Source organism: Enterococcus sp. AZ197 (genome assembly GCF_050556405.1).
Taxonomy (GTDB): Bacteria; Bacillota; Bacilli; order Lactobacillales; family Enterococcaceae; genus Enterococcus; species Enterococcus faecalis.
Genome location: NZ_CP187873.1, coordinates 2,276,616 through 2,331,608 on the forward strand (window position 1 = coordinate 2,276,616; position 54,993 = coordinate 2,331,608).

Sequence of the window (54,993 nt, forward strand, 5' to 3'; positions counted from 1 at the left end):
TTCTTCATACTATGTTTTTTTGTATCCTCATCTAGCGAGCTCAACTCTTCTAAACTTGCATCCAATTTGTTCAAAACGTCTGCAATTTTTACTAATGCTTGCGCTTCTTTTTCTTCATAGTTTGACATAATAGACACCTCTTCTTAAGTATTTTTCTACTTTAAGTGTACGTCTCTGTCGTTTTATTTGCAACTAATAACTCAACTGCTTCTCAGTACGGAGGATAAGGGATTCGAACCCTTGCACGATGTTACTCGCCTAACGGTTTTCGAGACCGTCCCCTTCAGCCAAACTTGGGTAATCCTCCCTCTACATTCCATCTACAAATGAACATGTAATGAATCAAAAGATAAAAAGCCTAGACCTTTACACAACAAGGATTCTAGGCTCTATCTAAATAAATTATTTAGTTTCACGGTGTAATTTTTCTACAACACCATATTTAGACAGACTAGAACTCACAAGGGTTTGCGTAATATCATTTTAATTCAAATTAGCAAAATAGACTATAACAACAAGATAAAATCTACATCAAAAAATAAAAAAAGGCAAGCGAATAGACATGTAAAATATACTGAATAAACAAAAAAATCCCTACCTCTCACAGTGAGAAGTAGGGATTTGCTTATTTCTTAATAATTCAATGTTTGACCAGGATAAATCAAGTTAGGATTTGCTAATCCGTTTAATGCAGCTAAGGCTTGATAAGTAGTGCCGAGTTTGGCTGCAATACTAGATAAATTATCGCCGTATTTAACCGTGTAGACATTACTTGTTGCCGATCCATTGACTTTCAAAACTTGACCAGGATAAATAAGATTTGGATTAGCCAATCCATTTAATGCCGCCAACGTTTGATAGTTTGTTCCGTATTGATACGCAATGCTGGATAATGTTTCGCCATATTGAACCACATGTGTTGCTTCTGGTTGTTTATCAGGAACAGTTGTTGAATCTGGCAATAGCTCAATATCGCCTTTACTGATCCATGACAAGATACCTTCAAGCAATACTCTGCTTCCAGTTACTTCTTGTACTTTATAGCTGTTTCCTTTTACCCATTGCGGAATAGCTTCGCCAGTTGCCCAAGCATCAACATTAAATTTCACTTTGACGGTATCGCCAACTTTAACATCAGAATTAGGTATTTTTTCAATTTCTTCGCCTGCATCTGTTGCTGGTGTATCCGTTTCTGGTTTGTCAGTAGCTGTATATCCATTATCCGTAATACCTGTTAAGTCTACGTTACCATCTAAACCGCCTGCAATATAAGTTGAGGTAAATTGCCAAATTGCAATACCATCCATACTTGGGAAATAAGCATATAGTGGTTCTGGCGTTACTTCATAGCTAGGATAGGCAGCAATCCATAAAGAATTAGGGAACTCTTTAATAATTCGCTGATAGTCCACATATTGTAACGTAAAAGGCTTGTAACTATAATACATTGGTGTATATCCTGCTTGTTTGATGCGGCGCATACCATACAAAATCGTTTCTGTATTTGCGTTTACATCAGGACTAGCTCCATGTTCAAAATCTAATGCAACAATGGAATTTTTAGGCGTTTGAATACGTGGCAAGAAGTAATCCATTGTTGTTTTTGCAATATCCATGCTACCAAAAGTATCGTACCAGATATAGGTATGTGCGCGTTTACCTTGAGCGACGGCACTTGCTACTTGCGTTTTGTAGGTATACTGCTCGTAAATACCACTAGCGTTGTAGCCGCCAATTTGAGCGATAGCGAATTTATCATGTGCATAGCCAAAACGGCCTTGTTCACCTTGGTAAATAGCCCAATCCACACCTTGGTCACCTTTTGCAGCAAATACATTTAAAGGAGTAACTGCTGCCAATGCTACAATAATCAACGTCACAATTTTTTTCATAAAGTCACCTTCCTAAAATTAATAATAAAAAGGCATAGCATCATGCTATACCTTAGTTGAGTTTCTCGTTGATTTTTTCAACGGTAGTTTTAATTGATTCAACATCTTTTAATGAATCAGCTAATTTATCAATTGTTTTTTGATAATTTTGCTCACGATCATTATTTTGTTTCATAACCCAAAAAAGCAAACCTACGAATAATACTGCAAACGAAATTTGCTCTGGATTTGTTAATAATCCTTTGACAAACTCTTCCAAAATTTCCGCCTACTTTCCGACAATTTCTTTCGCTTCTTTTTCTGTAATGCAAAGTGGGACAAACTCCATTACTTGTTCATCTGTAAAACAGCCCCAGTCGTACATCATTTTAATGTCATCAAATGTAAACATTTTATTCCACTCCTTCTGCTAATTTTTCGTTAATTTCTTTTACTTGATTGGTTAATTGATTAATCGCAAGCATTGATTTTGCACTAATTTGCGCAAAATTATCTGCTTTTTTCGTTACTTCTGAAAGCTCTTTTTTTAAATTCATGTCATTAATCATAAGTTTTGAATTCAATTGTTTTAATTCCGCATTTTCTGCTTGTAATACTTCAATGTCGGTTGGTGGTGCTGGCTCTGGTTCTGGCACATTGTCAGGATCATAAATTAAGCTTGTTCCGTCCCAACGATAATTAAAGAAATCTGTTGGTTCTTTTTCTACTTCAATCTCCAATAAATCAGGTTGTTGAATTAATGAATAGCCCTCTAAAAATCCTTCTTTGTTTACAATCCAAATTTTCATGTTTTCTTTCCTCCTACCATTCATAAATTTCTATCAAGATTTTGAATTTGTTCGCAGCGTTACCATTCAAATCATTCCCTTTTATATTAGTATCTGTAATGTAAAGATACTTCACTCCTGTTTTTGTGCCATTGTAATTTGCTGTTGGAAAAACAATACCTGTTGCGCTATATTTTTTTACATGTCGTTTGTGTATAAATAAATATTGGAATTCTGTTTTTGTTGAAGCATCGTTTTCCGCATTTGTAAAAACTAGTAACCACCCATTTGCACACTCACTAAGTTTTTTCTTAGGTGTTACTGTTTGCGAACCATTCATAAACCAACCACCAGACCATAACTCATCTATTGTCGGTACCTTTAAATACGCTTTATCCGTATCTACTTTAGTTGGATACAATTCAAGCCCATCAACTGCATTAACGTGTGTTTTCAGATATTTAAACTTTCCTTTTTCTTTTAATTGAACAATATCTGTTGTCATTACACTTCCCCTACCTTTTCAAATGTAATTTCTGGCAATCCATCTAGTTTTGTTTTATCTTCTTTAGACATCAAGCCATTTTTTATTGAGGTTGCAACGTCTGTCGTTGTTGCATTTTGCCCTGCAGGACCTTGCGGACCAACGTCTCCTTTATCTCCTTTTGGACCTTGTGGACCTGGGTCTCCCTTTTCACCTTTTAATACTTCTGGTTTCCCTTCCACGGCATTCCAATGTGTTTGAGGAAATACCTGTGTTCCTCCTTGTTTTACTTTAACAATGTCTGTCATTGTACTTCGCCTACTTTCTCAAACGTAATATCAGGTATTCTGTCAATGGCTTCTTGGACTTTTTGGTCGACATATTGTTGATTCACTCCGCCGCCATCGCCACCACCAGTTGCTGAAATCACACCATCTTCTGAAATAGAGATATTCGCTCCAGCAGTATAATTTTTCAGTTCTTCCAGTTTCGATTTTAGTTCAGTGGTGAAATTTTGATCTGTTTGCTTTACCGCAGACAACGTTCCGTCTTCTGCAATTTCTAACAGTTGGCCAACCTTTATTCCGCCCAATTCGTCTGTGGTAGCGATTGGAAGAATGTACACGCCTCCCTCGCCATTTGACAACCGTTGAAACATTTCAGCAGTGATAATACCGTCTGTTTCTTCTGTCGCATAAGGAAGTTCTGTCAGTGCATTTTCTAAGCCTAGATCTGCTTTAGTGATAATTACTGCCCCAGTATATCCATTAACAGATAATACTTTTGATTGACCCGCAATAATTTTTTCTAATCCTCGAACAGCAGATACATGTGTTATAGGGTAAAACTGACGTTCCACACCATTTTCTTCGGTTTCCATCATACGTTTTGCTTTAACCACTTATTTCACCCACTTTTTCAAACACATAAGTGTTTTGTTTTGTATCATCAACTGTTGCGATAACCAATGCTCCATCGGACACAGTATAATCAACAGTGCCAACAATTTCTGTTTCATGATTCAGCGAAAAAGCATCATCTTGTAAAACAATCAAGTCACTTATTTCGCCATATTCTAACGTATATAAGCGTTTCTCTAATTTCTGATACAAATATTCCATATCTGCCAATAAACGTTCAGAAATTGAATTATGGCGCACTCCTTGAATGTCTACACGTGCATCCATTAATTCAGCTAGCATTGTTCCGCCAGGATCAATCGTTTTTAAAATATCTTTGATTGATTCGAACCATGAAGTGAAATCTGTTTTTTGCGCATCTCGCCACGCTTCGAACTCTTCTTTTCTAGCATTCATCCAATCAGTAAAATCGCCCTTATTTTCGTTGATAAAAGCGGTCATGTCCGCGATTAAATCTTCAATGGACTGCCAATAAGAACCCATTTCACCTTCTGTTTTCGAAGCAGCATTCACTACAAAGTAAGAAAAGTTTTGCGTTGCACCAATCAGGTTATCACCTTTATGAATACTGAAATATGCTTCTTGTCTGTGTAACGACTGCATAGAATATTCATCAAAGGTATACTGAATAATCCCTTTTTTGGCATCTATAATTTTTGTTGGTCGTTGAACAGGAAATTTTTTATCAATAATCGATTCAAAAAAAACTTCGCAACCTGTTAAATCAAGTGGCAAAGCATTTTCTACAATATTTACTTGTAATACTTCTGTGTTCTTATTCCCTTGCCGTACATTAATAATACCGACATAGTTGTATGGTTCGGTTGTACTTAGCGTTGCTTGCCATTTAGCCATTTGTGCACTCCTTTCTAAAAATTAATTACATCACGTGGATTGATTCGTTGCCACTGTGCGCCTTTCCATACTTCAAAATGAAGATGAATACCTTTAGCAAGCCCAGTGGAACCCATTATTCCAACACGTGAATTGGTCGTTACTTTATCGCCTATAGCTAAATCAACAGAATTTAAGTGACCGTAATAGGTCCAATAACCATCATCGTGTTTAATGACAACATAATTTCCTCCAGTTCCATCATAAGTGACAGTTTCTACTGTGCCGCTACGTGCCACATAAACAGGTGGCGTACTTCCAGCAGGAACTGAAGCAATATCAATTCCACCATGAATAACGTTCGTTCCCCAGCCAATTTGATCCCACTCTTGCGTAATCGTATAGCTAGATCGTACAGGGTTCATCCACGTTGGATTGCTAGGTTGCAACCCATGCAATTTGTTATACCAGTAAATCGCCATATCAATCCGCTCTGGATGTGTAACTGCTGGTCGCTCAAAGTTGGCTTCAAACGCCATCGTAGCTGTTCCTATATCTGTTAATGCTTTAAATTGTGCAACTGAATATGGATAAGCAGAAGTAGGAATATACTGCCCGTTGTGCATATGCCAGTCCAGTAATTGAAGTTGCGTATTAATATTTCGATAGTCACCACTAATACCAGCTTGTGCTAACAAACGTTGAACATATGCACGACCACTTTCACCAGCTACAGGTGATGTCCACTGAACTAAACCATAGCCAGGACCGCCACCACCTTCGTCAATGTCTGGCATAATTCCAGATTCTTGTTCCATATTTCCTAAAATACCTGCAGTTGCTTGTTCGCTATAACCTTTAGATTTTAAGAACTGCCAAACCGCCCAAGCGTTTTTCTCTTTTTCAGTAGTCAATTCTGGAGGTGTCCCGCTACCAGTTCCACCAGTACCGCTTCCTGGAATAACTTCTTTACCTCCGACATATAATTTATCGAATTTACCAATAGTTCCTTTTAAAATACCACTAATATCTACTTCATTAGAAACACTGAAATTACCTTTGTGCGACCAGCTAGCATAACTATTCACTTTCCTATTATCTGGATGAACATCTGCTGGTATTTGAATAATTGGAACTGATTGTCCCTCATTATTTTTACTGATCGTATTGATTGAAAAAATGTACCCATGTTTTTGTCTAACAGCAAAACCATTAGCTTTTTTCCCACTTCCATCATACGTAGCCTTAATGTCACCAAATAATTCACCATGAACATCTTTTAGGCCTGTGCTTACTCTTTTACGTTCAAATGCTACCTTTCCACCTTCAACCACAACTTGGAAATCTTTATCATCTAACGTTTTTAAAGCCACACCTTGTACTAAAATGCCTGTCAAAATTCCTGCTGTAATAAAATTAGCAACAATTGAGCCATCTTGAGTAATTGCCGTTTCAAATGGTCCATTTACACCGCTGTTTGAATAACCAAGACCTCCTAGGTTCCAACGCCATACTTTTTTTGCATCATTCGCATTTGGTCTGTCCATAATTAAAATTTCTTCTGGTGCATCTTTAGGACGAAAACGAACATAGCCACCTTTTGTTCCTGTTATCCATTGAGTAGCGTTCACGATAGCATTCTGTAAATCCTCACTCTTTACTTCAAGCTTTTTAGTTATTTGATTAACTGCAGTATTTACTGAATCTGTGTAAGATTTTATTTCGTTTCCTAGTACGATATTTTTATACTTACCTAAAGTAGGAAACCAAGTACACTCTGTCACTCTTTCTTTTACTCCAGTTATTCCGTTGTATTCAATATCACAATACACAGTGTCCCCAAAATTCAACTTCATTATCTTACCGTAAAGTTTTTGATACTCTATAGTATTTTCTAAAGTAACCATATTGATTTCATGTGTTACTTTTGGTTCATGGATTCGTTCTTTGTCAAAAAGTGATTGTCCCCATTTTTTTAATTCCTCTACAGTTTTACATTCGCTATTGGTCCTACTAGTAATACGTCTATTTTCATCGGTTACCCCTTTTGTTTCTAAAAAAGCAAAGGTTATTGGCTCTTGATCTTCGTTATAATTAATATCTTCAGGTGTTCCACCAATTAAATAGAGACTGTTGGATACATTTAAGTCATCCACAGTCTCTTTTATTGATTCTAAATTAACACCTAAATCTATTCTAAAACCATTATCTTCACCAATTCTGTCTTTTAGTATAAGTCTGTAGTTATCCATATCTAGTTCGCCAGAAGTTACACCTGCTAAATTTTCATTACCGTTATTTTGCCCAATAATAGCCGATATTGGATTTACTTCTTTTGCGGTAAATTGATGTTTGGAATTGATATTACTTTCATAGATAAAAGGTTGCTTAAATGCTAAATTCGCTTTTAAGTTTTCCATAATCTGATTACCAGTACCATTAGCAGTATATGCCATTTGAATAAAGTTACGATTTGCCTCATACCCTAAATGTAGAGCTTTGATTGAAACAGAATGTAAATTTTTATCAACTGATTTTATTCTGAAATACTGCCATGAATCATTAGAAACTAAAGCTTTTATATAGTAACCCTTCTTTAAATATTCTTTATTCTCACCAACCAATGAATAATTACCATAAAAAGAATATTCACTATTCAATGAACGAGTAATTTCAGGGGCATCGGCCCAATCTAACAGAGGGATGCCATTTTCGGATAAATCTTTTGGTACTTTTTCATAAATGTAAATTGGATTAATCAAAAATATACACTCCTCACCTTTATTTTTATACTTGAAACACTTCCTGTTACCTTTACTTTATTGGTACCTGGTGTCATTCGTATCCAGTTTCCTTTTGTTCGTTGCATTCTTCCCTCATGTACGCAAACAGCTAGTTCATTATCTAATGATAACAAGCCAGCAGGTGTATTTATTAAAATCAAAGTATTTTTACCACAAGTAATACTGATGTCACCGCCAGTAGATTGAATTTCAAATAAAGGGAAGCAAATTTCATCCCCATGATTGGTAATGTCATTCTCTCCTTTTTTTAGACTGACAAATTTTTCATTTACTTTTCTCTTTAAAGGTTCACAACGAAAATTTATTTCAAAAGTATAAAAAGTTCCCCACTCATTTGTGTATTCAACTTCATTACTAACATTGCATACCGCATTAACATACAGGTTTTCATTATTATGTGTGATTAATTCTGACTTGCCACTAAGCCATCGTTTCACTTCCGATAATCGTTCATAACTAACACTGACGTCTTTAATTTTGAAATCAAATGGTTCATAATCGCCAAACCATTCATTCAATACCCTGTTACTACCTACAATAGTTATCTCGTTATATCTTGGTTTAGCGACAATTTCAGGCAATTCAGATTCAATAATTAAACCATAATCTATAAGAGCATTCGCTCCTTTCCATACAAAATTAGGCGTATATCTATCCATTTTTACACATCCCCTGTCGCTAAATTATTCCAAACATTAGCTTGAAACATTTTCCTGTTCAAACGATTAATTTCACTCGGATTATTTGCATCTACTTGGCCAATATGAACATGTTGCTCAATAGTGTTGCCACCTTTCAAAGCACCACCAATTCCACGAGCTTTTTCTTCTGGTGACAATGGAGTTACTGTTGTCTTGCCGTTTTTAGCGGTTAATAGTTCAGGACCAGCTTCACCAACAATGGCTTGACCATTTAGAATAGTTCCACCTTCTGCTAAATAAGGAATTTTTCCAATATGAAATCCTTTACCGCCAATTCCTGGCACCCATTTAGGTATTTTTATATTGTTTAATCCACCAATAAATCCATTGATTAACGTAATCATGGCATTGATTGGAGCTTTAGCTACTGCAGCGATACCTTCAAAAATACCACCAAAAATATCAACAACACCTTGCCACGCTCTTGACCAGTCTCCAGTAAATATTCCCGTTACAAAATCAACGATACCGCCAAAAATACGCTTAATTGCATTTACGTAATCGCCAATAATTTTTGCAGCCCCATCCATGGCACCACCAATAAATCCTGTGATGAAATCAAAAGTAGATTTTGTCGTATCTTTCAAAACATTGAATACACCAACCACAATATCTTTAATTACTTTAAAGGACGTATTGATAAAATCCCTAAACCAACCGATTTTATTATATGCAACTACGATTGCAGCTACCCAAGCGGCAACCGCCGCAATTACTAAACCAATTGGTGACGCGATAAAAGCAATAACTGGAATCAAACTACTAATGGAACTAGCAAGTGTTCCTAAAACTACTAATACTGGACCGATAGCAGCAACAACACCAGCTATTTTCAGTATGGTTTGCTTTTGACTATCTGTTAAACTTCCAAACCATTCTGAAACTTTTTTTATTGCATCAGTTGCAGCTTGAAATGCTGGTAATAATGCTATTTGTACTTGTTCTCCAAGTTCACCCATTGCTATTTTAAATTGATTTTGTGCCAACTTTGCTTGGTCAATTGGATCAAGAATATCACTAAACGTCTGATCCACAGTACCAGCTGCGTTTTTTGCTGAATCTGCTAAACCATCCATTGACAACGCTCCGCTATCAATTGCTTCTACCATTTTTGAAGCAGCTTTAGTTCCAAAAACATCACTAGCAATAGTAAGTTTTTCTTGTTCCGTTGTGGCCCCTTTAATAGATTCAATTGTTCCGCTAAGCCCTTCTTGCATGGTTTTATTATCTTTCGCATATACAACACTAGCTTTTGCCAAATAGCCAAGAGTTCCTGCTGAATCAATACCGGCTTTTTCCATTTGACCTATTAACATAGTTGATTCAGAAAAAACAAGTCCCATAGCTTTGAGTTGGGGCGCACCTCTATTTACTGCATCAAATAACTGATCTACCCCTACTCCAGTATCTTGGCTAGTTTTAGATACTGAATCTAAAATCATTGGCAAATCCTCAATAGACAACCTAAAAAGGTCCATTGATTTTTTTGCATTGATAGTTGATTGAGAAACATCTGATCCATTAATTTCTGAAAATTTAAGCATTCGGCCTGTTGTATCTTCCAATTGCTTATCCATTAAGCCAAATTGAGTATTTACTTCACCAATACCAGTTGATATATCTTGCATATCCGCGGGTATTTGACCTGCTACTGTTTTAAAACTGGCTTGTAAAGATTCTAGCTGACTACCAGTAGCTCCTGTTGCTGTTGTTATATTATCCAAACATTCATCTAATTCTTTGAATGCGGCAATAGAAGCAGCACCAATTCCCATAATTGGTGCTGTTAATCCAACAGACAGTTTTTGCCCAACTGATTTAATTTTGTCTCCAGCTTTTTCAATTTTGGCTAGTTTTTCAGCTGTTTTTATTGATAAATTACCTTGCTCTTTCAAAGCTTCATTGGTACTTTGCAATGCAGAACGCAGTTTATTTTCACCTGTTTCTGATTCCAATAAACGCTTATACAGCTTTTGTGATTGCTCTGAATATTCACCAGTTTCTTTTACTGATTTTTCATATTCTTCACGTAATAATTTTGTTCTTTGTTCAGCTAAAGATAATTGTTTTTCTAATTTTTTCTTTGTAACTGTTAGTTTTTCAGTTTGAGTTGCATTTTTATCCATTGCGGATACCTGGTTTTTGTACTCAGTAGCCGCTAAGTTCATTTCACGATTAATTTCTTTAATCGTTTTAGAATAATTTATTTCTCCATTCATCTTAAAATTTAAGACAACATCAGATTCTTGTTTTGACACGTTAGCGCTCCTTTCCTACCACCAAGGACTTTTATCCATTGTCACACTTCTAGGTGGTTCAAACTCCGTATTACTTACTAACCACTGAATATATGACTTAAGCCACAAGTTGGGAGTTGCTTTTAAAAAGAAGTCCTCACTCCATCCCAAAAGAGTGAGAGCTACATATAAATAAAAAGCCCACGGCGTTCCTATTTCCGTTGAGGCTTTTTCTTTTTGTTTTTCCTTTTTTTCGGAGTTTGATAATCTTGTGGCTTCTTGGATTTTTTTAAGTCTTCAACTTGAAAATTCTGCTTTGCAAATATTTCCATACATGTACTATAAATTTCAACGATTGTGGCACTCATGCCTAAAAACTTAAAAATAGTTTCTGGCGTTTCTTCCAATCCACCAGTTCTTAGCATGCCATAAATCAACGCACGCATAATTTTTAAATCAGAAGCTGATAAATCTTTTGATGAAATACGACCACCACTTTTGTTAATCATTTCATTCATATCTGCTTCAAATTTTGAATAGTCATCATCATAAACATCAGCAATATACTCCATTGTTTCCATTGTTAACAAAATCGGAAACTGTTGGCCTTGAATAGTAACTGTGGGTGTATCTGAAATAACAATCCCATAATCCGCTAATTTTGCCATTAGTCACTGCCACCTCCACGTGAAGGGCCTGCTAGTTTCTTCCATTGTTCTTCGTCATAAACAGGTTGCGCGATAAATTTTTCAAATAGTTCTATTGAAGCACTATCCCGATTAGAATCAAAACTTGAATACATAACATTATTGTATGTTAAACCAGTTGAAACAAAGTTAGCAGTTACATCATCAATTTTGGTTTCATCTTCTGCAGTAGTGTATTCTTCATCAATAACATTTGATAACTGCGTTTTAGGATACCAAACAGCTTTTTTTCCACCATTTTCAATATTTCCGATAAACCCAAAGGCAAAATAAGGAAATTCTCGCGCAGTGTTTTTACCAAAAGTCACTCCACTTTGAGCGATTAATCCTTTTATTTCATCCATCACCGCAATAGGAATGCCCACATGATCTAGCGCAATTTCATGTTTCGTTTCACGACTTACGCGTCGGAACATTTTACTTGATGCCCATTTTTCTAAAGCTGTTCCATTTCCTTTAATTCCTAATTTTGTTGCTATTGGCAAACGAACAACTTCGCCAAATGCTGGTTCTGTACCTACTGCATCTTTTGTGGTCATCATGGCAATTAAGATGTCATCTAAGCCTTCAAAATAATACACATCTTGTTTTCCCAATTTACTCATCCTTTCCATAAATCTAATATTTGTTGAGTCATAATTTTTTCAATTTGATCTTTATTTTGTTCAAATGTTCCACTGGCAAAATGTTGCGCTTTTTGATTTACTGTTCCGTTTTCAGCGAATCGCCAGTAAAAGGCTGTATCTTCAAAAGCTACTTGTACTTCATCATCTTTAATATTTACTTTCACTTGATCAACCATGTGCTTCTTTTTTAGAAGCGATTTAGGTATATTGGGTAGTAATTTTTCCATATAAAAATTAGCAGCAGTGGTTAATGATTCTATTGATAATTTTGTCGCATCTACTTGCGAAAGCTTTCCTAAATAGTCTGCCATATCTGCAAAACCATTATTATTTTCCATCTTCAATACACCTCACATATGTGTAAAAATTTGTCACAGTATCATCATTTTCATCGCCTTGAATGCCTACAAAATCAGTGTAAGGAATACCAGCTTCCTCCAATGCATTTTCTAAAGCAATTAAATCCTTTTCAGTACCTGTTGTATAAAAAGAGATTTGATAGTAGGGCATTCGTCTATGCACTTTAGACGATGCCATTTTTTTACCTTGACTAACATTTGAATAAACAATATATGGATAGTCCGTTCCTTTTTCCGCTTTATCACGTGTCACAGGTACGCCTACTGATTTCAGAGCTATTCTCAATTTTTCAAAACTAATCGACATAAGCCAAACTCAACTCCATTTCTCGTTTATCCATATTTGTGTAAATACGAGTGATTTTATAGGTCACAGAATCGATTCTAACAGCGCTAAACTTTTCTGTGATAGATTTATCCAATCTCACTTTAATCCGTCTGACAACGTCTGTTTTGGCTTGCTGCGAAAGATATTTTTCTTGTGCAGTTACTCCAATATCTTCGTACCATAAAAGCCTATTAAGTTTATAGGTCGTAACTACTTTATCGTTCGAATCTGTTTCTTCTTTTACATTTAGCAAGTCCGCTTTCCATCGAAACCTATTCGTCTGCCTCTTCGGCATGTTGAATCACTCCTTGGATGATAAATGGCGTGATCGCATTCAACGCCTTATCTAATTCATCTTCTGAAACACGATATTCATAAGCAATACCAGCAACCATCAAAATTAAATATTCTTCTTTCCCTCCAGTTGCAGTTTTTACATAATTTTTTGCCATATTTAAATAAAAAGAGAGCATGGAATCATCCATCCCCTCTTCAAAATGAATATGTGCTTTGAATTTTTCTTCTAAAGATAATGTTTCAGCTTCGTTATTCACATTAACCACCTACTGGTTTTGTAATTTCATAACGATAAACAGCTGGCTCGAATGGTGAGTAAACTAATTGTCCATCTAACAAGTTGTAAATTTGGAAACCAACTTGATTTTTTCCAGAGAATTTTTCAACCAATTTTTGAATTTCTAACGCTCCAATAACTTCTTGAATTTTGAAAGCAGAAAAATCACCAAAATATAATACTGGTGTATCTGGTTCACCTTTTTTATCTGCTGCATCGGTCCAATCAACTGGATAACCAACTAATTGATAACCAATACCACCTTCTGCTTGCGTGAATGGTCGTAACAATGGGAATCCATCATCTGTTTTCATTTTTTCAATAGCAGTTAAAGCTGCACGATTAATAATAAAACGACCTTTTTTCATTACTTCTGTTACTGGTGTATTTTTAAATTCAATCAATGCATCATATAATTTTTGACCAGCACCTGCAGCTGTTAAATCTACAGGTTTTTCAAATGCAACAGCTTTTTTAGCTAAAGCTCCTGGGTTTTCATTTCCTGCATCGTCGCCATTAAACATATAATTAATTTCTTTGCGAACATATGCTTTTTTCAATTCTTCTACAACAATATCTTCTACTGGCACACCAGACATTTTTAATAGTTTTTTCGTTACAGTTGCTAATGCATCAAATTCTGCTGGATCAAGTAAAATTTCATCAAATTGAATCGCTGTTTCAGTAATATCTGTCGTACGTTCTTTTTTGTTTACATTAGCCTCTGCTTTTTTCACAAGAATTGGATACTTCACATCGCCAGCCGTGCGAATCACAGTTCCGTATTTACGCAATAGGTTTTCTTCTTGAGCATAAGAAATCACTTCGGATGCAATCACTTCTGGTACTGTCACTGAACCATTGCCTGTTTCAATACCTAATGCACGTGCTTCACTTTCTGAAATATTACCAATAACAAAATCAGCAAATGCTTTACGAATTTGTTTTTCACGTTGTTCATTAGACATCACATTTCTAGCCTCCATTCCTTCATGAATTGTGCGTAACAAACCATCACGCTGTTCTTGGCTAATCATGCCGCCACGATTTTCTTCGTTTTTATCATCGTTGTTTCCGTTCGTATCTTTCTCACGATCTTCTTTACTTTCATCATCAGTATTATCAGATTTAGCGGTTCCGTCATCGCCTTCACCATCACCAGATTCTGAATTATCATCCCCTAATTCAGCTTTAATGGCTTTTAATTCATCGATTAAACCATCAATTTCTTCATTAACTGAATCTAAATCTGCTTCACGCACTTCTCCAGATTCAATTTTGCCTTGTAAATCACTTAATCGTTTCTCGTGACGAGCTTGTAATTGACGCAATAATTCTTTGTTCATAATAAATTCCTCCTACGCTTCAAGCGCTGTTTTAATTTTTTCAATTAATTTTTTTCTAGTTTTAATATCTTGCTTCATTTCTTGTTTGTTTCTTGCTAGTGCTGCTTCTGTATCTTCGTAAGCAGGCAAAGAAACAATAGAAACTTCATACAATTCGACTTCATGGATAGTTCTTAAAACTGGGTCTGAACTATAATCCCAAGTTTCTTCCGTTGGATAAAAACCAAAGCTACACTGATTAATGTCCCCACGTGACATTGATTGAATCAAGTCATTGGCAACAGTTGTATTGGGCAACTCAACTTCAAATCGTAGTCCCTTATCATCTTCTTCAAGTTTCAAAGTTCCACTTCTTGTGCGCCCTAATACTTTGCCCCAGTCATGATCGAATAAACAACGAACATCAGAATTTGACAAAGCACGACTGAAAGCTCCAGGCTTAATCACTTCATTTAGGCCTTCCCATAATTCTGTTGGACTATTAAACACCGCCGCATAGCCAGTAACAATCTGTGTTTGACTATCTTCTTCGCTTCTTGTTTTAAGGTTTGTGATGTCAAATGTCCGAATTTCCTGTTTCTTCATTCTTACCACCTCCCTTCAAGTCATCCTCTGTTGTCAATGAGTTATCGGTAGCATTCTTTTTGCCGATTTCCGTTAAATCATTTGAAATATAGACGGCTTGTGTTGCTTCAGTATTTTGTCTAGGAAAACCAAGCATTTCTGCCACATTATCAGGACTGGTAATACCAGTTCGAACAATGTTGTACCCAATATTTGTTTTGGTGGAATAAGGTACAAAGTCCAAAATATTAATTTTCCATTCCACTCGATAACCAGAATTAGGCACAAAAAAAAGAGCCGAGTAATGCTCGCTCTTATTTTTTAATATTGGTTTAATTGCTTTGTTGTGCAGATACATCATTGCTTTTTCAATATCTGTTCTCATTAATGCTTGATAAGTATTTACATCTATTCCTAAAAATTTTCCTAGGTCTTTTTTATAAACACCCAAATAATTAAGAATAGCTGCATCATCAATTGGGCTTTTTAAAGTATCAATTGAGTATCCTTTACCTAAAGGAATCATTTTAACTGAATGACTATCATTATCTTGCGTTTCCTCCAACTGATTTAAAATAGCTTTTACTATCTTTTGTTGAGCGCTGTTATTTGGATTGATATGCGCATCCAGCTTTAACAAGAAAGCAAGCAAGCCGCCTTTCTTATATTTTTCTGTCAAAACCTTTTCAGCACTTAAAACACCTTCTAGCGTGCTTTTTGCAAGATCAATAATTCCAGCACCTTTTAAGGAATCCACACCAATATTTTTTATATGACGAATCATACTCCCTGGTATTGGTTGGCCATTCATTGAAAATTTTTCAATCAAACGATCATCTAATTTCGTTTGAACACCATATCCTAAATGTAACTGGTCATTATCTGTAATAGGAAAAGCTTCTCCATTGATTAACAATGTATTTGTTTCAAGCTTTGCAAATTCAAAACCAGTTAAATAATCATTAGGATTTTTCAATATGTTTAGTAAGAAATGGTTTTTGACTTCTTCGCCATCAGGGCCAATTACTACTGGCTCTGCTAGTGCAACTTGATTAGAAATATCTTGTACCAATTCATAAACATCAGACGATTCCATAATAGAAGAATCGTTAACAAAACGTTGTGAATATCTTGTTACATTGCCATAAATATCTTCAATCCAGCCACGCTTTTCCAAAAATCCATATACAGCATTTGAAAGTCTATCTCTTAGCTTCAAAATCTCACCGCCTTTCTATTATCGATAGATAGAATCTAAATATTCATCCATATCATCTTCGTTGACATCAATCATTTGATCCATTGTTTCCTTATGCGCACAAAGAAAAGCAACAAATCCATCGATCTTTTTCTTTGACTGGTTTTTACTTGGTACTTTACGACCTTGAAAATCCATTTTGACAACCACATTTAAAGCGCAATACAAAAATAAAGGATTATCAAACATAATCCTTTGCTCATAAAATAATCGCTCGGCATCTTCAAGCGGCGAGTTCAATACTCTTGCGTACTGATCAACTTGCACACATTCCAAGCCTAAATTTTCTAATTTTTCAACTAATCGGTCACTCATCGCTGGATCATAATTGACTTGTTGAACATCATAAAAATCCATGCAATCTTCAATAAAATGAAATATTTGTTCTTGGTCAATTAACTTACCATCACAAAATTCAACAAATCCTTGTTCTGCTAATTCAGAATACGGCACATTATCTTCCTTTTCTCGAAAATCAATATTTTCACTAGGAATAAAATATAATTGTTTTACTTTGAGTATCGCTTTTCCTTCGGCATCCCATGTAGGAAAATTTAATGATACGCAAGTTAAATCTCGGCTTTTAGATAAGTCCAAACCAATCCAACAAGGCTCCCCACTTAAGTTTCCTAATTCATTTGTGGGAACCAAACACGGTTCCACTTGATCTTGTTCAAAGAAATTATCTGCACCATTCACAAACACATCTAAATGCTTCGTTAAAAATTCAGCTTTCGAGTGAGCGGAACGTTGCGCAGTTTTAAAGGCTGATTCTAAAGCAGACAAATCAACAGATATTCCCCAGTTAGGATTGCACATTTCCCAAACTTTTCTATCTGTCCAATCGTATCCCTTATTTGGTTCATAAATCAAAACAAAGTTTGAATCATTATCATCGCGCTTCAAGACTTCTTTTGCTTCTTTATAAACACGAATACCAACCGAACTACTTCCTTTACCAGCTGTAGAAATATTAAACATTAACGGCTGTGGCAATGAAATTTGTGCAGATTTAAAGTTATCGTACTGCTCCATTTTCTCTTGTTTATGCAGTTCATCATTTAAAACAAAATATGGATTGGAACCTTCTATATTATCAATGTTTTTTGTCTGAACAATAAACTTATTTGTATAAGCCATATCTCCATGTAAATAGTCATACGTAATACTTGAAACGGTGCCTTTTGGACCTTTAAATATTTTAGTCCCATCTAATAGCACTGGATTATTTAGGATAGTAGCGGCAAAAGGCTTAGCAGCATACTGAGCTTGCGCAAAATCAGAAGCACATGCATAGCAATCGACAGATAAGGCACCTTCGCCATACATAGCATATCCCAACGCCCCTACGGCTATTAATGTTTTCCCATTTTTCTTTGGTATTTGTACATATGCCTCACGAGTAACACGGACTACTTGCCCTTTTTCATTTTCTTTTACCCAGCCATAAATCCAAGAATAAATGAATTTTTCCCATGGCTCTAAAAGAAATGGTTTACCTACCATATCGCCTTTTGTATGAACAATAAAAGATTCTACCCAGTCCATCATTTCATTTGCACGATCAACATCAAACCAGATATCTTTTCGTTTCTTCCATCGATACCAACGATCTATTGCTAAACGAACCGTTTTCGGATATTTCTTAGGATGTTTTCGAACTTCTTTCGCAAATAAATCAGCATAATTTACACCAGGTTCAATCATGTTTCATTCCCTGCCTTTTTACGCCATTTTTTCCGATGTTCTGCCAATTCATCTACAGGCTTTTCTTCTGGCCGTTTCATTTCTTCATCTGCTCTAGCTGTTGAACCACCAGTAATTTGTCTGCCTGTTTTTGACTTATTGGTCAATCCTAATAAATCCAATGCTTTCATTTTTTTATCGGCCCAAACTTCGACTTGTTGCGCTAGTGGATGCTTGCTATTGTTAGTAGCTCCAGCCTTATTTGTTGTTTTTTGGGTTTCGGGAAATCCTTTTTCTTTCCACAGCATATATTTGTATTGGTAAACTTCAAAAATATCCAAGTATGATTCAATCAATGGATCAAGAGTAATAGTGTATAAATCAGACTTGCGCATAATTTCTAAAATTCGCGTTTTTTCATGATTAACTTTTTCATCAATAATCGCTTTACGTTGCGCTTTTGTGGTCATTTTTTATACACCCCCCTTTTATTTTTAAAATTTTTGACCTAACGACACGCGTGACTGCCCCCTACCCTATCCCCCGACAAAAAATTTGAATCGAATTTGATAGGGGGGCTTCATTTTTTAAAATAAGATGGAAAAACTTTTTTCTCATCTGCTTCATTTTCTTCAATCACATGACACTTCGGACACAACAAACGAATATTGTTTGGATCAAGCTTGAGCATTTCGTTCTTCTTGATTGGTATTATATGATGTCGATGTGCTTGCCTTCCGAATACAAAACGACCACACCTTTGACAACAGCCGTTTTCTCTTTCATAAACAAAGTCAGCGACATCCTGCCATGCTTTTGTTCGATAAAATGATTTGTTGTCATGATGATAAACATTGCTTGGCTTTTTCTTTTTTCTAGACTTCCTAGCATGTTCGGAACAATAAGCCCCTTTTTCTGTTGTATTAGAGCAACCTTCAAACTGACAATAACGCATTATTCAGATTCTTTAATAATATTGAGAATGTCACCTTTTGCACGTGCAGCACTTGGAATCTCAATACCTTTTCGTTTTGCATATTCACGCAATTCTTTTACATTCATTTCTTCTAATACAACAGATTCATCAGACGGAACAATCTCATCTTGTTCTTCATCATCATCACTTGCAGTTGTTAATAATCGTTCGCCTTTAATTCCATCAGTATCAATCGTTACATTCCCAACAGTAATTGGTAAACCACCAACATATAAATCAGCTTCTTTACTTAGCATTGATTCAGGATTTTCAGTAACTTCAAAATCAGGTTCTTGACCTTTAGGTACAAACACATTTCTTTTTTCTTCGGTATCCCAATACTCTGTGCCAGATGCTGAACTTCTAGTTAATACACGCATTGTTTATCTCCTTTCAAAATGAAAAGACGACAACTAAATTAATAGCTGCCGTCTTTGATATTTTTTGACAATATTAGAATAACACATGAAAATCAATATGTCGGTACTATGTTGGTACTGTACGTACTATACTTTTTTAGAAAATTGAACCATTCGCATAATTTCAGCATGTTTATTTTTTATATACTGATAACTATAGCCAGTTTCTTTTGCTATTGCTTCAAGTGTTAAACCTTCAACATATTTCAATTTTAAAATCTTTTGATTTAAACCTTTGAACTTATCAATAAGTTCAATAATTTCCTTGCGCTCTTTTTCAAGTTGCTCTACTCTCTGATTCAATTCTTTGATCACTCCCTTTAGGTGATTTTGTTTTTCTAATGAAGTTAAGAACGTTTGATGTTTTGCTAAATCGCCATCACTATCTATATAATTGGACCATCGAGCATATTCTTTTTCGTTTAGTTCAATAGACAATTTTAGTTCAAATAATTCATTATCAATAGCAACTAATGAATTTACCCATTCATATATTTGAATCACCCCTTATTCTAAAAAGTGTGGCTGTCATCACTTTGTACATACTTTTATTTTGAAAGTGTGGCCGATTAAACCCTTACTCTCTCAATGGTTTTGACTTGTAAGCCACAGAAGCCACACTTTTTTTGACTATCTTATTTATAATATATATACTATTATTCTTCTTTTTTTTTCTTTAAGTAATAAAAAAAAGTATGAAAAGTATGGACAGTAGTATATAAAGTCAATAGTATCAATGTTTTATACGAGCCATACTTTTCAAAAAAAAGTGTGTACAAAGTATGGCTTTTTACAAAAAGTGTGGCTTTTATTCTGTTTCATTAAATTTATAATAAAAATATCTTTTGCCCATCATTCTGCGTTGTGTTTTTTCATAACCTAAAGATTTGAGACGTTGTGTAAATTTTGTTTGTGTATATGGCTTACTTCCAGATTCCTCACAAGTTTTCAAGTATTCGTCATAAACACCTTTTGTTGTCATATTCTCGTCAATCCCACATTGATGAATAAACGTTAAAATAGAATCACTTTCAACAAAATATTCTTCTGTGACTTTCGCGACAATTTCGGAAGAGGAAAGTTGGCCACCATTGTTAATAATTCGCTCCATAGCTTTTAAAGCAAGATTTAATAAGTAAGACTTCGCGTTATCAGACGATAATTTTTCGTCAATTTTTGGGTCTGCTTTTTTGACTTTGTTTTCACATGGAATAATCACCACACGACGAGCAATCCCACCTGATTTATCTTTAAACGTTGGCATTTCGTTTGCTGTGAAAATTAACGTTGCTTTATTCTTTAATTTATATGGCTTGGAATAAATCGGACGAACCATAATAGTGTTTCCTGATGCCAATGTTTTAAAATTCATCGATTTTTCCATATAGCCAGCATCAATATCATCTCCGATGTTTACAAGCTTACCTTCTAATTCCATCACAGACGTTTGGTCATTGAATTGCTCTAATGCTAGGTTTAAACCTAAATCCCCAATAAATGAATTAAGCATTTCTAAAAAAGTGGATTTTCCATTTGCCCCAGATGAGCCAACCAAGAAAAATACTTTATGCGGAAAACCTGCAGTCATTAAAATATGACCAAGCAACTCTTCAACGATTATGCGTAAATCTTTCTTATCTGAAACGAGAAAGTTCAGAAATTCATCAACAGTTTTATCATATGCATCTGGATCGTAATCAACATCTAAAAAGAAAGGCGTAAATTCCTTAGTTGACATTGGAATAATTTCAGCACCGTCTAACATGAAATTATTTCTAAACTGAATGGGAAAATCTGTAGCTTCGATCAATTCACCTTTAATTTTTAACAAGTCTAAAATTTGTTTCCATTTTGCTGGCAGTAGTTTTATGCGCTTATCAATTTTTCGTAGTAGCTTGTTTTGGTCGTTAATCCAATAATTATCTTCTTTATGAAAAATAGAACCATTGAAAAACTTCACCTGAAATTCTTTAGCCAACGCTTCACTCGTTATAATCATGTCTTTTGGATCAAGATATAACTGTTCGCGAATTTCTTTCTCATTCACCGAATTAACCAATGCATGAATATCAGTAGCTGGCAGTGATTCTGCATAGACATCATTATTAATAAATTCAGCTATTTTCATTAATGTATCGTAATCAAGTTCGTACATTTCACGAACTGTCATTAAATGAGAATAGAGCGAACTGTTTCTTGCTCCTTCTTTCATGCCAGCAAGTACATTTTTTACTTTTACTGGCAATAATTCGAGTGGCAAGGTAGGTAAATCATCAAACATTTCAAATGTGCCATGCATTTTTCTAAGTTGGCCATTTTGTTTAATTGTTGCTGTTGATTTATTGCCTGTTTTGTAATCAACTAGCGCACCTGAAACCGTTAATTTCTTGGTCCAGTTTTTTAATAGAATTTTATGGCCATTGATTTGGACAGGTCGTTTATAGTAAAGGTGAATACCACGTTTGGTTTCAAAAGCCATAGTTGGATATTTTTCTAATATTTTACGGCCAATTTCTGAGAACTCATCAAAATCAACTACAACTGTTTCTTTGTTTAACAAAATAGCTGCGTTATCTAATTTTGATAAATCAGTATAGAAATCATCCAAACTTTTTTGGCCTGGCTTTTTCTCCCCTGGGCTTAATTTTATAAAATTTAACACACTATTTTTTCACCTGCCTTAGAAAATATTTTTTTCAATTTGGTTAATATACCACTGAACATCAATATCTTTTTTTGTAGCTATACTTGAAGATAAAAATTTATCTGGTGATCCAGGTAATTTCGAGTGTAGATCTTTTTTTACTTGAAAAACGCCACCACAACTTTTGTTCGTAGTTGCAATTCCACACACAGTATTATTCATTTGTTTGTACGTTTGATTTACTCTTTGTTCGATGTGTTCAAAATCACCTTGTAATTTGCCAATATAATAAAAGTCTTCAATATCACCATTTTTGAATTGCTGAATAACAAAATCTTGTGGTTTGATGTTAGCAACTACATTTGCAAACACACCAGCACTGACAATTGGCATATTATTAGATAAATAAGTAGGTGGTGCAAATATTCCTTTACGAATAAAATCACCATCAGTTGTTTGGAACACATAATCATTAACCGCTTTTTGCCATACTTGTTTTATTGATGTGACAGACACAGTCACATGCAATTGTTCACACCAACGATTTAATAAATCCTGAATCAGTGGTTCCATGATTGGATTTATCTTTACAAGAATGCCGTCAGTGTTAGTTTGAATTAATTCTTCAACAAAGTGTTCCAAAACCAAAATCAAATGCGTAATGATTAATTGACCACTAACTGTTACTGAAAAAAACTTTTGTGGATCATACATAGCTGAATAAGGATTATTCATTGAGCCATTCACTGCGTTAATTAACGTCTTGTAAGTTAGTTTTTCTGTCTGAACCTTTTTATCGTACAAATCAGAAAAAGCACTAGGATTTTTTATACTTCTACTTAGAAAATTATTATTCAAAATAATAGTTGGAAAGAACTGCTTCACATCTATAAGTAAAAAATGTCCTTTTCCTTTGTATTTTTCTTTTGCTGCATGCAACCCACCAAAACCGTAGATATGCGTTAACCCTGCTAATGTCATTTTGAACTTTTCCGTTTTGAGTTTTTCCTCTAGCGTATTCTTATAATTATTTTTTATTGATTCATAGAAATTTAACACGCGGTCAGGTAGTTCGTTCTTAGGTACATTTTTATCAATATCAAAAAATAAAATATTGGGGCGCTTCGGCATTTTCTTAGCTTGTAAAATTTCTGCAGCTAAATTTGCACGTGTTTTTGTCACAGATCGTGGTGATAAATTAAATTCTTTCACTATCTCGAATTTTGTTTCTAAATATTCTTCACGTTCTTCAAAAATCTTTTCGCATACGTCAATTCGCTTTTTGCAAAATTCCTCTAACGTTTGCGCTGAAATGTCCATACGTAAATTAAACGCTATTTCTTCAATAGTGCAATTTCTGGCTTCTTGGCTTAAATCAATACAAAGCTGTTTTTGTAAAAATGAACTTTTTCCATCAGTTAAAATTTTGGCCAAAAATTTATCTGTTCCACGATGATTACCATAGCTAACAAGATAAGTGACAGATGAAAGAGCCTGTGTTAGGCTCTCTCTGTCATTTGCTGTCGTGTACGTATTATCTGTTTTGAAAACTGCTAGCCAATCATTTTTGTTTTGGTACAACCAATAAAAAGTAAACATTGGCCAAGCCCCTTTCTTAATTTTTAAAATGGAATTTCTTCATCAGAAATAACAGACACATCATCGGCTTCTGATTCATCTTCATACGCAACAAAATCATAATTTTTATATGGTTTTGATGGGTCTTTTTTATTTGGTGATGAGGTAATCACTAAAATATATTGACTACCGATTACATCTTGAAAAGCTGCGGCAAGTGTTTCTTCATCTTCCCAATCATCATCAGTCAATTGCAAACCAACAACGCTTGCCAGTTTCCCTACTAATTTGATGTTTTTATTTAAAATAAATGGTTTTACTGCATTTTCATCAAAACCTAAGTTAATAAATTCCTTTCGTCCTGCAGCTTCACCAATAGTGACTTCATTTGTGAAAGACAAAGCTTCCCAGCCACTATTGAAAATTTTATGCTCTACATTTCCCAACGTTACATCATATTCACCATCAGGAAGTCCATCAAAATCTCCTGCATTTGGATTATCTGTTTTTGGATCGAATCCTGCTAATACTTCACTTGCTAAATCTTTTAATCCCATGTTAAATTCCTCTTTTCAATATATTTTTAGTTTTATTTTTTTGTTGTCTTTTAAATTTTTGGTTTGATACGGCGTTGAACACTCGCTGTTTTTGCTGGTTCCACTTTAGATGCCGTTTGATTAACTGGTGCTGTCGCTTTTGCCTTTTGTTTAGTTGACTTAGTTTCACTAACTTCATCAGTTGCTTTTTCACTGGGTGTATCTTCTGCTGATTTCAAGATATCTTCGTTTTGCTCTAATTGCTTAACAATCTCATCTTGCTTTTTCTTTGTTGTTTTTGCTGTTCGTCCAAAAACTCCAGTGATAGTATCTAAAATTCCTAGAATGGTTTCATCATCAACTTGATCACGCATATAGTCTTTGCGACGTGCTTTTGCTACTCGAATATAATTCTTTCCAACTTTTTTACATTGAATAGATAAGTCACAATTACCATTTACAATATTTTGATGTTTTTCTTTCAATGAGGGAATCTCAATTTCTGTAGTCCCTTCAAGTTTTGTCGCATTTCTTGAAATGTAGATAACATTCATTGGTAATGATTTCAATTCAATAACCAGCTGTTGAAAAATGTTAGTAAATGCTGCGTACCCTTTTCCGTATGGAATATCACCTAAAGTTTCAACATCTTCTTTGTCACAGATATATTGCTCTATCATTACTACAATATCGTCAATTACATCAAGAACCACTGTTTCGTAAGTGTGTTTTTCAGTCTGTAACGCAGTAATTAATTTATCTAGCTGATCAATCACTGAACGCTTGATTTTTCCATTTGTATCTTTAATATTTCTAAGCTGAACGGATGGCACAGTGTTTGCTTCTGCATTTCCATCAGTGTTAAAAATAACTGGGTTTGGAAATTGTGAAGCTAGAAAAGATTTTCCGCCCATAGTAGGACCCCAGATAAAATAATTACGTGGTGTATCTTTTGGTGTTTGTGGTTTATTTGGTGGTAAAATACTCATGCTAAAAATCCTCCTTCAACAATTTCTTTACTACGTGCAAATTCTTCGGTCACTTGTGCTTCATAGTAATCACCAAAATCTTTATGGTTTTTAGAAACAATGTTTTGTTTAATCACTGATCCTTCGGTTTCATCAATAATTTTTTGAATTTCTTCTTCTGCTTCTTTCCGTGTAGTAGCATAAAATTTTCGTGTATTTTGTAATTTTCTAATCATGTTATTTTTCTCCTTTGCTTTCTGTAATTTTTATGGAACCTTTAACAGACGATTCTTTTAAATACTTATTGTAAATATCAGGTTTTTCTTTTTTTAGTTTCGTACTATCTACAGATTTACGAGTGGTTGGTAGAATACGAGTAATCACAATGTCACCTGTATCAATCTTTTTAATATCTTGTTCTTCCATTTTTTGATAAAGAAGCTCACGAAACTCTTTTTGTTGTTCTTTTAATTGTTTAATTTTCTTGTTAAAGTCCAACATTTCAAGTTCAAAGCGTTCTACACGTGCAACTAATTTATTTACATCATTCCCGATAGAATAATATTCAGTTTCAGTCATATCAGGTTTTTCTTTTAAGTATTCCACACGAATCCAAAAAGTTTCGATTGAATCCAGAATCTTTTCAATTTGTCCTTCATCGCGTTCAACTTCTTTTATTTTCAATAGTGAAGAATCAAATTCTAAATCAAAATCTGTTGGTCTTTGATACATGGCCAACCAGCCATAATCGCACCCTGTTTGATAGAAGTAAAGTTGCATTTGAGCTTCATAAACAGCAATTGTTGGTTTTGTTCCATGTGTTTTAATTTCCAATAAAATTTTATTTTCATTATCAATACCATCAACATTTGAACGAATATAGTCATCCTTATCTATAAATGTTTCTGGATGAAAATTTAAGCTATTCATGGTATTAATGTACTCACGTATAGCAGGCTCCATTTTGTTACCAAAATTTATATACGGATTGCTAATTTGTTCTGGTACTACAATGCCAGCTTTTTCTTTGGCCAATTCAAATTGTGTTTTATATTTTGAAAGGCCAAGAATAACTGGTACATCTGAACCACCAACATATTGTGTACGTTTTTCAGTTACATTTTTATCTTGCTTTTGCACACCAAACATGTTATTCCTCCTGTCTTTATTGTGTTATTATTTAATTTAAAAGGTGGTGATTATTTTGACATTCAAAAAGTGGTTAAAAACTTTTGAAAGTGTAGATCATCCAATTGGAGATTTAGCCAGAGATGTTCTATCTGATAAAGATTTTCCCAACAAGATTAATAGTGTTGAAGATATTACAGAGTATTTAGGTAGTAAGAGAGCATCAACTGCTGCAATTTCTACTGCTGAAAATGCATATTTATACTATTCTCTTGATGAAAATTTAGTTACTTATGTTAACAACGAATTAGTTTGGAGAAATAAAAATTAAAGTTTCAAATTGGGATGGAAGTTCAATCAACTTGTGGTCATATTTTTTCATCAAAGTAATCATGTACTCTTGATAAATACCACATTGATAAGATTGAATTTCTTTCCTTTTTTTTAGTTCTTTTAATAACTCTTCTGTTGATACTTCTTTTAAATCCATCATTTTTACCATCCCCTCACAATTTAATCTTCATACCAATCTTTTTTTGCACAACGCATATAGGGATATCCAATTACGCTTGAATCTAATGAAACATATGTGAACACTTCATTGCCATCAATGCTTTCTATATATTCTTCTAAAAACTTTCTTCGATCATACAGAGATAATTTATTTGGAATAAGCACTGATTCTTCCGAATAAAATTTTCCTGTAGACTTAAAAAAAGTTAATTTGATTTCTAACCAATTTGTTTTATCTTCCATATACTTCCTCCTGTTCACGCTCTATGGGTTGTGTTACTTCTTCAAAATTTATACACTCAATAGCCTTGATAGGAATAAGCGACATTGATGGTAAATCGCCTATTGAAATCCATTCACTCTTATCATCTAAGAGCCCATCCAACCAACGCTCTATTGTTTCTTGATCTATATCCAATTCAAGGTAAGAAATAAATTTGCCGCTTTTCAAATGTATACTTATTTTAATTTCCATCTATTCTTCCTCCACTTCCCATTCTTGTAGTCATATACAATTCTTCTGAAAAATCTTCTTTGTTTTCTAAGGCTTGGTAAACGGCTTGTTCAATTGTCTGTTGCGTTATAAAACGATAAACCGTTACTTTCTTAGTTTGGCCATTACGATAAGCTCGGCCCAGCGCTTGGCTATAATCTTGATAAGAATAAGTTGGTGTGTAGAAAATAACTGTATTCGCATATTGCAGTTCAATTCCTGCGCTACCAGCCATATATTGAACAAAAGTGACACTATTCTTCAACGATTTCCAAGACTGCTTAGGCGGTAAATTAGAATGCTTTCCGTTCACTTCAAAAAATGTTTTATTTTTAATTTTTTCCTTCAATGCTTCAATTTCTTTTTGATAGTAATAAAAGATAATAATGTTGTTTTCTGTACCTTCACAAAGCATTTGGGCATAGTCTAATTTGTCTTTTTGGTTCGCATAGTATCTCAACCCATGAGCCAATTTAGATGGTGTATCGTATTCTTCATCACCTAGTACCCTATCTTTGGCCACAGTCATATACTCTTTACTCTTTTTGAATTTCACATCTTCAAAAATCAATGGCGGCAAATCTAATGCTTCATCTTTCGATATTGAAATAGTGAAAGAATCATATTTTGAATACAATTTTTCTTCATGAATCCAGCCTTCAATTTTAGGTACTCGTCGTGTACCAAGATACATTGTTCCCCATTTTGCATGCTGATCATTCATTTCTTTTCTTGATTTAAAATAACCAAACATGATGAAATAGTTGTACGTATCTTCCCAGCCGTTACTAGCTGGCGTTGCTGTTAAAAGAAGAAAATGACTGGATTGTTTTGTTAGTTTTGCAGCTGCTTTCCCACGTTGTGAAGTTGGATTTTTGATATAATGTGCTTCGTCAAAAATGACAAACCAACCTTTATACAGTTTGTGACTATCTGTTAATTTCCCATAACTTAGTTCAGTAAATGAAATTTCAATTTTGTAGAAATCACACACGGCCTGTATATCTCTTCGCCATCCGCCTTCTTTGATTTTCTGCGGTGGAGCAACAATTAAAATTGGTTCTCCTCTGCTATATTTCAAATATTGATGAATTGCAGTGATTGTTTTTCCTGTTCCTGTATCCATTGCTAATAGATAATTGGCATCGATTGAATCAATTATTTTCTTTTGAAAGTCATATAACATTTCTTTGCTTGAGCATTGTGGATACATCGTCCACACTTCTTGCGACAATACTTATCCCTCCTGCTTGTTCGATTCTTTTTAGTTTGCTTTTCTGCAATGCGCTGACAACCCCACCATTTGGCCGCTTTACTTCAATAGCAACAAAATAACCATTAACACAAGCCAAAACATCAGGCGTTCCTGCTGGTTGATACATAGAACCATGCACTTTTAAATAATAGGCACCTAAAGAATCGAGATATTTTTTTATCTGGTTTTCAACTTTCTTTTCTGGTCCACTCATTCAATAAAATCATTTAACGTTATGGTTAAACATTCCCACGCTTCAAATGCTTGGATTCCCTGTTTTCTAAGGTAATTAACAAGTGTTGTTTTTCCCGTAGGCTCCTGCGGACCTTTCACAATGATTGGTTTTCCCCATTTATATGCTTTTAATATCTGCTCTTTTTGCTTCGATGTTAAAAAGTCAGGAAGTACTATCTTTTTATTGCTCATCAACTTTCACCGCCAATTCCCGATAAAATCCAGGTACTTTTTCTTTTAGTTCTGTTTCTGTGAAACGTTGTTTTAGCCAAGTATGTTTTCTACTAGCAAACCATGTCTTATCTTTATAGCTTAGATACTGAACTTCTCCATCTGTTGTTTTTAAACAAGACAAGGGAATTTCATACATTGGTTCTTTTTTCACTGTATAACCATCAAGAATCGCACGTATATGCAGTTCTTTGTTTTCTTCTACTTCTTCCGTCCACTCAAAGCCTTTCGAAGGAAGCAACTCTTCATCTGTAATAGGATCTTCCAACCAGTGATCCCATCCCATCTTAGCAATTTGCCAAATACACCAACTTTTATAATCAATATGTGCTTCTTTACTGTTCTGAACCCATTCGTCAAATTCTTTTGAGACTTCGATTGATTTTTTAGGTGAAGTTGCTGTCCATTCAATAAAATCAGTAATTCCTAATATATGCTCTAGAAAAGGAGCACTAATAATTGACAATTCTCTATTCGCTTTATTTACTTCAATAACTGTTTTTTCTTTATGCCATTTCCATAAATCGGTTTTTGTAGGCTCAAGTCCTGTAGCCCAGACATACCCTTGTTCTTCCAAAAAAGCCATTAAGCTATCGTATGCTTCTTGTGTTTTTACGTGATAATAGTTTTTCATTTGCGTTTCTCCTCTTTCGTGCTATTATTTACTTGTATATTTTTTGTTTAGCAGCTTACTTCGTTGGCGGACGAGGTAGGCTCTTTTTGTTTATTGATTTTTACTGCAGCTATTTGCGTTGGTAAAATATTTTTACACACATAACTACTCTGATAAGTTGGACTTGATTTCTCTCCTCTTCCATCAAAATTGAAAAAATCAACTCTCGGATACATATATAAAATCTCAATTGGATTATCTTTTAATAATTCAAAACGCTTTTTACTATCAAATAATCCCGAAACGTTAAGCAACATCGCAAAAGGTTTTCCAATAGCTATCAACCTTTCTAAAATGTCATCTTTTAAACTGTACGGTGGATTACTGACAATATAATCGCACTCAGGTACCTCTTGTTTAAAAAAGTCTTTTCCTTCACTAATGTGAGAATGAATAACTTTAAAACCATTTTCTTTTAAGCATTTGACATAATTTGATTCTGGCAAATCAAACGGGCACCAAACCGTACTCCCCTTTTTCAAATAAGGGATAATCGGCTCTACTGCGTAAACAGGTGTGTACCATTCGTCAGATTTTGCTGCTTGACGTTGTGCCACCACCTAACACCCCACTTCGTTGAGCATTTTTTGATAAGCAACTTCGTAACGTTCTAACTCTGCTTGAAAATGCTTTAGAGTGCGAAGGTCTTGCATTGTCGGATGCTTTGCACTTTCGTGACGTACTGCATCTCTTAACGTTTCAATCTTTTCTCGTACTGCCTCGCGTACTAAAAAAGCTTCATTAGCTGTTAACATAGTTTTTTCTCCTCTTTTTGATATTTCACTTCGTCGTGATGTACCCATAACAACGCAGCCACAGGTCCGCAAATTAGTAACAAAATATTTAAACTTGTACTTTCTCTTGCGATAATCCCAAAAAGAAATGCGGCAAATAAGGTCAACACCAAACGTGATTGATAAACTTTTTTCATTGCTTTCACCTCCCTAAAACCATCACAGAACCGTTAAAATTTCGAATTGCTTTTGCTTCTGGCAAGCGTTCATCGCCGCCGACAATTTCATTAGTTCGATGGTTATACACTCGTTTTTGCCTTTTAAACAACACAATTGAAATGTTGTCATAGGTGCTACAAGTGTCTTGCACTTTTAAATCTTCGCCTTTGTAGCAAATAATCATTTTTGTAAAACCTCCCTAAATTTCGCTTGCCCAAGATTTATCTTTTTTGTGATAGAAGCCATCTGCGGCACTCTTCTTTGTCGTAGAACTTCCCTTGCTTACTTACTGATCCATGTGGAAGACCTAGCTTCTCCCATTCCCTTATTGTTGTGGTGGATACATTGAAATATTTTGCAATCTCTGTTTGATTTAAGACCCGCTTATCAACTGCGGTATCTCTTCGTGCTTTTTCTATTTCATCAACAATAATTCCGTGTACAAAATCTCTTAGAGAAGCTTCATTTTCTGGAGTTAAAATCACTTCCATTACTATCACCTCCTATCTGATTTTGTAATAAGCAATAATATCGGTCATTTGTTTCAGATGTTTTTCTGGATTGTTTAGGATTTTACGTAGATATTGTTCTGTAATTCCTAAAGCACTTGCTACATCAGGAATCTCCCATTGATTTTTCTCAAAGTGATTCAAGATTTTTTGACGTGTTTCTTGAATATTTGCCATGCTTTTTCTCCTTTCTCTGAATTAGTAAACAAATTAATCAACTAATTTCTAAATTCAGTTGACACAAATAGAGTTTTATTCTATAATCAAACCGTAATTAAATAAGACATTAAAAACATTGATTTATAGCTTTCTTGGCGGTTAGCGTTTATTTATCAATATTGTTTTTTTGTTGTCTTTTTAGTTGATTAACTTGTTTACGAGATAAAGTATAGAGCTTTAACTCTATTTTGTCAACACTAAATAGAGTTTTTTTCTAAACTTTTTTTGTAAGCATTCAGAAAGGTTGTCAAATCAATGAATACTTATGAAATAATAAAAGAGTTGACAAAAAGGAAGAAAATGTCTATTCGACAATTAGAAATTACTCTAGGTTACTCAAATGGATATTTTAGCAAGTGGAAAAAAGTTTCTCCAAACTCAGAAGGCCTACAAAAAGTTGCGGACTACTTCAATGTATCGGTAGATTATCTATTGGGAAGAACTGATAATACTAAAGCAACTGATGAAAAAAAATCTGATGATTTAGATGATGTACTGGATAACGTCATGAGTTTTGACGGTGAACCGCTTGATGATCATGACAGAGAAGTTATTCGTGCATATTTAAAGGGTAGATTCGGGAAATAAGTCAAAGGTTGTGCTTATATGAAAAGTATCAAAGAGTTGGTAGAAGAATATAATGTGGAGTTAGTTTTTACTACTTTGAACAAACGCGCATGTTTCGACCCTACCTACGGTATCATATTTGTAAATCAAAATTTAACACCATCAGAACAAGAAGAAGCAATATATCACGAGTTAAAGCATGTAAAAGACCATGTGGATATAATGGCATTGTATAAAATTCCTGTTTTTCGTTCTAAGATGGAAGCCGAAGCAGAACAATATATGTTTAGAAGCTTAATCGAAAAATATGAAGGACAATACAATTACTCAAATGTTATAGCTCATTACAACTTAAAAATGGGACAAGAAATTTATTTGAAATAAAAAAAGTCCGTGCTGGGAACACGGACTAAAGAATATTTTTTTCTTTTATAAACTGTATAGCTTCATCATCCAACTGAAAAAAATGTATATACTCACCATCGCTTAAATCAACAATAGGATACCCTGCCAATAAATGAACTAATATTTCTTTTGTGATATTTGGTGTATTATCAAAAACGGAACACATAGTTTCGACATTAGGACTGCCCCAGATATCATTAATTTCTTTTATTGGAACTAATTCGGAAGGAGTTGTCATTTTATCACCTCATGAAAAAAAATTATAGAGTTAACAGATTACCTGAAGAAACTAAACAACAATTAGTCGAAAGTGTAGAAGCCTTAATCTTGGATTCTGAAGCATACGATAACGGAATGTTTAATATGATAAAACGTTCTTCTGCCACTTTGAGAATGTTATTTTACGATTCTCGAACTTCTCATAGCTTGATAAATCAAATAGAAAGTAAAAAATCACTCAAAATGTATAGTTTTATTGATTATCCAATCAAACAAGAAATCTTTTACGGTAGTATTTATTGTGCCAGATTTTTAGCACAACCACCCAAGGTTGGATACTACGATACATTTTTATTTAATCCACTAAAAAAAAGACATATCGAACTTTCTTTTGATGATTGGTGGAATGGGACAATTTTTAGAGTTGGGAAAAATAGTGACTTTTCAAGAGGTAAAATCATTATCACTTTAGCAAATCAAGATGGCGGTGCTCACTTTGATCCTACAATCGATAGTAATTACAGTTCATTGATTAAAGGAACTACTGGCTTTCAGATTCCACCACAATCAAATAATCACATATTTTTAGGAGGGTCTCCTGATTATAATAATCAGCCAGTTCAATTCACAGACATACACTTAGCGATTATGAGGCAAATAGTACATGAAGCTATTCTTTCGTTAATTAAAAACTTCTCCCTAAAAATGCATTACAACCCAAATTTCGAATATAACTGGAACAGAAAAATAAATCCTATTGCTTTTCATTTTAGCGCATCAAGAAACGACTAACATCAAAATTGGATGATATCTTCATAGGCCAATTATAACATAATTTCTACTATAAATCCCCCTCTCTGGTGAGTTCTAGCGTGTTCGATTCATGCTAGGGGCTTTAAAATTTAATAAGGAGGTGCTAGAAATTTGTCATTCCTTCTATTCGCTTGCCCAAGTGGAAAGGATAAAAAATGGCAACTTTTAAACAATATACAAAAAAAGGAAAAAAATACTGGAAAGTAACTGCCTATTTAGGCGTAGATTATTTAACTGGAAAACAAATTAATGTCACTATCAGAAACTGTAATACAAAAAAAGAAGCACAGCTCAAGCTTAATCAAAAAAAATTAGATTTTGATAACGGAAATCTAGCTAACGAGCATACTCGTTTAACCACTTTTGAAGAAGTTTATTATATGTGGTTGGACGAATACAAAAAAACAGTTAGGGAATCCACATTCATAGCTACTGAACGACGTATGAAAAAACACATTTTACCCACATTCGGGAAAATGCGACTTGAGCGTTTAACAGTCAAGATCGTGCAAAAATCTGTTAATGAATGGTATAAAAAGAATGAGATGGGAAAAGTACTTTTGAGTTATGCTTCTCGTGTTTGTGACTATGCTGTTGGTTTAGAAATAATAGACTCAAACCCATTTAAGAAAATAACTAAACCTAGTTCGCTAAAGAAATTAGAAAAGAATACAAAAAGAAAGTTCTATACAAAAGACGAACTGGAACATTTCTTAAATACAGCTGATAGCATTGCCAATCAAGCCAAAGAAGAAAGTTTAGTTCTAAAATACTATGCCGACTTAGACTGTGCTATTTTTCGCTTACTTTCTTTTACTGGTATACGTGTTGGTGAAGCTTTAGCATTGAATTGGAATGATATTGATATTAAAGAGCAGGTAGTTAATATAAATAAAACTACTGCTATCAGTACAAATGGATTGACTATAAACGATCCTAAAACTCCCAATTCTATTCGTAAAATTTCTTTTGATAACAAGACTGCTTATATCTTAAAAAAATGGAAACTTAGACAGCGTGAGGCTTTAATGAAAAAAGGTGGGTTTAAAACACAGCTTATTTTTACAAAAATTGATGGTACCATGTTCCGAAGTCAAGACATTTACCAACGTTCCAAAAGATTGGCAGAAAAAGCTAACTTACATTCTATTGGTTGTCATGGTTTTCGGCATACACACGCAACATTATTATTCGAATCAGATAATGTTAGGTCTAAAATAATCCAAGAACGTTTAGGACATTCTTCTTTACAAATAACTATGGATACTTACACTCATGTTTCTGATGAAGTTACTAAAGAAGCAACAGATGCTTTCAGTAGCTATGTAAATTTTTAAAATAGCAAATCTACATCAATAACTAAATCAGTAAATTACTAACAACAAAAAAATAGCCTAGAATCCTTGTTGGATAAGGATTCTAGGCTCTATCTAACTAAATTATTTAGTTTCACGGTGTAAAGTAACTTTTCTTTCACGTGGGCAATATTTTTGTTTTTCTAAACGATCAGGATTGTTACGTTTATTTTTATTTGTTAAGTAGTTACGTTCTTTACAAGAAGTACACTCTAAAGTGATGTTTACGCGCATGTTTTCCCCTCCTACTAATAATTGATCTTTCCAAGAGATTTCTTAGACTTGAATATCATACCATTTTTTTTGTCATTTGACTACCCTTTTGGGCAAATTTGTAAAGTAGTTCTACTTTACAAATTTTATTTTTTGTACATTTCCATATACGCTTCTAAAACTTCTTTGGCAATCGTTTGATTTGGTTTGGAAGATTCATCATTTAAGTGTGGTAAAACAACGCTAATTGCAATTTCAGGATTTTCGTACGGCGCATAAGCCACCAAGTTACTATTAACCGTTGTATGGTTTACTCCATTAGCATCTGTTGCTTGCGTTTCGGCGGTCCCTGTTTTAGCAGCAATCGAAAACTTGTCTGATTTTAAACCACGTGCAGTTGTAAAAGGACTAGTTCCATTTACTACATTATAGAAACCTTGTTGAAGAATTCCTATCTGGTCTTCAGAAATATTCACCTTATTCAAAACTTTTGGTTCAATTTCTTTTAAAATTTTTCCTAAAGCTCCATTTTCATCATTGCCATAGATTCCTTCTACCACATGGGGTTGCACGCGGATACCATTATTTGCGACAGTGGAAACGTACTGTGCTAATTGTAACGCGCTATAGGTATCATATTGCCCAAAAGATAGGTCAAGAAGATTACCACCTTGTGGCGCAGAAGACGAATCCTTAAAGTCCTTGTTTTGAATTCCTGTTGTTTCTCCTGGTATATCAATTCCAGTTTTCGTTCCCATACCATATTCTGCAAAAGCTTTTCTTAATTCTTTAAAGACAGTGTCATCTCCTACTTCATAAGGGAAAATCATATTGGGATAATAATTCACACCCATCATTTTAAAGACTAATTTCATCATATAAGCATTCGAAGAATATTCTAACGCTTGCTCCGCAGTTAATTGCATGGTTGTTCCGCCAGAAGCATTCCACCAAGAAGCTTTTGGATTACTACCTGCTAGTAAAATAGCTTCATCTGTTAAAACGTCATTGCCTTTAATGACGCCTGTTTCATAACCAGCTGTTAAAGTACCTGCTTTCACAACTGATCCAGGAACTTCAGAATTCAAAATAGGTGCTAAAGGATTAGGTGTGACTTCTCCAGTTGCTAAATCATGATGAAATCCTGACATCGCTAAAATAGCACCTGTTTGAGGGTTCATAGCAACGACATATGCATTTTCTGAGTATGGTCCAATGGTTTTGACTATTTGTGAATAGTTTCGTTGTAAAATTTCATCAACTTTGTTTTGGAAATTTGAATCAATCGTTAATTTTAAGTTGGAGCCTTTTTCCCCTTTGGAAATTGGGGTTTGTGAAACAATCTTTCCGTTATTGTCTAAAACGACTTCTGATTTTGCTTTTTTACCTTGTAGAACGTCTTCATATTGTTTTTCTAAATAGCTAGTTCCAACACGGTCATTTCGTGCATAGCCTTTTTTCAAATATTCATCGACTTCTTCGGCTGGCAATCCTTGTTTTTCAGTTGAAACGGTACCCAACAGGCTACGTAATGCACCACTTTGAGAATAATCACGCGTCCAATCAGTCCCTGTTGAAACACCTGATATTTCCGCTGTGTGTTCACCAATTGTCGCAATTTCACCTTCTGTTACCCCTTCATTCTTGATGAAGACCGTGTTCATTTGTGACGCTGCATTCATTCGTTTAAAAATCGTTACTGCTTGTAAGGTTCGGTCATCAAACGCAATTTCTTCAGGGGTGACTTTTTCAACTGCTTTGGCATATAATGTGCCTTCGTCCGTAATTTTGTTGCCTTTTTCATCTTCTTTATCTTGATCGGTTAAGCGGGCTTGGGCTGCTTTTAAATTTTCAGGATTCGCTAACCAATAATCTTTTTTGTCACGATCCGTTAAGTTTGGATCAACTGGAACGTTAATAAGTTCGTTAACTTTATTCGCAATCGGTAAAATATCTTTTCCTTCAATATTTTTTCCTCGTGTGTAAGTGATTGCTAAATTGGCTTTGTTAGAAACCAAGACTTTTCCTTGTGAATCATAAATTTGTCCTCGAGGGGATGGTGTCGTGATTTGTAGTGAAGAATTGGCAGTGATTTTTTTGTTAAACTCTTCTCCTTCTACAATCTGTAAATACCCTAAACGAACAATTAATGAAACAAATAAAGTGAATATCACAAAAAATAATAAGTTCAATCGAAAAGGAATATGTGGCTTTCTACCTCGTTGACTCTTTGCTGCGGCATCTGTTTTTTTTATTTTATCTATAAATGAGTTTTTCTTCATACCTCTAGTCCCTTCACTAAAAAGTTTCGCATTCTCATTGTAACAAAAAATAGTCAAAAAATCAGGATTATTCCCAGCTCTAAGGAAATATTTAATTATTTTGTTGTTGAAAAAAGTCAAAAGGACTTCTGAATTCAGAAGTCCTTTTGACTTTTTCTCTTTTTTTAACGGCTGTAATTGTGAACTTCAGCAGCCATGCTGTCAATGAAAATTGATAAATCTTCGACAGACGTTTCTTTGCTTCCATAACGACGGACGTTCACCGTTGCGTCTTCCATTTCTTTGTCCCCGACCACTAATTGATAAGGTACTTTTTGTGTTTGAGAGGCCCGAATTTTGTAGCCCATTTTTTCGTTACGATCATCGACTTCGACACGTAAGCCTTGTGCTTGTAAACGTTCTTTGATTTCATAAGCATACTCAGAATGCGCTTCTACAGAAACTGGGATAATAGTTGCTTGAATTGGTGCTAACCAAGTAGGGAAAGCGCCTTTGTAAACTTCTGTTAAGTAAGCCACAAATCGTTCCATTGTTGAGACAATACCACGGTGGATAACAACTGGGCGATGTGTATTTTCACCATCTTCGCCAACATAAGTTAAGTCAAAACGTTCTGGTAATAAGAAGTCTAATTGGATGGTTGATAATGTTTCTTCCATTCCTAAAGCTGTTTTTACTTGAACATCTAACTTCGGACCGTAAAAGGCAGCTTCGCCTTCTGCTTCAAAGTAATCTAATTCTAATTCATCCATGGCAGCTTTTAACATCGCTTGCGCTTTTTCCCACATCGCATCATCATCAAAATATTTGTCTGTATTATTTGGATCACGATAGCTTAAGCGGAAACGATAATCCGTAATGTTAAAGTCAGCATAGACTGCCACCATTAACTCCAAAGTACGTTTAAATTCGTCTTTAATTTGGTCAGGACGAACAAAAGTATGGCCATCGTTTAAAGTCATTTCACGAACACGTTGTAACCCTGATAATGCGCCAGATTTTTCATAGCGGTGCATCATCCCTAATTCAGCGATTCGAATTGGCAATTCGCGGTAACTATGAATGTCATTTTTATAAACCATCATATGGTGTGGACAGTTCATTGGACGTAATACCAGCATTTCGCCATCACCCATATCCATTGGTGGGAACATATCTTCATGGTAATGATCCCAGTGACCAGATGTTTTGTATAATTCCACATCTGCCATAATTGGTGTATACACATGTTGATAACCTAAGCTAATTTCTTTGTCCACAATATAACGTTCAATTGTACGACGAATGGTTGCGCCTTTTGGTAACCAGAAAGGTAACCCTGAACCAACTTCTTGTGAAACCATAAATAAATCTAATTCTTTTCCTAATTTACGGTGGTCACGTTCTTTGGCTTCCTCGCGCATTTTGATAAATTCTTTTAAATCTTTTTTATCGAAAAAGGCAGTGCCATAAATCCGTTGCATCATGTGATTGTCAGAGTTTCCGCGCCAATAAGCACCAGCTACTGAAAGTAATTTAAAGACTTGAATCCGTCCTGTTGAAGGAACGTGAACACCACGACATAAATCAACAAAATCGCCTTGATCATAGACAGTGATGATTTCATCTTCTGGCAAATCTGTAATTAATTCAACTTTGTAAGGATCATCAGCAAATAATTCTAACGCTTCTGCACGTGAGATTTCTTTACGAACGATTGGGTTATTTTCCTTCACAATTTTCATCATTTCGGCTTCAATTGCAGGTAAATCTTCCGCTGTCACAGGGGATTCTCCATTATCTGTATCATAATAGAACCCAGAATCAATCGCAGGACCTACGCCAAATTTAATGTTAGGGAAAAGACGGCGTAAGGCATTAGCCATTAAATGAGCTGATGAATGACGTAAAATTCCTAAAGCATCTTCATGATCAGGTGTCACGATTTCAAGCGAACCATCTTCTACGATAGGACGATCTAAATCGATTAAAACACCATTGAATTTACCAGCTAAAGCTTTTTTGGCTAAACTGTTGCTAATACTTTTAGCAACATCAAATGTTGTAACCCCAGAATCAAACGGTTTAACAGCGCCATCTGGAAAAGTAATGTGAATAGACATAATAAAATTCTCTCCTTTTAATTTTTTTGATTTGAAGCGTTTCATTGTGTTCCTGTTTTTCACAATGAAACGAAACAGCCACCTGTTCCCCTTGTTAAAAAACAAAAAGTCCTAGTATTCTAACGAATACTAGGACGAAAATATCGTGGTTCCACCTAATTTTGAACACAAATAATCTGTGTTCCTCTAGCGTGTTAACGGTGCGACCGCCTTTGTTTCAACAAAGGTTTCGAAAGTGGTCATCCCTTGTGCCAATCTGGAAAATTTTCAGCCAAGATTTTCCTCTCTAATAGATCGCGGGCAAGTTCAGTTGTCTTTCTCATCAATCATTTATGCACTTATTTAACCACTTATTTTCAGAAAAAGCAAGTGATTCAACAGAAATTCTCTGAAAACTTATTTTTTCCATTCGCCGCCTTGTGCATAGCGGTCTTTTTTCAATTCATTGACAATCACATGGATATTCTCTTTTGGTGCACCAGCGTTTTTTGACACAGCTTCTGTAATATCTTTGACCATATTAGTTAACTGTTCTTCTGTGCGGCCTTCAATTAATTCTACATGTACAAATGGCATCTTCGTTCCCCCAATTTAAATTGCTTGTTCTGTTTGTATCATAGAGCGGGATATGACGCTTGTCAATAAAAAATTGGAGACGTCAGTCGTTACGGTTGACGTCTCCAATTTTTACTTTTCAGATACACAGCTGGACCAAAGTGCGGTCTTGCCTAATATCTCTTTTTATACTTCTTCGCCGTAATCTACAGGTTTATCAAATTCACCTGGTGCATCATCATAGATATGTCCGTAGATAATTACCGGCATTCCGTCATAGGATACATCAAAGATTTTTGAAACTTCTGTTCCGGGCGTATTGATACAGCCATTACTACCAGCATCGGTTTTAAAGGCTTCTTTATCGCCATACTTATCCAATTTATGGTCGGAGTCATGAATCCCGATTTGTGTGACAACGCCCCCTTGACTTAATAACGGCATCCAATATTTTACTGGCACACTGTATCGAGAACCATCAAGCATTTGACCTTCTAAATTCACATCGGTTGTCCGATATAAAATTGTATGGAATCCTGGTACTGTTGCGGTTCCTTTGTTATATCTGCCAGTAATGACATCTGTGGTGACTATTTTTTTGCCATCAATGAAACAATACATTTTTTGATCTTTTAAATCAATTTCAATGTAATTATTGGCAATTTTACTATTTTCTTTGGTATCGCCAACCAACGGAGCAGTGATTGCATTCGTTTGTTCTTGGCTATTCAGCGCGTTTACTAGTAGTTCTTGCGTTTTGGCCCCATCAATCGACCAGCCATAACTTCCATTGTTTTTAAAACGACGTGTCGTACCGTGAACATCTGTAAATAAAACTGGTTGATTAGCAGAACCATATGTTGTTTCTAATTGTGTCACCCAAGTAGTTAGTTTTTCTTTGTTGATTGTGCCATCATCATTCAGCACGTTTTGAATTTGTGTTTTATCAAAGGCTACTTTTTCACCATTAATATCAACTGTAATTGTTTTATTTAACTTGTTATTGAGCGTTGTCAATGTTGCCTTTAACGTTTGATCCTCTTTTGTAATTTCAGGGGCTTTATAAAAATCTTTGGCATTGTATTGATAGTTGCCTTTTCCCGCTTCAACATCCGCAATAATTTGCTGGTTTAAGCGCTGTGTGTCCACTACTGTGCCTTGTTCTTCGGGAACAATTTCAAAAGTGCCAATGCCTCGACGGATACTCGCATTTTTGCTTGGTTTCCCCTCTGGAAAACTTAAAGTCGCTAATTTGGCTTCTAGTTCTTTTTTGAATGCCTCGTTTAACGGTAGCTTCACCTTGCTACTGTGTAAATGGTCTTTTAAAAATTTTTGATCCAATTGGTATTTTTTAGGAAGTTGAATTTTTTCTTCTTTTGTCCCAGTTTGAACCACAACTTCTTCGGTTTGATTAACTTGCGCTAATTTTTCTTCTGCAGCATTTACATTTAACCAGCCTACAGAAACTCCATTTACTTTTGTGGTTGGTAAAAAGTGACTTTGAAAATAAACATAGCTGCCCCCAGCAACTAGAGCTAGTCCAACCAAAGAAGTAATAATTACTTTCTTTTTATTATTTTTTCCTGATTTTTGACGACGTGTATTACGCATTTGCACTTCTTCTTTTTTCATTTGTTCATCCTTTATATCAATAATTTTAGGTTTATTTCTTAGAGACTAGGCAACAAACAACTGCGGTGATCTACAATCAAAAAAGGTTCCCTTTCTCTCGCAGATTAATTTTTTCAATTATACACTATTTTTACGTTGTTTTCAGCTTATTTTCCTTGTAAATCCTTTAATCTTAAAGAATTTGTATACTCTGTGACTTTTTTTGCTTCTTGTAAATGATACGTAAACTGGGCCATTTTAGCAAAATCCTGAGCGACGACGTCAAAAAAGGCTTGTGTCTTTATTAAGCTGTTCCAACAAGCTTCTTTACTAGAAAAATCCAGCAATGATGCTAATTGATCCATCGTGTCAGGAGTGACATAATTTTTCAGATACTTAAATTGTTTCCCAACAGAAATTGGCTCCGGTTCCTGCCAAGCCGCTTGCCAAGAAAGCAAGCGCAACAGTTCCTGCTGACAATATTCATAGAGATGTGTGACAGCGTAAAATAGTTCATTCCGACAAAGCCCCTTAACTACATACGTACTAACCCACCAAAATTCATTGCAACAATCGTTAAACTGCTGCTGATTCGGAACTGTTACTGTATAATTTTTATCAGATGCTACAGGTAAAGATGGCAAATTTTCATCTTTGTCTAACAAGATAATTGCTAAAGAATCGCCTTCATGCCAATTGTCTTTTTCTGCGAGAGGACACAATGTTAAATCGATACGTTGGCCATCTTCAAATAACATTAAAAATGTTTCCCGCGTCTTCGGTTCTGTGGGAAATAAGGTCATTTCCTTGGGACGTTGCATAATTAATGGTTGTCCAAATTTTGCTATCCACGTTGCTGTTTCAAAAAACTCAGCACATGGTTCTACAATATAAACAATGTCGAAATCTTGAAAACTATCTTTTGGCGCTTTCACATTCGTGCGAGAACCCACCATTCCCACAGCTCGAATGTGTTCTTCTTGTTTTGCTACATCCATAATAAGTTGAAACATTTCTTCTTCTGTACGCATGCATTCGCTCCCTCTCTTCAAAAGTTTCTATTAAAACATAGATTTTTTTATAAGTCTTTTGTTTTCTATCGCTTTTTCTATGGTACTTCGTATACACTAACATTACAAGGAGGGATGTTTCATGCATTGGTTAAAAATAACAAGTTTATCCATTGTCAGTTTTGGCTTTTGTATTCTTTTGATTTTAGGTCTACTTATTTTTACTGGCAAAAATACGCAACCCACCGATAAACCAGATGCTATTTTAATTTTAGGGGCCCGTGTTTTAGGGACGTCTAAAGAAACCGCACTGCCCAGCCGTGTTTTGCAAGCTCGGTTAGATGTGGCTATCCCCTATATTAAACAACACCCCGAGACACCCGTTATTGTTAGCGGAGGGCAAGGAGCAGATGAGCCGGCTACGGAAGCCGCGGTTATGAAACAATACTTGCTAAATAAAGGTGTTCCAGAAAAACAGATTCTCTTAGAAAATCGTGCCACACGCACCAAAGAAAATATTGTCAATTCACAAAAACTCCTTTCTTTTAAACGGCTAGTGATTGTTACTAGTGACTTTCACATGTACCGCTCGCAACTTTTAGCCAAGCGAGCAGGCATCTCAAATGTTTCAGGCATCACTGCGGCTTCTTCTTTTCCAAAAGATATCAAAAATTTTGGTCGAGAGCTGCTTTCTTTAGGCTATGCCTTACTCTTTGATTGGTAAAAGAGCGTCCTTCGCAAGACCATTTTGCGAAGGACGCTTTTATATTCTGTGGATTTGCTCACTTTTGTTCTCTTCTTCTTGTGTTTAAATTATAAAAATGATAACATATCTTTGTTAGCGCTTACAAATAATATTTATTTTATAGGAGGAGAAAGTTATGGGGCATCAATTGAGCACTCATTTTTTTAACAAGAAAACAGGGATTATTTCAACTTTTTTAAGTTTGATACTTTTAGTCGGTGGGTTACTGTTTGCACTACCTGCATTTGAAGTACAAGCAGCATCAACTGTTACACCTAAAACAGTCATGTATGTAGAAGTAAATAACCACGATTTTAACAATGTGGGAAAATATACTTTAGCTGGAACCAATCAACCTGCTTTTGATATGGGGATTATTTTTGCAGCCAATATTAATTATGATACGGTCAATAAAAAACCTTACTTATATCTAAATGAACGGGTCCAACAAACTTTAAACGAAGCTGAAACACAAATTCGTCCAGTTCAAGCACGCGGCACTAAAGTCCTATTGTCTATTTTAGGCAACCATGAAGGCGCTGGCTTTGCTAACTTCCCAACTTACGAAAGTGCGGATGCCTTTGCAGCTCAATTAGAACAAGTCGTTAATACGTATCATTTAGATGGTATTGATTTTGATGATGAGTATGCTGAATACGGAAAAAATGGGACGCCTCAACCAAATAATTCTTCGTTCATTTGGTTACTTCAAGCCTTAAGAAATCGCTTAGGTAATGATAAATTAATTACTTTTTATAATATTGGACCAGCGGCTGCGAACTCTTCAGCTAATCCTCAAATGAGTTCTTTAATTGATTATGCTTGGAACCCTTATTATAGTACCTGGAATCCGCCACAAATTGCGGGGATGCCTGCTTCTCGTTTAGGTGCTTCTGCCGTTGAAGTTGGTGTCAATCAAAATCTAGCTGCGCAATATGCTAAACGTACAAAAGCGGAGCAATATGGTATTTATCTAATGTATAACCTCCCAGGAAAAGATTCATCTGCGTATATCTCGGCGGCGACACAAGAACTTTATGGTCGAAAAACGAACTATTCACCAACTGTTCCAACACCTTAATATTATCTCGTGTCTACAAGCGCCAACATGTAAAGAGTTAAAAGCCAGCTTACTACAAGCTGGCTTTTTGGTATCTTGAGCGAATAGTTTTACACAAAAAAAGACCCGCCCTTTGGGTAAGGACGGGAAAGGAGTTAAAAATGAAAAAGTGTTTTGTGTTGTTAAGGTTGTTTGTTGATATGCTTATATCTTACAAACTAAATGTGAAGATTTTGTGATCATTTCATTCTTATTTTGCTACTTTTATAGGAATTAAATAGATTGCCACGAGACTATCTTTAGTTGCCTCGTGCATCCGTTATTCTGACTGCTCCTTGTGGTGATACTCTGAAAAAACCAACAGTCCCAGTCCCTCCATTTGCAGCCATCTGTTTCGATTGGGCTCTAAAAAAGAAGTCATTTCCATTCATACCCAAAAATCCAAGGTTCGTATCATTATTTTCTGCATCAGTCAGTGTCTTTCTAATATATGTCTCTGCTTTTTCTTGTGTATCGATGATTTTTGCCTCTTCATTTTGGTCTTGATTTTCCTCTTCAGAAGAACGATAGTAATACTCTTCCGCAGGATAATTTCCACTATCTTGAGTAATTAACAATCGCGGTTTCGTCTTATCCGATTGGTCGCCGTTAGGATTTTCAACACCAATTTTATATAATAATAGCGCAGCACCAGTAGGCCCCCACCTAATACTTAAGCTTGTAATTGGTCGCGACTCATCAGTAGGTGAATCCTTCGTAATCATTCCTCCGGTATTTGTACTACCATCAGGATGAATGATCAAACTCTCTCCTTTACCATTTTTCCATGTTCCAACTAAAGTAGTAAAATCGCCAGCATTAATCGCTGTAGTATCTAAATCAGCTACAGTTAGCTGACTGTTGTCTTCATCAGCTGTGGACTCTTCATTTTTCACTGATTCGTTAGACTCGACACTGCTGCTCGCTTGTTCGTTTGTCTTATCAATTGTTTCACTGGTTTTTTCATTCGTCTCTTCAACTTTAGAGGATGCCTCCGTTGAAGCGGTTACTTTCTTTTCTTTTGGTTCCCGACAAGCAGTTAATGATAAAACCGCTAGCACGACAAAAAACGCTAACATTCCCTTTTTCACGCCTATTCACCCCGTTCAATGATCTATCTTATTAGACTATTGTACTATTAATTCAACTGTTTAGACAAATATTTATGGAACAGACAAAAGTTGAACCTGTCATTGAATGCTTTGTGTCACATGGACCTATCAATCAACTTTCTTTTTTCTATGTATTATATGAAAAAAAGTGAGCCATCAGTCAAAATGACCGATGGCTCATTTCTAAATCTTAAAACAAACGAACAAATGGATTATTCAGGTAAATCTACATTATGATGAACTTTTTGAACATCTTCTAAATCTTCTAAAACGTCTAACATTTTTTCAAAGTTCGCTAAATCGTCGCCTTCTAATGTTACTTCGTTTTGTGGAACCATTTCTAACTCAGTAACCGTGAATTCTTCAATGCCTTTTTCTTTTAACGCTTCTTGTGCATGGTGGAAATCTTCTGGTTCTGTGTAAACGATAATTTGACCGTCTTCTTCAACAACATCGCGAACATCAATGTCTTTTTCCATTAAGTATTCTAAAATTTCATCCGCATCGTCACCAGCAAAGCCAATGATACCTGTATTATCAAACATGTAGGAAACAGCACCGCTGACACCCATGTTTCCGCCGTTTTTACCAAATGCGGCCCGCACATCTGCTGCTGTTCGGTTCACGTTGTTTGTTAAAGCATCAACAATGACCATTGAACCATTTGGCCCAAATCCTTCATAGCGTAATTCAGAATATTGTTCATCTGCTGAACCTTTTGCTTTTTCAATAGCGCGATCAATAATATGTTTTGGTACATTGTATGTTTTGGCGCGTTCGATTACAAACCGTAATTTTTGGTTTGCATGAGGATCAGGGTCTCCTGACTTCGCTGCTACGTAAATTTCAATCCCGAATTTTGCATAAACACGGCTATTGTTTGCGTCTTTGGCAGCTTTTTTCTCTTTAATATTTGCCCATTTACGGCCCATATTCTCACTTCGCTTTCTCTGATTTGTTGTTAGTATCTTATCCCTTGTTTATTATACTGGGGAAACTGATTTTTGTTAAGTATTTTTTAGGTATCTGGCGAAAATCGTAAGGGAAACCGACCAAAATTTTGTTCTTTTAAAGAAGAATCTCCCATTTGGTATAGTTGATTGGCGCGAATATCTAACGAAAGCATTGCGCGGTTTTCTTTAGATACTTTGGAAATTACCGGCAATTGAATCTGTGCTTTGGTTTCTTTTAGATAAGCTTGTCCCTTTGGCGTAAATCCTAGCACATGGAGATAACTGTTTTGCCAAACAGTTTCAACTTCTTCTTTGGTCATATTTAACAATATATATGTTGCTAATCGTTGCAATCTTGTCCAAGTATAACGCTTCGTTTTCATACGTTCCATTAATTCGTGAAAAGAACCTGCTGCTTGGATTTGATCTTTTAGTCGATATTCAAGTCCTTCCGTCATTTGGTAAATGGCTTGTAATTCTTCTAACGAGGATTGAACAATTTTATACTTTAGGAAGGGCCAGTAGTTTTCCCATGAAATCATTGTCTGTGTTTGTAAATGTTGTGCGGTTATAGAAGGCACCGTTGGCAACACTTGCGTTATTTCTTGTTGAAAAACACTTTGCCTAATCGCCGTGGCGCTAGCAACTTTCCCAGAAATCGTTGCATCATGAAAGCCCGCTTGTTTTCTAGCAATTGGGTAGAGCGTCATCGGAGTTGGATACGTGGCATTCTCTTTTGCATAACTCATCCCCAAAATATGATTAGGCGAAGAAAAATCGAACCTGCTTTCAGGATATACTTGACGAAAAACAGCAGTCATTTTTTGTGGATAACTCAATTGTTTGTCTGTCAATGCGTGGAACGTTTGATCAATTAAGGATTGATTTTCTTGGACAAACTGGCCGAAAGACGCATAATCAATTGCGCTTGTACTATCTGTTCCAAAACATAAGCTCTCACATTGCAACGCCTGCAATAACTTTATACCGCCTTTGGCAAAGTAATCCGCAGACTGTACCGACCAAGCTGTCGGCAATTCAATGACTAAATCCACACCATTTTGCAAAGCTTCTTCTGTTCTGGCCCACTTATCTAGTAAGGCTGGTTCTCCTCTTTGTAAAAAATTTCCACTCATTATAGCAATCACTACTTCAGCTCCGCTTTGTTGGCGAGCTTGTTGGGCATGATAGCGATGTCCATTATGAAAGGGATTATATTCCACGATAATGCCACAGGCTTTCACTCTAGCCACCTCCGTTATAAAAAAATGGACTTATCAGCAAAGAGACAAACGTTTTTAAGCGCTGTCCCAAGCTCATAAGCCAAATCTTATTAATCTCTTTGACAAACAAAGAACCAGCGTTCACTTGATTCAGTTGGTGCTTCATCTGTAAAGTCTGCATAAACTTTGACGTTCATGAAACCAGCACTTTCTAACATTCGTAAATAGTTATCTAACGAATAGGTTCGTTCTTGATGCAATTCATCATACCGAACAAAGTGCTCATCTGTTTCCTGTTCTTTCACAAAAAATGTTAAGAAATGTTCGATGCTGTGTTCTTTTTCACCAGCGTAACTATCCCATAGAAAAGCAAATTCTTCTGTTTGATAATGATAGCTATATTCTGGAAAAACTGAATCAATTTTGTAAGTAGAATGAACATCAAAAATGAACGTTCCTTCCTCTTCTAACGCTTGATAAACTTCATCGAACACTTGTTGTACTTCTTGGCGATTAGCCATATAGCACAGTGAATCAGAAAAACAAGTGATGGCTTGGTATTGTCCCACTTCAGATAAATCTAGCATATTTCCCTGAACAAATTGAACTGGCACTTCTTCTTCAAAGGCCCGTTCACTAGCAATCATCAACATTTCTTCTGATAAGTCTAAGGCCGTCACATCGTAACCACTTTTCGCGAAATCAACTGCTAAAGCGCCTGTACCACAAGCCATTTCAAGAATTTGTTGGGTTCCTTGTGGGAGATGACGATTGGAAAAATCCAACCATTTTTGGTATAGGCTTTCGTCCATCACTTCGTCATAGACGAAAGCAAACGTTTCATAGGCCATTTTAGTCGACCCAAGCGCTTAGATCAACCATTGGGGCATCTGACCATAATTTTTCTAAGTTGTAAAAGGCACGTTCTGAAGATTGGAATACATGGACAATAACATCGCCTAAATCGATTAAAATCCATTTTCCGCCTTCTTTACCTTCCACACGCTTGACTTCTACTTGATTTTTGGCTTCTTGTTCGTTAATTTCATCAACAATCGCATTGATTTGACGTTCACTATTGGCTTGGCAAATTAAAAAATAATCTGCTAATAATGAAATCTCTCTTACGTCTAATGCGACAATTTCTTCTGCTCGTTTTGAATCTGCTGCTTTGACAGCAATTTCTAAAATTTTCTGGCTATCTATGATAGTTCCCTCCTAGTAATTCTTTCTTCTTTTATTTTTGATTAACGACCCATTGATTGTAGGTCTCTAACGTTTTTGGATAAATTTTATGTTCTTGTTCAATCAAATGTAACAAGGTATGTTTCGTTTCATAAGCAACCGCTGCATCTAAGTCAACAAGGGCAATTTCACGGGCTTCTTTCACACCTGGAAAATCACGTCCTGGTTCAATGTAATCTGCGACATAAATAATTTTATCTAGCAAGCTCATCTTAGCAGCCCCAGTTGTATGCACACGAATTGCCTGCAAGATTTCTTCGTCATCAATGGCTAATTCCCGTTGAACAATATCCGCCCCAACTAAGCCATGCCAAATTTCATTGCCATAGTTTAATAAAGCCAAATCAAAACCATCTCGGCGAATAATCAACTCGAATTCATCGTTTGGACGTTCTTTGGCGTAATCATGCGTCAAAGCAGCAATACTGGCTTTCGCTTCATCGGCACCATATTTCGCTGCCAAGGCCACAGCTGTTTCCTCGACTCCTAACACATGGCGAAAGCGACGTTCACTCATTTGCATTTGAACTTTTTGCATTAATAATTCACGTTGTGCAGCATCATAATTTGTTATCCAGCTCATCTTGATACAGTCCCTTCTCTTGAATATAGTTTATCACATTCTCTGGAAGAAGATAGCGTGTTGAGCAACCACTTTTGACTTTTTGTCTAATCAAAGTGGAACTAATCGCCATCTGCGGAACATCGACCCAAATAATTGGATAGGTAGATTCCGTTGGATAATTAGGACGCCGAATGCCGACAAATTGAACTAAATGGAGTAAGTCATCAATCCGATGCCATTTGGGCAAGTATTCCACCATATCTCCACCAATTATAAAATAATAATCAGTATCTGGATTGGCTTCTTTTAAAGCTTTCATCGTATCATACGTGTAACTTTTGCCTTTGCGAATTAACTCAATTGGCTCAATATCTAAGCAGGGATTATCAGCCACTGCTAGTTCTAACATCGCTAACCGATGTTCACTGCTAATTGTTTTCTTTTCGTCTACATGTGGTGGTAAGTACGTAGGCATTAAGTAAACTTTGTCCAAACCTAGTTGATTTTGAACTTGATCGGCCATGACAAGATGTGCTAAATGAACGGGATTAAAATTACCACCTAACAAGCCGACTTGCTTTCTTGTTTGAAAACGTAACGGTTCCTCTTGCAAGAGAACGTCCGCTCCTTGACGCGCTTGTCTTTTTTCTCCCATTGTTCATCCCTCCAATATTAAATCTCTTTGACTGCTGCTGAAATTTTTTGATATTTTTCTTTACTTGATGGCTTGAATAAGACCAACACGCGACCAATAATTTGTACCACATCGCAATGAATGGCTGCTGTTAGTTCTTCTGCAACCTCTTCTGCTACTTCATCTGTATTTTGTAATAACGTAATTTTAATCAATTCACGTTTTTCCAACGCTTCATCAATTTGTGTAATCATTGCGTCATTCAAACCACCTTTGCCTACTTGAAAAATAGGTTGTAAATGGTGTGCCTGACTACGTAAATAACGTTTTTGTTTTCCTCTAAGTTTCAAATTGTTTGCCTTCTCTCTAAAATTTAAATTAATGCTTTTCTACGTAAAACATCGACACCTTTAGGCGCCCAACCAGCGACTACACCAGGTTCTGTGACAGTAATCCAACCTAGACCAGCAAACACAATATCCGTTTTTTCTTTCACGGAAAATTCAAAGCGCACTAATTCAGGAAACTCAGCGACTTCATCGGCACGTGGAGGCTGCAATAAGCCACCAACATGTTTTTCATAAAAAGCATCGGCGGTTGCTGTTTTTGTTCGGTGTAAATTTAAGTCATTGGAAACGTAGGCAATGAAGGAACTTTTAGCACCTTGGACATAATCAAAGCGAGCCAAGCCACCTAAAAACAAGGATTGTTCAGCATTTAATTGGTAAACTTTCGGTTTGATTTCTTTTTGCGGTGCAATAATTTTCAAGTCTTTTTTACCTAGGTAATGTGCCATTTGATGACGGTGAATAATTCCGGGCGTATCGATTAAGAAGTGACCATCGTCTAATGGAATTTCAATTTTATCTAGCGTTGTTCCAGGAAATTGTGATGTCGTAATCACATCTTGAACACCCACTGTTTGTTGAATGATTTGATTGATTAATGTTGATTTTCCAACATTGGTCACACCTACGACATAAACGTCTCGGCCTTCACGATATTTTTCGATTGTATCTAATAACTCTTGCATTTCTTGTGGTTTCTTGCCACTTGTTAGTAAAACATCAACAGGGCGTAATCCTGCTTCATGGGCCCGTTCTCTCATCCATTGAACCATTTTAGGTTTTTTTAATGATTTAGGCAAAATATCCACTTTATTACCAACTAACAACACAGGATTATCTCCGATAAAACGATGTAGTCCTGGAATAAGAGAGCCATTAAAGTCAAAAATATCCACTACGTTCACAATCAGTGCATCTTCTGTTCCTAAACCATTCAATAAACGTAAAAAGTCATCATCTGTTAATTGGACATCTTGAATGTCATTATAATGTCTTAAGCGAAAACAACGTTGGCAATAAACTTCCCCTGTTTCCATTCCTTTTTCGAAAGCTGTTTTTGGTGTATAGCCTAATTCATGAGGATTTTCCGTTTGGATAATCGCACCACAGCCAATACAATGAATTGCCTCTGTCATTCTAATCCGCCTCTCCATGTCATTTCTGGATGTTTTTTTGATAAGTATTTCATAATTTTCCGTTCAAAGAACCGATTGATTCTAGTATTCCAGCCATCTGTATCGACAATCGGTTGAACTAAAACATTGCGTATACCCGCTGCGTTAGCTCCCCGAATATCTGTCATAATCTGATCGCCGACCATTAACATTTCAGATGGCTTCAAGCCTAATTTTTTTTCTGCTAATTTGAAGCCACGTGCGGTTGGTTTCAAGGCACGTGCTACATAATCTAAGTCAAACTTTTCAACAACGCGTTTAATCCGGCTGTCTTTGTTGTTTGAAACAACAAGGACGGTAATTCCTGCATTTTTCATCTCTAATAACCAAGTTTTTAATTCTTCTGTTCCATCGGGATTATTCCAAGCAATTAAAGTATTATCTAAGTCAGTTAGTACTGCCTTAATCCCCAGTTTTTTTAATTGTGCGGGGGTAATTTTATAAATCGCATCAATCATCCATGTCGGTTTATATTTTGAAAACATCGTGACTCCTCTCACTGACACTATGTAGTTTCTTCGATTTTAAGAGACTGAAACATAACTAAACAATTATGCTTCAGTCTCTACCTATTGTATTATACTGCATTTTACTGAAAATTTCTATAAAGGACGGTCGTTCCTTGTAAAAGAACAAGTAAAATAAAAGAAAAAATAAAAAAAGCCACCCATCAACCCCTGAAAAGTTCGTTGATGAGTAGTAACTTCTAATATTTGCGAAAACGTTGGTATCTTTTTTCTAGTAACGTTTCCGTATCTAATTTAGCTAATTCAGTTAATTTTGAAATAAACGCTTTTTGTAACATGCGATTAATTTTTTCTTGTTCCAGAGGCTGACCGTTCATAACTTCTGGAATTACTTTATCTACAATAGCTAATTCCTTCAGCTCTGTCGCTGTGATTTTCATCAATTCTGCTGCTTCTTTCGCACGACTGCCATCTTTCCACAAAATAGAGGCGAAACCTTCTGGCGAAAGAACCGCATAAATCGTGTGTTCCAACATCCAAACTTCATCTGCGACTGCTAACGCTAAAGCACCGCCACTACCGCCCTCACCAATGATGACTGAAATGATTGGCACTTTCAAATCAGACATCTCTAACAGGTTTTGCGCAATGGCTTCCCCTTCTCCCCTCTCTTCGGCACCAATTCCACAATAGGCACCAGCAGTGTTCACAAAGGTAATGACTGGGCGGTTAAATTTTTCCGCTTGTTTCATTAAACGTAACGCTTTGCGATACCCTTCAGGATTAGGTGAACCAAAATTACGTTCAATATTTTCTGGTAGATTTCGACCCTTTTGGATACCTACCACTGTAACTGGTTTCCCTTGCAAAGTAGCAACACCACCGACTACAGCTAAATCATCGGCAAAGTAACGATCCCCATGAAATTCTAAAAAGTCCTCAAAAATGGCTTCTATATATTCTAAAGTTGTCAAACGATCTTGGGCTCTTGCCAAGGTAACAACATCATTGGCTGTTTTCTTTTCCATGTTAGCGCCACCCTTCCAAAGAATGTAAACGTAACAAGTCGCTCAATCGTTGACGCAAAAGATTTCTTGGCACAATCTGATCTACAAAACCATGTTCTAAAAGAAACTCGGCCTTTTGAAAATCATCTGGCAACTCTTGACGAATCGTTTGTTCAATTACACGGCGGCCAGCAAAACCGATTAAACTCTGAGGCTCTGCCAAAATAATATCTCCATCCATCGCAAAACTTGCGGTAACACCGCCAGTCGTTGGATCAGTCAATACCGTAAGATACAGCAGCCCTGCTTTGTTATGCCGTTGCAAAGCGGCCGAAATTTTCGCCATTTGCATCAATGAAAAAATTCCTTCTTGCATACGGGCACCACCAGATGCAGTGAAAATCACTACTGTTAAATGCTTTTCTGTCGCCCGCTCAAACAAGCGTGTGATTTTTTCACCAACAATCGTTCCCATACTGCCCATGATAAAATTAGCGTCCATGATTCCAATTGCAACAGCTTGTCCTTCAATTGTTGCTTCTCCCGTTAAGACAGCTTCATCTAGCCCAGTTTTTTCTTGCATTTTTTCAATTTTTTCAAGATAACCAGGAAAATTTAGTGGATCTTTTGTCACTAATTCACTGTCCCAATTGTGGAAACTTTTTTCATCAACGGTTATCGCTAATCGTTCCCATGCACCAATCCGAAAACTATAGCCACAATGCGGACAGATTTTTTCTGCACCCATTTCTTTTGTATACAGTGTTCGCTTACAAGAAGGGCATTTTGCCCACATATTATCTGGAACAGAAGGCTTCTTTGATGCATCATTTGCATCAGCACGATTTGGATTAATGCGAATGTAATTTTTCTTTTTAAATAATGCCATTTGCTTACTCCTCGTATTTTAGCGGCAAGAGCACAGCTCTTGCGGCGTTCTTTCTTTAATGATTGCTTTCTGGCTCCCAATTTGGTAGAAATGTTTCTTGTAAAAAGCTTGTGTCATAGTCACCTGTCAAAACATTGTCATGTGTAATTAAATCTAATTGGAATTCGGCATTCGTAATAATACCTTCTGTTACAATTTCATTTAAAGCCCTTTGCATTTTCATCAAGGCATCAAAACGATTTTCACCATGTACGATGACTTTTGCAATCATTGAATCATAATAAGGCGGAATTGAATACCCTGAATACATAGCGCTGTCTACACGCAAGCCCATTCCACCACTAGGCAACAAGAGATTTTGAATTTTACCTGGTGAAGGAGCAAAATTAAAGGCAGGATTTTCAGCGTTAATTCGGCACTCAATCGCATGCCCAGTCATGGTAACATCCTCTTGGGTATAGCCTAAAGGTTCACCTGAAGCAATTTCTAATTGTGCTTTGACTAAATCAATCCCTGTTACCATTTCCGTAACTGGATGTTCGACTTGGATGCGGGTATTCATTTCCATGAAATAAAAGTCGCCAGCTGGATCCATCAAAAATTCAATGGTTCCGGCATTTTCATAATGCACAGCTTGTGCCGCTCGAACGGCCGTTTCGCCTAACATCTGACGCTTTTCTTCAGAAATAGCAATCGATGGTGATTCTTCTAACACTTTTTGATTATTTCTTTGTAGTGAGCAATCACGTTCTCCTAAGTGAATCACATGCCCATATTGATCACCTAAAATTTGCACTTCGATATGACGTGCTGGATAAATAATTTTTTCTAAATACATATCATCATTACCAAATGCGGCTTTGGCTTCTTGCTGCGCTGAAGTAAAGTGTTTCGGTAACTCTTCTTTTGAAAGAACTTTTCGGATTCCTTTTCCGCCACCACCAGCAGCTGCCTTTAACATCACTGGGTAACCAATTTCTTCAG

General features: G+C 35.7%; 72 protein-coding genes and 1 tRNA gene (2 of these 73 running past the window's edge). 7 read left to right on the plus strand and 66 right to left on the minus strand.

Going from position 1 to position 54,993, the window contains the following annotated elements; translation table 11 throughout:
- The 33 genes from IGK82_RS10920 to IGK82_RS11080 form a co-directional block, all read right to left on the minus strand.
- On the minus strand, nucleotides 1-128 hold the 5' portion of the coding sequence (locus IGK82_RS10920; RefSeq protein ID WP_002398678.1) for a hypothetical protein. 124 nt of this gene lie to the left of the window's left edge; the window shows 128 of its 252 coding nt (coding positions 1-128); its start codon is at nucleotides 126-128; its stop codon lies beyond the left edge, outside the window.
- Nucleotides 129-217: 89 nt separating this feature from the next.
- A tRNA-Ser gene (locus IGK82_RS10925) sits at nucleotides 218-307 on the minus strand.
- Nucleotides 308-632: 325 nt separating this feature from the next.
- The gene (locus IGK82_RS10930; protein ID WP_192203861.1) at nucleotides 633-1,892 is read right to left on the minus strand and encodes a LysM peptidoglycan-binding domain-containing protein; all 1,260 of its coding nucleotides are present in this window, start codon (nucleotides 1,890-1,892) and stop codon (nucleotides 633-635) included.
- Between the two features lie 52 nt (nucleotides 1,893-1,944).
- Complete coding sequence (locus tag IGK82_RS10935; protein ID WP_002370806.1) at nucleotides 1,945-2,154, minus strand: BhlA/UviB family holin-like peptide; 210 nt, start codon at nucleotides 2,152-2,154, stop codon at nucleotides 1,945-1,947.
- A gap of 6 nt (nucleotides 2,155-2,160) precedes the next feature.
- Nucleotides 2,161-2,283, minus strand: coding sequence for an XkdX family protein (locus tag IGK82_RS10940; protein WP_002368228.1), 123 nt, complete (start codon nucleotides 2,281-2,283; stop codon nucleotides 2,161-2,163).
- Between the two features lies 1 nt (nucleotide 2,284).
- On the minus strand, nucleotides 2,285-2,704 hold the full coding sequence (locus tag IGK82_RS10945; RefSeq protein WP_313954721.1) for a hypothetical protein: 420 nt from the start codon (nucleotides 2,702-2,704) through the stop codon (nucleotides 2,285-2,287).
- Nucleotides 2,694-3,164 carry a hypothetical protein gene (locus IGK82_RS10950; RefSeq protein WP_192203857.1) on the minus strand — a complete coding sequence of 157 codons (471 nt, stop codon included), beginning with the start codon at nucleotides 3,162-3,164 and terminating at the stop codon, nucleotides 2,694-2,696. Before IGK82_RS10950 ends, IGK82_RS10945 begins: the two co-directional genes overlap by 11 nt.
- Nucleotides 3,164-3,451, minus strand: coding sequence for a hypothetical protein (locus IGK82_RS10955; RefSeq protein ID WP_425143791.1), 288 nt, complete (start codon nucleotides 3,449-3,451; stop codon nucleotides 3,164-3,166). Before IGK82_RS10955 ends, IGK82_RS10950 begins: the two co-directional genes overlap by 1 nt.
- On the minus strand, nucleotides 3,448-4,044 hold the full coding sequence (locus IGK82_RS10960; protein ID WP_430605094.1) for a hypothetical protein: 597 nt from the start codon (nucleotides 4,042-4,044) through the stop codon (nucleotides 3,448-3,450). The genes IGK82_RS10955 and IGK82_RS10960 overlap by 4 nt, the downstream gene beginning before the upstream one ends.
- Nucleotides 4,037-4,918 (minus strand): phage baseplate upper protein, encoded by an 882-nt coding sequence (locus IGK82_RS10965; RefSeq protein ID WP_430605095.1) that lies wholly within the window; start codon nucleotides 4,916-4,918, stop codon nucleotides 4,037-4,039. Before IGK82_RS10965 ends, IGK82_RS10960 begins: the two co-directional genes overlap by 8 nt.
- Before the next feature lie 14 nt (nucleotides 4,919-4,932).
- Nucleotides 4,933-7,659 (minus strand): phage tail tip lysozyme, encoded by a 2,727-nt coding sequence (locus IGK82_RS10970; protein WP_192203865.1) that lies wholly within the window; start codon nucleotides 7,657-7,659, stop codon nucleotides 4,933-4,935.
- Entirely contained in the window at nucleotides 7,656-8,360 is a 705-nt protein-coding gene (locus IGK82_RS10975) for a phage tail protein (protein ID WP_192203867.1), read from the minus strand. The genes IGK82_RS10970 and IGK82_RS10975 overlap by 4 nt, the downstream gene beginning before the upstream one ends.
- 2 nt (nucleotides 8,361-8,362) lie before the next feature.
- Nucleotides 8,363-10,660, minus strand: a complete 2,298-nt coding sequence (locus tag IGK82_RS10980) for a phage tail tape measure protein (RefSeq protein WP_430605096.1) — start codon at nucleotides 10,658-10,660, stop codon at nucleotides 8,363-8,365.
- Nucleotides 10,661-10,851: 191 nt separating this feature from the next.
- Nucleotides 10,852-11,307, minus strand: coding sequence for a hypothetical protein (locus tag IGK82_RS10985; protein ID WP_070363958.1), 456 nt, complete (start codon nucleotides 11,305-11,307; stop codon nucleotides 10,852-10,854).
- On the minus strand, nucleotides 11,307-11,951 hold the full coding sequence (locus tag IGK82_RS10990; RefSeq protein WP_002393808.1) for a major tail protein: 645 nt from the start codon (nucleotides 11,949-11,951) through the stop codon (nucleotides 11,307-11,309). The genes IGK82_RS10985 and IGK82_RS10990 overlap by 1 nt, the downstream gene beginning before the upstream one ends.
- Complete coding sequence (locus tag IGK82_RS10995; RefSeq protein ID WP_010711252.1) at nucleotides 11,948-12,310, minus strand: HK97-gp10 family putative phage morphogenesis protein; 363 nt, start codon at nucleotides 12,308-12,310, stop codon at nucleotides 11,948-11,950. The genes IGK82_RS10990 and IGK82_RS10995 overlap by 4 nt, the downstream gene beginning before the upstream one ends.
- Nucleotides 12,300-12,638, minus strand: a complete 339-nt coding sequence (locus tag IGK82_RS11000) for a hypothetical protein (RefSeq protein WP_065813567.1) — start codon at nucleotides 12,636-12,638, stop codon at nucleotides 12,300-12,302. Before IGK82_RS11000 ends, IGK82_RS10995 begins: the two co-directional genes overlap by 11 nt.
- Nucleotides 12,628-12,954 carry a phage head closure protein gene (locus tag IGK82_RS11005; protein WP_002365100.1) on the minus strand — a complete coding sequence of 109 codons (327 nt, stop codon included), beginning with the start codon at nucleotides 12,952-12,954 and terminating at the stop codon, nucleotides 12,628-12,630. The genes IGK82_RS11000 and IGK82_RS11005 overlap by 11 nt, the downstream gene beginning before the upstream one ends.
- Entirely contained in the window at nucleotides 12,932-13,222 is a 291-nt protein-coding gene (locus IGK82_RS11010) for a head-tail connector protein (protein WP_430605097.1), read from the minus strand. The genes IGK82_RS11005 and IGK82_RS11010 overlap by 23 nt, the downstream gene beginning before the upstream one ends.
- Nucleotides 13,215-14,579, minus strand: coding sequence for a phage major capsid protein (locus IGK82_RS11015; RefSeq protein ID WP_002415255.1), 1,365 nt, complete (start codon nucleotides 14,577-14,579; stop codon nucleotides 13,215-13,217). The genes IGK82_RS11010 and IGK82_RS11015 overlap by 8 nt, the downstream gene beginning before the upstream one ends.
- A 12-nt stretch (nucleotides 14,580-14,591) precedes the next feature.
- Nucleotides 14,592-15,164, minus strand: coding sequence for an HK97 family phage prohead protease (locus IGK82_RS11020; protein ID WP_002393805.1), 573 nt, complete (start codon nucleotides 15,162-15,164; stop codon nucleotides 14,592-14,594).
- On the minus strand, nucleotides 15,136-16,362 hold the full coding sequence (locus tag IGK82_RS11025) for a phage portal protein (protein ID WP_002385657.1): 1,227 nt from the start codon (nucleotides 16,360-16,362) through the stop codon (nucleotides 15,136-15,138). Before IGK82_RS11025 ends, IGK82_RS11020 begins: the two co-directional genes overlap by 29 nt.
- Before the next feature lie 18 nt (nucleotides 16,363-16,380).
- A complete protein-coding gene (locus IGK82_RS11030) occupies nucleotides 16,381-18,108 on the minus strand; it encodes a terminase large subunit (protein WP_002367265.1) in 1,728 nt (575 codons plus the stop codon).
- The gene (locus IGK82_RS11035) at nucleotides 18,105-18,557 is read right to left on the minus strand and encodes a P27 family phage terminase small subunit (protein ID WP_002365107.1); all 453 of its coding nucleotides are present in this window, start codon (nucleotides 18,555-18,557) and stop codon (nucleotides 18,105-18,107) included. The genes IGK82_RS11030 and IGK82_RS11035 overlap by 4 nt, the downstream gene beginning before the upstream one ends.
- A 110-nt stretch (nucleotides 18,558-18,667) precedes the next feature.
- Nucleotides 18,668-19,042 (minus strand): HNH endonuclease, encoded by a 375-nt coding sequence (locus IGK82_RS11040; protein ID WP_002385655.1) that lies wholly within the window; start codon nucleotides 19,040-19,042, stop codon nucleotides 18,668-18,670.
- Nucleotides 19,042-19,443: a hypothetical protein gene (locus IGK82_RS11045; RefSeq protein ID WP_430605098.1), complete on the minus strand. Its 402-nt coding sequence runs from the start codon at nucleotides 19,441-19,443 to the stop codon at nucleotides 19,042-19,044. Before IGK82_RS11045 ends, IGK82_RS11040 begins: the two co-directional genes overlap by 1 nt.
- 126 nt (nucleotides 19,444-19,569) lie before the next feature.
- Nucleotides 19,570-19,986: a sigma-70 family RNA polymerase sigma factor gene (locus tag IGK82_RS11050; RefSeq protein ID WP_187360339.1), complete on the minus strand. Its 417-nt coding sequence runs from the start codon at nucleotides 19,984-19,986 to the stop codon at nucleotides 19,570-19,572.
- Between the two features lie 304 nt (nucleotides 19,987-20,290).
- The gene (locus IGK82_RS11055) at nucleotides 20,291-22,144 is read right to left on the minus strand and encodes a DNA primase family protein (protein ID WP_430605099.1); all 1,854 of its coding nucleotides are present in this window, start codon (nucleotides 22,142-22,144) and stop codon (nucleotides 20,291-20,293) included.
- A gap of 18 nt (nucleotides 22,145-22,162) precedes the next feature.
- The gene (locus IGK82_RS11060; protein ID WP_430605100.1) at nucleotides 22,163-23,725 is read right to left on the minus strand and encodes a hypothetical protein; all 1,563 of its coding nucleotides are present in this window, start codon (nucleotides 23,723-23,725) and stop codon (nucleotides 22,163-22,165) included.
- Nucleotides 23,726-23,748: 23 nt separating this feature from the next.
- Nucleotides 23,749-24,261, minus strand: coding sequence for a hypothetical protein (locus tag IGK82_RS11065; RefSeq protein ID WP_048942609.1), 513 nt, complete (start codon nucleotides 24,259-24,261; stop codon nucleotides 23,749-23,751).
- Between the two features lie 50 nt (nucleotides 24,262-24,311).
- Nucleotides 24,312-25,229 (minus strand): AAA family ATPase, encoded by a 918-nt coding sequence (locus IGK82_RS11070; protein ID WP_430605101.1) that lies wholly within the window; start codon nucleotides 25,227-25,229, stop codon nucleotides 24,312-24,314.
- Entirely contained in the window at nucleotides 25,226-25,444 is a 219-nt protein-coding gene (locus IGK82_RS11075; protein WP_002407623.1) for a hypothetical protein, read from the minus strand. Before IGK82_RS11075 ends, IGK82_RS11070 begins: the two co-directional genes overlap by 4 nt.
- A 1-nt stretch (nucleotide 25,445) precedes the next feature.
- The gene (locus IGK82_RS11080) at nucleotides 25,446-26,357 is read right to left on the minus strand and encodes a lambda-exonuclease family protein (RefSeq protein ID WP_430605102.1); all 912 of its coding nucleotides are present in this window, start codon (nucleotides 26,355-26,357) and stop codon (nucleotides 25,446-25,448) included.
- A gap of 46 nt (nucleotides 26,358-26,403) precedes the next feature.
- Between IGK82_RS11080 and IGK82_RS11085 the strand changes: the two genes are divergently transcribed.
- Entirely contained in the window at nucleotides 26,404-26,667 is a 264-nt protein-coding gene (locus IGK82_RS11085; RefSeq protein WP_430605103.1) for a YozE family protein, read from the plus strand.
- Here the strand turns inward: IGK82_RS11085 and IGK82_RS11090 are convergent.
- Genes IGK82_RS11090 through IGK82_RS11150 form a run of 13 tightly spaced genes read right to left on the minus strand, consistent with a single transcriptional unit; the run spans nucleotide 26,644 to nucleotide 31,374 of the window.
- Complete coding sequence (locus IGK82_RS11090; protein WP_002418645.1) at nucleotides 26,644-26,829, minus strand: hypothetical protein; 186 nt, start codon at nucleotides 26,827-26,829, stop codon at nucleotides 26,644-26,646. The two genes, IGK82_RS11085 and IGK82_RS11090, sit on opposite strands and share 24 nt — an antisense overlap.
- A gap of 20 nt (nucleotides 26,830-26,849) precedes the next feature.
- A complete protein-coding gene (locus IGK82_RS11095; RefSeq protein ID WP_010716251.1) occupies nucleotides 26,850-27,092 on the minus strand; it encodes a hypothetical protein in 243 nt (80 codons plus the stop codon).
- Nucleotides 27,082-27,324 carry a hypothetical protein gene (locus tag IGK82_RS11100; RefSeq protein ID WP_430605104.1) on the minus strand — a complete coding sequence of 81 codons (243 nt, stop codon included), beginning with the start codon at nucleotides 27,322-27,324 and terminating at the stop codon, nucleotides 27,082-27,084. Before IGK82_RS11100 ends, IGK82_RS11095 begins: the two co-directional genes overlap by 11 nt.
- Nucleotides 27,314-28,528, minus strand: a complete 1,215-nt coding sequence (locus IGK82_RS11105) for an SNF2-related protein (protein ID WP_430605171.1) — start codon at nucleotides 28,526-28,528, stop codon at nucleotides 27,314-27,316. The genes IGK82_RS11100 and IGK82_RS11105 overlap by 11 nt, the downstream gene beginning before the upstream one ends.
- The gene (locus tag IGK82_RS11110) at nucleotides 28,518-28,811 is read right to left on the minus strand and encodes a recombinase RecB (RefSeq protein WP_002407629.1); all 294 of its coding nucleotides are present in this window, start codon (nucleotides 28,809-28,811) and stop codon (nucleotides 28,518-28,520) included. Before IGK82_RS11110 ends, IGK82_RS11105 begins: the two co-directional genes overlap by 11 nt.
- Nucleotides 28,808-29,023, minus strand: coding sequence for a hypothetical protein (locus IGK82_RS11115; RefSeq protein WP_430605105.1), 216 nt, complete (start codon nucleotides 29,021-29,023; stop codon nucleotides 28,808-28,810). The genes IGK82_RS11110 and IGK82_RS11115 overlap by 4 nt, the downstream gene beginning before the upstream one ends.
- On the minus strand, nucleotides 29,013-29,696 hold the full coding sequence (locus IGK82_RS11120; protein WP_430605106.1) for a DUF1642 domain-containing protein: 684 nt from the start codon (nucleotides 29,694-29,696) through the stop codon (nucleotides 29,013-29,015). The genes IGK82_RS11115 and IGK82_RS11120 overlap by 11 nt, the downstream gene beginning before the upstream one ends.
- A gap of 47 nt (nucleotides 29,697-29,743) precedes the next feature.
- Nucleotides 29,744-30,292 carry a hypothetical protein gene (locus IGK82_RS11125; RefSeq protein WP_430605107.1) on the minus strand — a complete coding sequence of 183 codons (549 nt, stop codon included), beginning with the start codon at nucleotides 30,290-30,292 and terminating at the stop codon, nucleotides 29,744-29,746.
- A gap of 3 nt (nucleotides 30,293-30,295) precedes the next feature.
- On the minus strand, nucleotides 30,296-30,490 hold the full coding sequence (locus IGK82_RS11130) for a hypothetical protein (protein ID WP_002399701.1): 195 nt from the start codon (nucleotides 30,488-30,490) through the stop codon (nucleotides 30,296-30,298).
- Nucleotides 30,484-30,666, minus strand: a complete 183-nt coding sequence (locus IGK82_RS11135; RefSeq protein ID WP_430605108.1) for a hypothetical protein — start codon at nucleotides 30,664-30,666, stop codon at nucleotides 30,484-30,486. Before IGK82_RS11135 ends, IGK82_RS11130 begins: the two co-directional genes overlap by 7 nt.
- A gap of 5 nt (nucleotides 30,667-30,671) precedes the next feature.
- Nucleotides 30,672-30,872 carry a hypothetical protein gene (locus tag IGK82_RS11140; protein WP_430605109.1) on the minus strand — a complete coding sequence of 67 codons (201 nt, stop codon included), beginning with the start codon at nucleotides 30,870-30,872 and terminating at the stop codon, nucleotides 30,672-30,674.
- 37 nt (nucleotides 30,873-30,909) lie between these two features.
- Nucleotides 30,910-31,179, minus strand: a complete 270-nt coding sequence (locus IGK82_RS11145) for a hypothetical protein (RefSeq protein WP_002365131.1) — start codon at nucleotides 31,177-31,179, stop codon at nucleotides 30,910-30,912.
- A gap of 12 nt (nucleotides 31,180-31,191) precedes the next feature.
- A complete protein-coding gene (locus IGK82_RS11150) occupies nucleotides 31,192-31,374 on the minus strand; it encodes a hypothetical protein (protein ID WP_002358110.1) in 183 nt (60 codons plus the stop codon).
- Between the two features lie 297 nt (nucleotides 31,375-31,671).
- Between IGK82_RS11150 and IGK82_RS11155 the strand changes: the two genes are divergently transcribed.
- A complete protein-coding gene (locus IGK82_RS11155; protein WP_137201325.1) occupies nucleotides 31,672-32,004 on the plus strand; it encodes a helix-turn-helix domain-containing protein in 333 nt (110 codons plus the stop codon).
- A gap of 18 nt (nucleotides 32,005-32,022) precedes the next feature.
- A complete protein-coding gene (locus IGK82_RS11160; RefSeq protein ID WP_002373917.1) occupies nucleotides 32,023-32,367 on the plus strand; it encodes an ImmA/IrrE family metallo-endopeptidase in 345 nt (114 codons plus the stop codon).
- Nucleotides 32,368-32,392: 25 nt separating this feature from the next.
- Here IGK82_RS11160 and IGK82_RS11165 read toward each other — a convergent pair whose 3' ends face one another.
- A complete protein-coding gene (locus IGK82_RS11165) occupies nucleotides 32,393-32,626 on the minus strand; it encodes a hypothetical protein (RefSeq protein WP_002367290.1) in 234 nt (77 codons plus the stop codon).
- Nucleotides 32,627-32,715: 89 nt separating this feature from the next.
- Here IGK82_RS11165 and IGK82_RS11170 point away from each other — a divergent pair, with 89 nt between their 5' ends.
- Nucleotides 32,716-33,399: a hypothetical protein gene (locus tag IGK82_RS11170; RefSeq protein WP_129194668.1), complete on the plus strand. Its 684-nt coding sequence runs from the start codon at nucleotides 32,716-32,718 to the stop codon at nucleotides 33,397-33,399.
- 176 nt (nucleotides 33,400-33,575) lie between these two features.
- On the plus strand, nucleotides 33,576-34,757 hold the full coding sequence (locus IGK82_RS11175; protein ID WP_430605110.1) for a tyrosine-type recombinase/integrase: 1,182 nt from the start codon (nucleotides 33,576-33,578) through the stop codon (nucleotides 34,755-34,757).
- 102 nt (nucleotides 34,758-34,859) lie between these two features.
- Here the strand turns inward: IGK82_RS11175 and rpmG are convergent, their stop codons facing one another.
- From rpmG to IGK82_RS11205, 6 genes are all read right to left on the minus strand, one after another.
- Nucleotides 34,860-35,009, minus strand: a complete 150-nt coding sequence (rpmG, locus tag IGK82_RS11180) for a 50S ribosomal protein L33 (RefSeq protein ID WP_002356321.1) — start codon at nucleotides 35,007-35,009, stop codon at nucleotides 34,860-34,862.
- Between the two features lie 125 nt (nucleotides 35,010-35,134).
- Nucleotides 35,135-37,270 (minus strand): peptidoglycan D,D-transpeptidase FtsI family protein, encoded by a 2,136-nt coding sequence (locus IGK82_RS11185; RefSeq protein WP_002359399.1) that lies wholly within the window; start codon nucleotides 37,268-37,270, stop codon nucleotides 35,135-35,137.
- A 164-nt stretch (nucleotides 37,271-37,434) separates the two neighbouring features.
- On the minus strand, nucleotides 37,435-39,372 hold the full coding sequence (thrS, locus tag IGK82_RS11190) for a threonine--tRNA ligase (RefSeq protein WP_002359397.1): 1,938 nt from the start codon (nucleotides 39,370-39,372) through the stop codon (nucleotides 37,435-37,437).
- Between the two features lie 396 nt (nucleotides 39,373-39,768).
- Entirely contained in the window at nucleotides 39,769-39,948 is a 180-nt protein-coding gene (locus IGK82_RS11195; protein WP_002356318.1) for a 2-hydroxymuconate tautomerase, read from the minus strand.
- Between the two features lie 165 nt (nucleotides 39,949-40,113).
- The gene (locus IGK82_RS11200) at nucleotides 40,114-41,559 is read right to left on the minus strand and encodes a L,D-transpeptidase family protein (protein WP_002359395.1); all 1,446 of its coding nucleotides are present in this window, start codon (nucleotides 41,557-41,559) and stop codon (nucleotides 40,114-40,116) included.
- Between the two features lie 146 nt (nucleotides 41,560-41,705).
- On the minus strand, nucleotides 41,706-42,569 hold the full coding sequence (locus IGK82_RS11205; protein ID WP_016622607.1) for an aminoglycoside 6-adenylyltransferase: 864 nt from the start codon (nucleotides 42,567-42,569) through the stop codon (nucleotides 41,706-41,708).
- Between the two features lie 121 nt (nucleotides 42,570-42,690).
- On the opposite strand from IGK82_RS11205, the gene IGK82_RS11210 reads away from it, so the two are divergent.
- Both IGK82_RS11210 and IGK82_RS11215 read left to right on the plus strand, forming a co-directional pair.
- Complete coding sequence (locus IGK82_RS11210) at nucleotides 42,691-43,272, plus strand: YdcF family protein (protein WP_002359392.1); 582 nt, start codon at nucleotides 42,691-42,693, stop codon at nucleotides 43,270-43,272.
- Between the two features lie 157 nt (nucleotides 43,273-43,429).
- A complete protein-coding gene (locus tag IGK82_RS11215; RefSeq protein WP_002382461.1) occupies nucleotides 43,430-44,374 on the plus strand; it encodes an endo-beta-N-acetylglucosaminidase in 945 nt (314 codons plus the stop codon).
- 278 nt (nucleotides 44,375-44,652) lie between these two features.
- On the opposite strand, the gene IGK82_RS11220 is transcribed toward IGK82_RS11215, so the two are convergent.
- From IGK82_RS11220 to IGK82_RS11280, 13 genes are all read right to left on the minus strand, one after another.
- On the minus strand, nucleotides 44,653-45,483 hold the full coding sequence (locus tag IGK82_RS11220) for a DUF6287 domain-containing protein (protein ID WP_016622608.1): 831 nt from the start codon (nucleotides 45,481-45,483) through the stop codon (nucleotides 44,653-44,655).
- 233 nt (nucleotides 45,484-45,716) lie between these two features.
- Complete coding sequence (locus tag IGK82_RS11225; protein ID WP_002356305.1) at nucleotides 45,717-46,436, minus strand: YebC/PmpR family DNA-binding transcriptional regulator; 720 nt, start codon at nucleotides 46,434-46,436, stop codon at nucleotides 45,717-45,719.
- 86 nt (nucleotides 46,437-46,522) lie between these two features.
- Nucleotides 46,523-47,710 carry a nucleotidyltransferase gene (locus tag IGK82_RS11230; RefSeq protein ID WP_016622610.1) on the minus strand — a complete coding sequence of 396 codons (1,188 nt, stop codon included), beginning with the start codon at nucleotides 47,708-47,710 and terminating at the stop codon, nucleotides 46,523-46,525.
- 80 nt (nucleotides 47,711-47,790) lie between these two features.
- On the minus strand, nucleotides 47,791-48,531 hold the full coding sequence (locus tag IGK82_RS11235; RefSeq protein ID WP_010709892.1) for a class I SAM-dependent DNA methyltransferase: 741 nt from the start codon (nucleotides 48,529-48,531) through the stop codon (nucleotides 47,791-47,793).
- A gap of 1 nt (nucleotide 48,532) precedes the next feature.
- The gene (rsfS, locus tag IGK82_RS11240) at nucleotides 48,533-48,871 is read right to left on the minus strand and encodes a ribosome silencing factor (RefSeq protein ID WP_033072556.1); all 339 of its coding nucleotides are present in this window, start codon (nucleotides 48,869-48,871) and stop codon (nucleotides 48,533-48,535) included.
- 46 nt (nucleotides 48,872-48,917) lie between these two features.
- Nucleotides 48,918-49,508, minus strand: a complete 591-nt coding sequence (yqeK, locus tag IGK82_RS11245) for a bis(5'-nucleosyl)-tetraphosphatase (symmetrical) YqeK (RefSeq protein ID WP_002356300.1) — start codon at nucleotides 49,506-49,508, stop codon at nucleotides 48,918-48,920.
- A complete protein-coding gene (locus IGK82_RS11250; RefSeq protein ID WP_002365150.1) occupies nucleotides 49,486-50,145 on the minus strand; it encodes a nicotinate-nucleotide adenylyltransferase in 660 nt (219 codons plus the stop codon). Before IGK82_RS11250 ends, yqeK begins: the two co-directional genes overlap by 23 nt.
- Nucleotides 50,146-50,162: 17 nt before the next feature.
- Nucleotides 50,163-50,474, minus strand: a complete 312-nt coding sequence (yhbY, locus tag IGK82_RS11255; RefSeq protein WP_002356298.1) for a ribosome assembly RNA-binding protein YhbY — start codon at nucleotides 50,472-50,474, stop codon at nucleotides 50,163-50,165.
- Between the two features lie 23 nt (nucleotides 50,475-50,497).
- The gene (gene yqeH / locus IGK82_RS11260) at nucleotides 50,498-51,607 is read right to left on the minus strand and encodes a ribosome biogenesis GTPase YqeH (protein ID WP_010709893.1); all 1,110 of its coding nucleotides are present in this window, start codon (nucleotides 51,605-51,607) and stop codon (nucleotides 50,498-50,500) included.
- Nucleotides 51,604-52,131, minus strand: a complete 528-nt coding sequence (locus tag IGK82_RS11265) for a YqeG family HAD IIIA-type phosphatase (RefSeq protein ID WP_002356296.1) — start codon at nucleotides 52,129-52,131, stop codon at nucleotides 51,604-51,606. The genes yqeH and IGK82_RS11265 overlap by 4 nt, the downstream gene beginning before the upstream one ends.
- Nucleotides 52,132-52,352: 221 nt before the next feature.
- A complete protein-coding gene (locus IGK82_RS11270) occupies nucleotides 52,353-53,141 on the minus strand; it encodes an acetyl-CoA carboxylase carboxyl transferase subunit alpha (RefSeq protein WP_010709894.1) in 789 nt (262 codons plus the stop codon).
- A 1-nt stretch (nucleotide 53,142) separates the two neighbouring features.
- A complete protein-coding gene (gene accD, locus IGK82_RS11275; protein WP_010709895.1) occupies nucleotides 53,143-54,009 on the minus strand; it encodes an acetyl-CoA carboxylase, carboxyltransferase subunit beta in 867 nt (288 codons plus the stop codon).
- A gap of 55 nt (nucleotides 54,010-54,064) precedes the next feature.
- Nucleotides 54,065-54,993, minus strand: partial view of an acetyl-CoA carboxylase biotin carboxylase subunit gene (locus tag IGK82_RS11280; protein ID WP_002367303.1) — the 3' portion only. It continues 442 nt past the right edge of the window; 929 of the gene's 1,371 nt are visible here — the last part of the coding sequence; its start codon lies beyond the right edge, outside the window; it ends in the stop codon at nucleotides 54,065-54,067.

What these genes read in the sequence shown, in the direction of transcription:
- IGK82_RS10930 (WP_192203861.1), bottom strand. Translation starts at nt 1,892, where the DNA reads ATGAAAAAAATTGTGACGTTGATTATTGTAGCATTGGCAGCAGTTACT.
- IGK82_RS10940 (WP_002368228.1), bottom strand. Translation starts at nt 2,283, where the DNA reads ATGTTTACATTTGATGACATTAAAATGATGTACGACTGGGGCTGTTTT.
- IGK82_RS10945 (WP_313954721.1), bottom strand. Translation starts at nt 2,704, where the DNA reads ATGAATGGTAGGAGGAAAGAAAACATGAAAATTTGGATTGTAAACAAA.
- IGK82_RS10950 (WP_192203857.1), bottom strand. Translation starts at nt 3,164, where the DNA reads ATGACAACAGATATTGTTCAATTAAAAGAAAAAGGAAAGTTTAAATAT.
- IGK82_RS10955 (WP_425143791.1), bottom strand. Translation starts at nt 3,451, where the DNA reads ATGACAGACATTGTTAAAGTAAAACAAGGAGGAACACAGGTATTTCCT.
- IGK82_RS10965 (WP_430605095.1), bottom strand. Translation starts at nt 4,918, where the DNA reads ATGGCTAAATGGCAAGCAACGCTAAGTACAACCGAACCATACAACTAT.
- IGK82_RS10975 (WP_192203867.1), bottom strand. Translation starts at nt 8,360, where the DNA reads ATGGATAGATATACGCCTAATTTTGTATGGAAAGGAGCGAATGCTCTT.
- IGK82_RS10985 (WP_070363958.1), bottom strand. Translation starts at nt 11,307, where the DNA reads ATGGCAAAATTAGCGGATTATGGGATTGTTATTTCAGATACACCCACA.
- IGK82_RS10990 (WP_002393808.1), bottom strand. Translation starts at nt 11,951, where the DNA reads ATGAGTAAATTGGGAAAACAAGATGTGTATTATTTTGAAGGCTTAGAT.
- IGK82_RS10995 (WP_010711252.1), bottom strand. Translation starts at nt 12,310, where the DNA reads ATGGAAAATAATAATGGTTTTGCAGATATGGCAGACTATTTAGGAAAG.
- IGK82_RS11000 (WP_065813567.1), bottom strand. Translation starts at nt 12,638, where the DNA reads ATGTCGATTAGTTTTGAAAAATTGAGAATAGCTCTGAAATCAGTAGGC.
- IGK82_RS11005 (WP_002365100.1), bottom strand. Translation starts at nt 12,954, where the DNA reads ATGCCGAAGAGGCAGACGAATAGGTTTCGATGGAAAGCGGACTTGCTA.
- IGK82_RS11015 (WP_002415255.1), bottom strand. Translation starts at nt 14,579, where the DNA reads ATGAACAAAGAATTATTGCGTCAATTACAAGCTCGTCACGAGAAACGA.
- IGK82_RS11020 (WP_002393805.1), bottom strand. Translation starts at nt 15,164, where the DNA reads ATGAAGAAACAGGAAATTCGGACATTTGACATCACAAACCTTAAAACA.
- IGK82_RS11030 (WP_002367265.1), bottom strand. Translation starts at nt 18,108, where the DNA reads ATGATTGAACCTGGTGTAAATTATGCTGATTTATTTGCGAAAGAAGTT.
- IGK82_RS11035 (WP_002365107.1), bottom strand. Translation starts at nt 18,557, where the DNA reads ATGACCACAAAAGCGCAACGTAAAGCGATTATTGATGAAAAAGTTAAT.
- IGK82_RS11040 (WP_002385655.1), bottom strand. Translation starts at nt 19,042, where the DNA reads ATGCGTTATTGTCAGTTTGAAGGTTGCTCTAATACAACAGAAAAAGGG.
- IGK82_RS11045 (WP_430605098.1), bottom strand. Translation starts at nt 19,443, where the DNA reads ATGCGTGTATTAACTAGAAGTTCAGCATCTGGCACAGAGTATTGGGAT.
- IGK82_RS11060 (WP_430605100.1), bottom strand. Translation starts at nt 23,725, where the DNA reads ATGTTTACTTTTTATTGGTTGTACCAAAACAAAAATGATTGGCTAGCA.
- IGK82_RS11065 (WP_048942609.1), bottom strand. Translation starts at nt 24,261, where the DNA reads ATGGGATTAAAAGATTTAGCAAGTGAAGTATTAGCAGGATTCGATCCA.
- IGK82_RS11070 (WP_430605101.1), bottom strand. Translation starts at nt 25,229, where the DNA reads ATGAGTATTTTACCACCAAATAAACCACAAACACCAAAAGATACACCA.
- IGK82_RS11075 (WP_002407623.1), bottom strand. Translation starts at nt 25,444, where the DNA reads ATGATTAGAAAATTACAAAATACACGAAAATTTTATGCTACTACACGG.
- IGK82_RS11080 (WP_430605102.1), bottom strand. Translation starts at nt 26,357, where the DNA reads ATGTTTGGTGTGCAAAAGCAAGATAAAAATGTAACTGAAAAACGTACA.
- IGK82_RS11090 (WP_002418645.1), bottom strand. Translation starts at nt 26,829, where the DNA reads ATGATGGATTTAAAAGAAGTATCAACAGAAGAGTTATTAAAAGAACTA.
- IGK82_RS11095 (WP_010716251.1), bottom strand. Translation starts at nt 27,092, where the DNA reads ATGGAAGATAAAACAAATTGGTTAGAAATCAAATTAACTTTTTTTAAG.
- IGK82_RS11100 (WP_430605104.1), bottom strand. Translation starts at nt 27,324, where the DNA reads ATGGAAATTAAAATAAGTATACATTTGAAAAGCGGCAAATTTATTTCT.
- IGK82_RS11105 (WP_430605171.1), bottom strand. Translation starts at nt 28,528, where the DNA reads ATGTTATATGACTTTCAAAAGAAAATAATTGATTCAATCGATGCCAAT.
- IGK82_RS11110 (WP_002407629.1), bottom strand. Translation starts at nt 28,811, where the DNA reads ATGAGTGGACCAGAAAAGAAAGTTGAAAACCAGATAAAAAAATATCTC.
- IGK82_RS11115 (WP_430605105.1), bottom strand. Translation starts at nt 29,023, where the DNA reads ATGAGCAATAAAAAGATAGTACTTCCTGACTTTTTAACATCGAAGCAA.
- IGK82_RS11120 (WP_430605106.1), bottom strand. Translation starts at nt 29,696, where the DNA reads ATGAAAAACTATTATCACGTAAAAACACAAGAAGCATACGATAGCTTA.
- IGK82_RS11130 (WP_002399701.1), bottom strand. Translation starts at nt 30,490, where the DNA reads ATGTTAACAGCTAATGAAGCTTTTTTAGTACGCGAGGCAGTACGAGAA.
- IGK82_RS11135 (WP_430605108.1), bottom strand. Translation starts at nt 30,666, where the DNA reads ATGAAAAAAGTTTATCAATCACGTTTGGTGTTGACCTTATTTGCCGCA.
- IGK82_RS11140 (WP_430605109.1), bottom strand. Translation starts at nt 30,872, where the DNA reads ATGATTATTTGCTACAAAGGCGAAGATTTAAAAGTGCAAGACACTTGT.
- IGK82_RS11145 (WP_002365131.1), bottom strand. Translation starts at nt 31,179, where the DNA reads ATGGAAGTGATTTTAACTCCAGAAAATGAAGCTTCTCTAAGAGATTTT.
- IGK82_RS11150 (WP_002358110.1), bottom strand. Translation starts at nt 31,374, where the DNA reads ATGGCAAATATTCAAGAAACACGTCAAAAAATCTTGAATCACTTTGAG.
- IGK82_RS11155 (WP_137201325.1), top strand. Translation starts at nt 31,672, where the DNA reads ATGAATACTTATGAAATAATAAAAGAGTTGACAAAAAGGAAGAAAATG.
- IGK82_RS11160 (WP_002373917.1), top strand. Translation starts at nt 32,023, where the DNA reads ATGAAAAGTATCAAAGAGTTGGTAGAAGAATATAATGTGGAGTTAGTT.
- IGK82_RS11165 (WP_002367290.1), bottom strand. Translation starts at nt 32,626, where the DNA reads ATGACAACTCCTTCCGAATTAGTTCCAATAAAAGAAATTAATGATATC.
- IGK82_RS11175 (WP_430605110.1), top strand. Translation starts at nt 33,576, where the DNA reads ATGGCAACTTTTAAACAATATACAAAAAAAGGAAAAAAATACTGGAAA.
- rpmG (WP_002356321.1), bottom strand. Translation starts at nt 35,009, where the DNA reads ATGCGCGTAAACATCACTTTAGAGTGTACTTCTTGTAAAGAACGTAAC.
- IGK82_RS11185 (WP_002359399.1), bottom strand. Translation starts at nt 37,270, where the DNA reads ATGAAGAAAAACTCATTTATAGATAAAATAAAAAAAACAGATGCCGCA.
- thrS (WP_002359397.1), bottom strand. Translation starts at nt 39,372, where the DNA reads ATGTCTATTCACATTACTTTTCCAGATGGCGCTGTTAAACCGTTTGAT.
- IGK82_RS11195 (WP_002356318.1), bottom strand. Translation starts at nt 39,948, where the DNA reads ATGCCATTTGTACATGTAGAATTAATTGAAGGCCGCACAGAAGAACAG.
- IGK82_RS11200 (WP_002359395.1), bottom strand. Translation starts at nt 41,559, where the DNA reads ATGAAAAAAGAAGAAGTGCAAATGCGTAATACACGTCGTCAAAAATCA.
- IGK82_RS11205 (WP_016622607.1), bottom strand. Translation starts at nt 42,569, where the DNA reads ATGCGTACAGAAGAAGAAATGTTTCAACTTATTATGGATGTAGCAAAA.
- IGK82_RS11210 (WP_002359392.1), top strand. Translation starts at nt 42,691, where the DNA reads ATGCATTGGTTAAAAATAACAAGTTTATCCATTGTCAGTTTTGGCTTT.
- IGK82_RS11215 (WP_002382461.1), top strand. Translation starts at nt 43,430, where the DNA reads ATGGGGCATCAATTGAGCACTCATTTTTTTAACAAGAAAACAGGGATT.
- IGK82_RS11225 (WP_002356305.1), bottom strand. Translation starts at nt 46,436, where the DNA reads ATGGGCCGTAAATGGGCAAATATTAAAGAGAAAAAAGCTGCCAAAGAC.
- IGK82_RS11235 (WP_010709892.1), bottom strand. Translation starts at nt 48,531, where the DNA reads ATGGCCTATGAAACGTTTGCTTTCGTCTATGACGAAGTGATGGACGAA.
- yqeK (WP_002356300.1), bottom strand. Translation starts at nt 49,508, where the DNA reads ATGAGCTGGATAACAAATTATGATGCTGCACAACGTGAATTATTAATG.
- IGK82_RS11250 (WP_002365150.1), bottom strand. Translation starts at nt 50,145, where the DNA reads ATGGGAGAAAAAAGACAAGCGCGTCAAGGAGCGGACGTTCTCTTGCAA.
- yqeH (WP_010709893.1), bottom strand. Translation starts at nt 51,607, where the DNA reads ATGACAGAGGCAATTCATTGTATTGGCTGTGGTGCGATTATCCAAACG.
- IGK82_RS11265 (WP_002356296.1), bottom strand. Translation starts at nt 52,131, where the DNA reads ATGTTTTCAAAATATAAACCGACATGGATGATTGATGCGATTTATAAA.
- IGK82_RS11270 (WP_010709894.1), bottom strand. Translation starts at nt 53,141, where the DNA reads ATGGAAAAGAAAACAGCCAATGATGTTGTTACCTTGGCAAGAGCCCAA.
- accD (WP_010709895.1), bottom strand. Translation starts at nt 54,009, where the DNA reads ATGGCATTATTTAAAAAGAAAAATTACATTCGCATTAATCCAAATCGT.